General features: G+C 56.8%; 56 protein-coding genes and 1 pseudogene (2 of these 57 only partly in view). 24 read left to right on the plus strand and 33 right to left on the minus strand.

What is annotated here, in order from left to right; translation table 11 throughout:
• From AB4N82_RS25290 to AB4N82_RS25305, 4 genes are all read right to left on the minus strand, one after another.
• On the minus strand, positions 1-984 hold the 5' portion of the coding sequence (locus tag AB4N82_RS25290) for an alkaline phosphatase D family protein (RefSeq protein ID WP_134939709.1). 786 nt of this gene lie to the left of the window's left edge; the window shows 984 of its 1,770 coding nt (coding positions 1-984); the start codon lies at positions 982-984; the stop codon falls past the left edge of the window.
• Positions 985-989: 5 nt separating this feature from the next.
• Positions 990-2,114: a DUF4062 domain-containing protein gene (locus AB4N82_RS25295; RefSeq protein WP_460103622.1), complete on the minus strand. Its 1,125-nt coding sequence runs from the start codon at positions 2,112-2,114 to the stop codon at positions 990-992.
• Positions 2,115-3,132: 1,018 nt separating this feature from the next.
• Positions 3,133-4,302, minus strand: coding sequence for a nucleotidyltransferase domain-containing protein (locus AB4N82_RS25300; protein WP_460103625.1), 1,170 nt, complete (start codon positions 4,300-4,302; stop codon positions 3,133-3,135).
• Between the two features lie 46 nt (positions 4,303-4,348).
• Positions 4,349-5,935: an SAVED domain-containing protein gene (locus tag AB4N82_RS25305; RefSeq protein ID WP_460103627.1), complete on the minus strand. Its 1,587-nt coding sequence runs from the start codon at positions 5,933-5,935 to the stop codon at positions 4,349-4,351.
• A 576-nt stretch (positions 5,936-6,511) separates the two neighbouring features.
• On the opposite strand from AB4N82_RS25305, the gene AB4N82_RS25310 reads away from it, so the two are divergent.
• The 5 genes from AB4N82_RS25310 (at position 6,512) to tnpC (ending at position 13,132) form a co-directional block, all read left to right on the plus strand.
• Complete coding sequence (locus AB4N82_RS25310; protein ID WP_460103630.1) at positions 6,512-8,455, plus strand: hypothetical protein; 1,944 nt, start codon at positions 6,512-6,514, stop codon at positions 8,453-8,455.
• A gap of 19 nt (positions 8,456-8,474) precedes the next feature.
• Entirely contained in the window at positions 8,475-10,319 is a 1,845-nt protein-coding gene (locus AB4N82_RS25315; RefSeq protein WP_460103633.1) for a hypothetical protein, read from the plus strand.
• A gap of 558 nt (positions 10,320-10,877) precedes the next feature.
• Positions 10,878-11,195: an IS66-like element accessory protein TnpA gene (gene tnpA, locus AB4N82_RS25320; RefSeq protein WP_079380470.1), complete on the plus strand. Its 318-nt coding sequence runs from the start codon at positions 10,878-10,880 to the stop codon at positions 11,193-11,195.
• Positions 11,192-11,527: an IS66 family insertion sequence element accessory protein TnpB gene (gene tnpB, locus AB4N82_RS25325; protein WP_033951059.1), complete on the plus strand. Its 336-nt coding sequence runs from the start codon at positions 11,192-11,194 to the stop codon at positions 11,525-11,527. Before tnpA ends, tnpB begins: the two co-directional genes overlap by 4 nt.
• 51 nt (positions 11,528-11,578) lie before the next feature.
• Positions 11,579-13,132, plus strand: coding sequence for an IS66 family transposase (gene tnpC / locus AB4N82_RS25330; RefSeq protein WP_460103637.1), 1,554 nt, complete (start codon positions 11,579-11,581; stop codon positions 13,130-13,132).
• Between the two features lie 104 nt (positions 13,133-13,236).
• On the opposite strand, the gene AB4N82_RS25335 is transcribed toward tnpC, so the two are convergent.
• A complete protein-coding gene (locus tag AB4N82_RS25335) occupies positions 13,237-14,172 on the minus strand; it encodes an aromatic alcohol reductase (protein WP_105162281.1) in 936 nt (311 codons plus the stop codon).
• 47 nt (positions 14,173-14,219) lie between these two features.
• Here AB4N82_RS25335 and AB4N82_RS25340 point away from each other — a divergent pair, with 47 nt between their 5' ends.
• Together AB4N82_RS25340 and AB4N82_RS25345 are read left to right on the plus strand one after the other, a co-directional pair.
• Positions 14,220-14,663 carry a winged helix-turn-helix transcriptional regulator gene (locus AB4N82_RS25340; protein WP_056845121.1) on the plus strand — a complete coding sequence of 148 codons (444 nt, stop codon included), beginning with the start codon at positions 14,220-14,222 and terminating at the stop codon, positions 14,661-14,663.
• Positions 14,664-14,859: 196 nt separating this feature from the next.
• Positions 14,860-15,093: a hypothetical protein gene (locus tag AB4N82_RS25345; protein ID WP_457231347.1), complete on the plus strand. Its 234-nt coding sequence runs from the start codon at positions 14,860-14,862 to the stop codon at positions 15,091-15,093.
• A 399-nt stretch (positions 15,094-15,492) separates the two neighbouring features.
• Here AB4N82_RS25345 and AB4N82_RS25350 read toward each other — a convergent pair whose 3' ends face one another.
• Both AB4N82_RS25350 and AB4N82_RS25355 read right to left on the minus strand, forming a co-directional pair.
• Positions 15,493-15,870: a termination factor Rho gene (locus tag AB4N82_RS25350; protein WP_078828235.1), complete on the minus strand. Its 378-nt coding sequence runs from the start codon at positions 15,868-15,870 to the stop codon at positions 15,493-15,495.
• A 304-nt stretch (positions 15,871-16,174) separates the two neighbouring features.
• The gene (locus AB4N82_RS25355; RefSeq protein WP_460103643.1) at positions 16,175-17,314 is read right to left on the minus strand and encodes a glutathione-independent formaldehyde dehydrogenase; all 1,140 of its coding nucleotides are present in this window, start codon (positions 17,312-17,314) and stop codon (positions 16,175-16,177) included.
• A 226-nt stretch (positions 17,315-17,540) separates the two neighbouring features.
• Between AB4N82_RS25355 and AB4N82_RS25360 the strand changes: the two genes are divergently transcribed.
• A complete protein-coding gene (locus tag AB4N82_RS25360; protein WP_045792439.1) occupies positions 17,541-17,744 on the plus strand; it encodes a hypothetical protein in 204 nt (67 codons plus the stop codon).
• Positions 17,745-17,751: 7 nt separating this feature from the next.
• Here the strand turns inward: AB4N82_RS25360 and AB4N82_RS25365 are convergent, their stop codons facing one another.
• Together AB4N82_RS25365 and AB4N82_RS25370 are read right to left on the minus strand one after the other, a co-directional pair.
• A complete protein-coding gene (locus AB4N82_RS25365; RefSeq protein ID WP_213551398.1) occupies positions 17,752-18,000 on the minus strand; it encodes a hypothetical protein in 249 nt (82 codons plus the stop codon).
• A 4-nt stretch (positions 18,001-18,004) separates the two neighbouring features.
• Entirely contained in the window at positions 18,005-18,715 is a 711-nt protein-coding gene (locus AB4N82_RS25370; RefSeq protein WP_460103646.1) for a glycosyltransferase family 2 protein, read from the minus strand.
• 191 nt (positions 18,716-18,906) lie between these two features.
• Here AB4N82_RS25370 and AB4N82_RS25375 point away from each other — a divergent pair, with 191 nt between their 5' ends.
• Positions 18,907-19,161: a hypothetical protein gene (locus AB4N82_RS25375; protein WP_460103649.1), complete on the plus strand. Its 255-nt coding sequence runs from the start codon at positions 18,907-18,909 to the stop codon at positions 19,159-19,161.
• Between the two features lie 336 nt (positions 19,162-19,497).
• Here the strand turns inward: AB4N82_RS25375 and AB4N82_RS25380 are convergent, their stop codons facing one another.
• Positions 19,498-19,740 carry a hypothetical protein gene (locus tag AB4N82_RS25380; protein ID WP_460103652.1) on the minus strand — a complete coding sequence of 81 codons (243 nt, stop codon included), beginning with the start codon at positions 19,738-19,740 and terminating at the stop codon, positions 19,498-19,500.
• Between the two features lie 270 nt (positions 19,741-20,010).
• On the opposite strand from AB4N82_RS25380, the gene AB4N82_RS25385 reads away from it, so the two are divergent.
• On the plus strand, positions 20,011-20,448 hold the full coding sequence (locus tag AB4N82_RS25385) for a hypothetical protein (RefSeq protein WP_122307200.1): 438 nt from the start codon (positions 20,011-20,013) through the stop codon (positions 20,446-20,448).
• A gap of 234 nt (positions 20,449-20,682) precedes the next feature.
• On the opposite strand, the gene AB4N82_RS25390 is transcribed toward AB4N82_RS25385, so the two are convergent.
• Both AB4N82_RS25390 and AB4N82_RS25395 read right to left on the minus strand, forming a co-directional pair.
• Entirely contained in the window at positions 20,683-20,874 is a 192-nt protein-coding gene (locus tag AB4N82_RS25390; RefSeq protein ID WP_460103656.1) for a hypothetical protein, read from the minus strand.
• A 125-nt stretch (positions 20,875-20,999) separates the two neighbouring features.
• A complete protein-coding gene (locus AB4N82_RS25395; protein WP_460103659.1) occupies positions 21,000-21,500 on the minus strand; it encodes a CinA family protein in 501 nt (166 codons plus the stop codon).
• Between the two features lie 187 nt (positions 21,501-21,687).
• Here AB4N82_RS25395 and AB4N82_RS25400 point away from each other — a divergent pair, with 187 nt between their 5' ends.
• The 5 genes from AB4N82_RS25400 to AB4N82_RS25420 all read left to right on the plus strand — a co-directional run bounded on the left by AB4N82_RS25400 (position 21,688) and on the right by AB4N82_RS25420 (position 24,759).
• Complete coding sequence (locus AB4N82_RS25400) at positions 21,688-22,449, plus strand: OBAP family protein (RefSeq protein WP_069787800.1); 762 nt, start codon at positions 21,688-21,690, stop codon at positions 22,447-22,449.
• A gap of 81 nt (positions 22,450-22,530) precedes the next feature.
• Positions 22,531-23,841, plus strand: coding sequence for an SDR family oxidoreductase (locus tag AB4N82_RS25405; protein WP_460105170.1), 1,311 nt, complete (start codon positions 22,531-22,533; stop codon positions 23,839-23,841).
• Between the two features lie 41 nt (positions 23,842-23,882).
• The gene (locus AB4N82_RS25410) at positions 23,883-24,164 is read left to right on the plus strand and encodes a hypothetical protein (protein WP_078828226.1); all 282 of its coding nucleotides are present in this window, start codon (positions 23,883-23,885) and stop codon (positions 24,162-24,164) included.
• A gap of 101 nt (positions 24,165-24,265) precedes the next feature.
• Positions 24,266-24,520 carry a DUF6555 family protein gene (locus AB4N82_RS25415; RefSeq protein WP_460103662.1) on the plus strand — a complete coding sequence of 85 codons (255 nt, stop codon included), beginning with the start codon at positions 24,266-24,268 and terminating at the stop codon, positions 24,518-24,520.
• A complete protein-coding gene (locus AB4N82_RS25420) occupies positions 24,520-24,759 on the plus strand; it encodes a hypothetical protein (RefSeq protein ID WP_460105172.1) in 240 nt (79 codons plus the stop codon). Before AB4N82_RS25415 ends, AB4N82_RS25420 begins: the two co-directional genes overlap by 1 nt.
• Positions 24,760-24,989: 230 nt before the next feature.
• Here AB4N82_RS25420 and AB4N82_RS25425 read toward each other — a convergent pair whose 3' ends face one another.
• Positions 24,990-25,916: an NADP-dependent oxidoreductase gene (locus AB4N82_RS25425; RefSeq protein WP_460103665.1), complete on the minus strand. Its 927-nt coding sequence runs from the start codon at positions 25,914-25,916 to the stop codon at positions 24,990-24,992.
• Positions 25,917-26,094: 178 nt separating this feature from the next.
• Here AB4N82_RS25425 and AB4N82_RS25430 point away from each other — a divergent pair, with 178 nt between their 5' ends.
• Positions 26,095-28,407, plus strand: coding sequence for an FdhF/YdeP family oxidoreductase (locus AB4N82_RS25430; RefSeq protein ID WP_179028457.1), 2,313 nt, complete (start codon positions 26,095-26,097; stop codon positions 28,405-28,407).
• Here AB4N82_RS25430 and AB4N82_RS25435 read toward each other — a convergent pair.
• Genes AB4N82_RS25435 through AB4N82_RS25500 form a run of 14 tightly spaced genes read right to left on the minus strand, consistent with a single transcriptional unit; the run spans position 28,379 to position 42,546 of the window.
• Complete coding sequence (locus tag AB4N82_RS25435; RefSeq protein WP_069787804.1) at positions 28,379-28,633, minus strand: hypothetical protein; 255 nt, start codon at positions 28,631-28,633, stop codon at positions 28,379-28,381. The two genes, AB4N82_RS25430 and AB4N82_RS25435, sit on opposite strands and share 29 nt — an antisense overlap.
• 1 nt (position 28,634) lies before the next feature.
• Entirely contained in the window at positions 28,635-29,261 is a 627-nt protein-coding gene (locus AB4N82_RS25440) for a cytochrome c oxidase subunit 3 (protein ID WP_069787805.1), read from the minus strand.
• On the minus strand, positions 29,248-30,846 hold the full coding sequence (locus AB4N82_RS25445) for a cytochrome c oxidase subunit I (RefSeq protein WP_460103670.1): 1,599 nt from the start codon (positions 30,844-30,846) through the stop codon (positions 29,248-29,250). The genes AB4N82_RS25440 and AB4N82_RS25445 overlap by 14 nt, the downstream gene beginning before the upstream one ends.
• Positions 30,843-31,775, minus strand: coding sequence for a cytochrome c oxidase subunit II (coxB, locus tag AB4N82_RS25450; protein ID WP_065946790.1), 933 nt, complete (start codon positions 31,773-31,775; stop codon positions 30,843-30,845). Before coxB ends, AB4N82_RS25445 begins: the two co-directional genes overlap by 4 nt.
• Positions 31,772-32,572 carry an SCO family protein gene (locus tag AB4N82_RS25455; RefSeq protein WP_460103674.1) on the minus strand — a complete coding sequence of 267 codons (801 nt, stop codon included), beginning with the start codon at positions 32,570-32,572 and terminating at the stop codon, positions 31,772-31,774. The genes coxB and AB4N82_RS25455 overlap by 4 nt, the downstream gene beginning before the upstream one ends.
• Positions 32,562-32,912 (minus strand): hypothetical protein, encoded by a 351-nt coding sequence (locus AB4N82_RS25460; protein ID WP_460103676.1) that lies wholly within the window; start codon positions 32,910-32,912, stop codon positions 32,562-32,564. The genes AB4N82_RS25455 and AB4N82_RS25460 overlap by 11 nt, the downstream gene beginning before the upstream one ends.
• Positions 32,902-33,894 carry a hypothetical protein gene (locus tag AB4N82_RS25465; protein ID WP_460103679.1) on the minus strand — a complete coding sequence of 331 codons (993 nt, stop codon included), beginning with the start codon at positions 33,892-33,894 and terminating at the stop codon, positions 32,902-32,904. The genes AB4N82_RS25460 and AB4N82_RS25465 overlap by 11 nt, the downstream gene beginning before the upstream one ends.
• Positions 33,891-34,424 (minus strand): c-type cytochrome, encoded by a 534-nt coding sequence (locus AB4N82_RS25470; RefSeq protein WP_069787810.1) that lies wholly within the window; start codon positions 34,422-34,424, stop codon positions 33,891-33,893. Before AB4N82_RS25470 ends, AB4N82_RS25465 begins: the two co-directional genes overlap by 4 nt.
• Positions 34,421-34,945: a DUF3341 domain-containing protein gene (locus tag AB4N82_RS25475; RefSeq protein ID WP_179028461.1), complete on the minus strand. Its 525-nt coding sequence runs from the start codon at positions 34,943-34,945 to the stop codon at positions 34,421-34,423. The genes AB4N82_RS25470 and AB4N82_RS25475 overlap by 4 nt, the downstream gene beginning before the upstream one ends.
• The gene (gene nrfD / locus AB4N82_RS25480; RefSeq protein ID WP_069787812.1) at positions 34,938-36,302 is read right to left on the minus strand and encodes an NrfD/PsrC family molybdoenzyme membrane anchor subunit; all 1,365 of its coding nucleotides are present in this window, start codon (positions 36,300-36,302) and stop codon (positions 34,938-34,940) included. Before nrfD ends, AB4N82_RS25475 begins: the two co-directional genes overlap by 8 nt.
• Entirely contained in the window at positions 36,292-39,165 is a 2,874-nt protein-coding gene (locus tag AB4N82_RS25485; RefSeq protein ID WP_460103683.1) for a TAT-variant-translocated molybdopterin oxidoreductase, read from the minus strand. The genes nrfD and AB4N82_RS25485 overlap by 11 nt, the downstream gene beginning before the upstream one ends.
• On the minus strand, positions 39,162-39,818 hold the full coding sequence (locus AB4N82_RS25490) for a cytochrome c3 family protein (RefSeq protein WP_460103686.1): 657 nt from the start codon (positions 39,816-39,818) through the stop codon (positions 39,162-39,164). The genes AB4N82_RS25485 and AB4N82_RS25490 overlap by 4 nt, the downstream gene beginning before the upstream one ends.
• A gap of 59 nt (positions 39,819-39,877) precedes the next feature.
• Positions 39,878-41,671 carry a thiamine pyrophosphate-requiring protein gene (locus AB4N82_RS25495; RefSeq protein WP_460103689.1) on the minus strand — a complete coding sequence of 598 codons (1,794 nt, stop codon included), beginning with the start codon at positions 41,669-41,671 and terminating at the stop codon, positions 39,878-39,880.
• A gap of 17 nt (positions 41,672-41,688) precedes the next feature.
• Positions 41,689-42,546, minus strand: a complete 858-nt coding sequence (locus tag AB4N82_RS25500; RefSeq protein ID WP_460103692.1) for an SDR family oxidoreductase — start codon at positions 42,544-42,546, stop codon at positions 41,689-41,691.
• A 318-nt stretch (positions 42,547-42,864) separates the two neighbouring features.
• Here AB4N82_RS25500 and AB4N82_RS25505 point away from each other — a divergent pair, with 318 nt between their 5' ends.
• Positions 42,865-47,010 carry a CheR family methyltransferase gene (locus AB4N82_RS25505; protein ID WP_460103695.1) on the plus strand — a complete coding sequence of 1,382 codons (4,146 nt, stop codon included), beginning with the start codon at positions 42,865-42,867 and terminating at the stop codon, positions 47,008-47,010.
• Positions 47,011-47,017: 7 nt separating this feature from the next.
• Here AB4N82_RS25505 and AB4N82_RS25510 read toward each other — a convergent pair whose 3' ends face one another.
• The 3 genes from AB4N82_RS25510 to AB4N82_RS25520 are packed head-to-tail and all read right to left on the minus strand — an operon-like array spanning position 47,018 to position 48,219.
• Positions 47,018-47,461, minus strand: coding sequence for a DUF421 domain-containing protein (locus AB4N82_RS25510; protein ID WP_069787818.1), 444 nt, complete (start codon positions 47,459-47,461; stop codon positions 47,018-47,020).
• 8 nt (positions 47,462-47,469) lie between these two features.
• Entirely contained in the window at positions 47,470-47,985 is a 516-nt protein-coding gene (locus AB4N82_RS25515) for a hypothetical protein (protein ID WP_460103698.1), read from the minus strand.
• A gap of 12 nt (positions 47,986-47,997) precedes the next feature.
• Positions 47,998-48,219, minus strand: a complete 222-nt coding sequence (locus AB4N82_RS25520) for a PLDc N-terminal domain-containing protein (protein ID WP_069787820.1) — start codon at positions 48,217-48,219, stop codon at positions 47,998-48,000.
• Positions 48,220-48,439: 220 nt separating this feature from the next.
• Between AB4N82_RS25520 and AB4N82_RS25525 the strand changes: the two genes are divergently transcribed.
• The 3 genes from AB4N82_RS25525 to AB4N82_RS25535 all read left to right on the plus strand — a co-directional run bounded on the left by AB4N82_RS25525 (position 48,440) and on the right by AB4N82_RS25535 (position 50,346).
• On the plus strand, positions 48,440-48,739 hold the full coding sequence (locus AB4N82_RS25525; RefSeq protein ID WP_123477341.1) for a hypothetical protein: 300 nt from the start codon (positions 48,440-48,442) through the stop codon (positions 48,737-48,739).
• Complete coding sequence (locus tag AB4N82_RS25530; protein ID WP_123477339.1) at positions 48,739-49,023, plus strand: hypothetical protein; 285 nt, start codon at positions 48,739-48,741, stop codon at positions 49,021-49,023. The genes AB4N82_RS25525 and AB4N82_RS25530 overlap by 1 nt, the downstream gene beginning before the upstream one ends.
• A 909-nt stretch (positions 49,024-49,932) precedes the next feature.
• A complete protein-coding gene (locus AB4N82_RS25535) occupies positions 49,933-50,346 on the plus strand; it encodes a MerR family transcriptional regulator (protein ID WP_069787823.1) in 414 nt (137 codons plus the stop codon).
• Here the strand turns inward: AB4N82_RS25535 and AB4N82_RS25540 are convergent.
• Positions 50,312-51,292, minus strand: coding sequence for an NAD-dependent epimerase/dehydratase family protein (locus AB4N82_RS25540; RefSeq protein WP_244160698.1), 981 nt, complete (start codon positions 51,290-51,292; stop codon positions 50,312-50,314). The genes AB4N82_RS25535 and AB4N82_RS25540 overlap by 35 nt on opposite strands.
• A gap of 462 nt (positions 51,293-51,754) precedes the next feature.
• On the opposite strand from AB4N82_RS25540, the gene AB4N82_RS25545 reads away from it, so the two are divergent.
• From AB4N82_RS25545 to AB4N82_RS25560, 4 genes are all read left to right on the plus strand, one after another.
• Positions 51,755-52,225: a hypothetical protein gene (locus AB4N82_RS25545; protein ID WP_460103703.1), complete on the plus strand. Its 471-nt coding sequence runs from the start codon at positions 51,755-51,757 to the stop codon at positions 52,223-52,225.
• Between the two features lie 199 nt (positions 52,226-52,424).
• Positions 52,425-52,640, plus strand: coding sequence for a hypothetical protein (locus AB4N82_RS25550; protein WP_053139072.1), 216 nt, complete (start codon positions 52,425-52,427; stop codon positions 52,638-52,640).
• 201 nt (positions 52,641-52,841) lie between these two features.
• Entirely contained in the window at positions 52,842-53,132 is a 291-nt protein-coding gene (locus AB4N82_RS25555) for a type II toxin-antitoxin system ParD family antitoxin (RefSeq protein ID WP_460103706.1), read from the plus strand.
• Position 53,133: 1 nt separating this feature from the next.
• The gene (locus tag AB4N82_RS25560) at positions 53,134-53,490 is read left to right on the plus strand and encodes a type II toxin-antitoxin system RelE/ParE family toxin (protein ID WP_053139068.1); all 357 of its coding nucleotides are present in this window, start codon (positions 53,134-53,136) and stop codon (positions 53,488-53,490) included.
• Between the two features lie 978 nt (positions 53,491-54,468).
• Here AB4N82_RS25560 and AB4N82_RS25565 read toward each other — a convergent pair.
• Both AB4N82_RS25565 and AB4N82_RS25570 read right to left on the minus strand, forming a co-directional pair.
• Positions 54,469-55,500, minus strand: a pseudogene (locus AB4N82_RS25565) (methyl-accepting chemotaxis protein).
• Positions 55,501-56,174: 674 nt separating this feature from the next.
• On the minus strand, positions 56,175-56,692 hold the 3' portion of the coding sequence (locus tag AB4N82_RS25570; RefSeq protein WP_205898241.1) for a PAS domain S-box protein. 2,017 nt of this gene lie beyond the right edge of the window; only the last 518 of its 2,535 coding nucleotides appear in the window; the start codon falls outside the window, past its right edge; its stop codon occupies positions 56,175-56,177.

The following is a 56,692-nucleotide window of genomic DNA, read 5'->3' on the forward strand; positions in this document are numbered from 1 at the left end:
CAATCGATCTCCATTTAATCGAGCACTCCATTGCACCGGCTCATACTGTGGGTCCTGCTGGGAAACGTTTGCACGTTGGAGCAATTGCAATGGCGGCAAATCATCAAGGGCATGCTGCAACTGAAACACCCAGAACGCCTTGCGCGCATGACGCATCAGCACCTGGAACAACTCGCAGTGCTGCATAGCCGGACTGTAAGACCCCCAACCGTCGAAGATGTCATGGTCGTCCCACATCATCACCGTAGGAATTCTCGCCATCGCATCAGCGGCATCAAGATTCGGCTTGGGGTGCCCCCAGTCACGCCGCGTATCTGGCAGCCAACGATTGGCATAGAGCCCGAAATAGTAGGACTCGATCTCTTTCTCCAGCGCTGCGCTTACCTTGAACGCCAATTGCTCCTTGCGCGACAGTCCGACCCATTTCTTGAGGGACTTCACATCCTCCCAAATCGAGTCAAAGTAAATTTGGTCGCCCCCCATCAGCAGCAATTGGAACCGCTTCAAGCCCTTGTCATGAATTCGTCCTTCGTGCCAAAGCTGTTCCTTGTCCAGCACGTAACCTGCAGCACGTAAGTCACTGTCGTGATTGCTGATCAGGTCAGCCCAGACGGCGTTTTCAGGGCGCACCAACTTGCGCATCCCACTAGGGTCCGAAAAGCCATTGCAAGAGACGTAGGCCATTCTTGGGGCATAGTCTCGACCGGGAATGGAGAACTGCCATTGCGGCCCTTCCTGCCCTACACCAAACTTTACTGTTCGCTCCTGCGCCTGCTGATCACAGCTCAGGTCGTAACGAAGGATGGTTTCTTTCGGACGCTCCAGCAAAACCTTCGGCGTCGGACAAGCTTGGCCGTCAACAGAAAGAACAGGAAATGCGGCGCCAGCTACAACTCCGACTAACGCGGTCACCTGCCACTGCCCGGTTTTGCTGACGCCTCGGAAGGACAACACGGGCCCCACAGTAAAAAGTGCTTTTGACATCCCTGTTATCTCCCTTCAAGTTCGGCGGCAATAACTTTGACAATCTTGGCGCGTGAAGCGGCTCTCTTGGCCAGAATTTGCGCTTCACCTGTTTGATCCAACCATTCCCTAAAACGCTGGAGCGCATGGCGCGTTTGCGACGCATCGCGACAGTTGGCCAGGAAAGCAAACTGTACTTTCTGTACATCATCAGCGACAAAAATACCGAAGGAACCGCTGACAACCGTAGCATCAGGAAAGCCTAACAACGCAGTGGCCTGAGTCTCTGTCGCTCCACGGTGACAGGCGATTAAATGCAACGGTCCTTCTGCACCTTTCAACAGATCAGCATGCTCATGGTCACGCAGAAAAGGCTTACCCACCAGCTCACGCGCAGCAGCAACCGTGAACGCAGCCGGGATTGCATGGACAAACACAACGACATTCACTCCAGCAATTGGAACAATGGCGAACGCTTCGCTAGCAGGAACTTTGCCACCATTGAGCGCCTGCAGTAACACCGCTTCCATCGCTCGTTTGCGCTGACGGAAGTCCATCCGTGTCCAATCCAGCGCCTGGCCCATATCGAAACGGCTCGAAGCCGCAGCGGTTACACCACGCTGGGTCAGAACGACCATCGCATCGAGAAGCGCTTCCTGGACGCGGCTACGCAATTGCTCAACGGTTGAGACCATTCCACCCCTGAAGGGTGTCTGTTGTGCAATAAAGGCCTGGAAGCGCTGATTACGTGCTGTCTCAGCTACCTGGCCATCGCCTGCTGGGATATTTGGCATAGCGATGAAGCGCACCTTCCCCCGAGTAGTGGCTAGTCCCTCCATGTACTCCGCATGGCAAATACCAATGTCGCCGTCACCACTGGCCCAGCCGGCATTGCCATTGGACAGCACCAGTAGCACGTCGCAATCCCTCACGGCTTGCAAACAGGCATCCCAGCTGTCCTGTATTCCGTCTGCGGGAGGTGCATCTTCGTTAATCCAAACTTCAAATATCTGTTTGCCAAATAGCTTCGTTCCCTCTATCTCACGTTTAAGTTGCTCTCGGATATTGCTGAGCGTTTGATCGCTGTCCGCGGGAAAGCGGTCGTTACAACGACTGGACAGCATTACTTTGATTCTCTTTGACTGGGCCATCCCTTCTCCTGCCCCAATTCCGAGGCTTCAAAATTCTTTGATCAATGATTAGACGCGGCGTTGGCAGTGGTCGATTACCTGCTACAGACACGTCCGATTGGCGGTGCCTAAACACCTGCCCGGTTATTGGGCGCCGATTTGGTGACGTACTTGCCCGGCTCAGGTGAGTTAAATGTTAGGTCGCATTTAGTACGCGATGCTGCTTATGCTGAGCGTCCGCTTTTGGCTATGGATTACCGGTCCCTCATGACTTGAAAGCGAATCATCTATGCATAGCTCCGACCCTGAGAGCATGGCTTCTGACAGTAACTGTTGGCGCTAAAAACGGCACCTGGTCGAGCCAATATTTCAGAATTGAATCAGGTTTAAATTTGTTCCTGAAGTTCTTTATAGGCTCGCTTGATATCCCATCGAGACAGAGATGCCCTCTCTCGATGTGCAGTTGCATGTAGCCTACAACAAGCGAATCGACGGCCACACCCACATGGACACGGTAGCTTGTTAGCCCTTCTGCGCTTCCTTGAAAGCAGATCAAGCAATCCCATGAGGACGCCAGTATCCTTCACTCCAAATATCATCCTGTAGTCATCGATCAGCCCCTGGGAACCATGTGCAAGCTCCCCGAAAGGAAAATTAGCAATGCCCCTCTCCCTTAACGACTGCGCATACAAAAATGGCACCAAACACAGCTCGACAAACCGAGTAAGCGTCGGTGTGGCACCCAGCTGCAGCCGCTGGCTAAGCGGTGATCCTAGGCACAATGAGCTATCCGGATTTACGTGATTGTCTCTGGCAGATGAAATTCTTCCTCCAGTCTCGTAGATGACAGGAAGCGCCTTGTCCAACGGATCAACGATGTCCATCCGTATCCGGTACTCGTCAGTTACATCGGGAAGCCCCGCAGCTGACGCAGAAAATGGCAATCGGCCGACAAGTGAAATCGTTCCGTCCACCGTCGGCCTAAACCTCATACGCGGGTAGTCGGCCAAAAATGATTCGATCATCGAATCATGCTTAATCAACCGTTGCTAACCCAAGGACGAGGCGGCTGAGAAACTACAATGGCAGGGGCAGCGACCTGAGGCTGTGCTGACGCAATGCCCAGAGCGGCGGTCGAGGTCGCCGTTTCGAAACAATCCTCGATGTGCTCCACCAGACGTTGCCCATCCAGATCCCTGATTTTCTTGAAATCTTGAAGAGCCTGGCGAACCCAAAGGTGGAAGTGCTCTTTCAATCGATCTTTCTCCCCCTCAGGCATCTTCCAGCGATCGGCGAAGTTCTCCTTAGGGTTCACCGGGTTCGGCACAGTGTCGGAATTACTGGCCACAAAGGTACTAAGGGCGGCGAGGCACGAGGCTACGGCTTCCTTCAATGAGCCACCTGGCTGATAGGCTTGCGCCGCCAACGTGGTGATGATGACTGAAATTGGTTTTGAGTCAGGATTGTCACGGTACATCACATCACGATGACGCTTGAGCAATTGAATTGCCCGCTGAAGATTTGTCTTTCGTTGATAAAATGGGACCTCATCGACTTGCGCTTCCAGCGTGACTAATCCTTTCTCAAAAACTGGCTCTGACTTGGACTCGAACCATTTGCAGTAACCATCCGGATTGCTGACCATCCAGCCAGCGTTTACGTCCTTATAATCTGGACGGCGTTTGTCGGTAATGTAGACTGCAAGATTAGAAACGTCCTGAGCTAGCACCTGCTTGACGCCAAAGCTCTCCATGGTGATAGCCAGCTCCTGGCGCCTACCTTCCTCCACGGGAACTCCGGGCACAACGTCCATATGGAAGCTGACCCCATCTTGGTAGTAGAGACGCCAGCACCGATTCTTTTCTTCCAGAGCTTCCTGAATACGCTTGGCTTCGCGGTACCCCTCCAACTCAATTCCCACCAACTCCTTCAGATCCGACTGGCTGTGAGTCTGCGGGTAAATCCCCTCCCTCAGTTTGCACGATAGATCCAAGTCGTAGCTCTCTCCAGCAAGCAACGGACGGATGGCCGTACCCAAAGCGAACGATCCTTGAACAAAAATGTGGGGATCGTTCGTGGCGACGGTTGATTCAGGTCGGCTGAACCACTCGCCCAGTGATTTATACCGCTGTACCGCTTTCTCATAAGCACTAGGCGGAAGCTCTAAAGCCTCTACTGCGACAAGCAAGCTGCGTTCTTCGATATCCATGTGGAAAGCCCTCATGAAGGTAATGTTGAAAAGATGTTGCTTGTACTCAGCAGGCATCCAACTGGAGCACGCTGCCAGGTGCATGCGGCGGCACGCTAATCGCATGTCTGTCCAAAGTGAAGGCGTGGAACGGCAAGGCTTTAGGAGCCATTTGGAACATGTGGATTCGCGGGTGCAAACGCGACTGGAGCTTCATGCCGAGAGCAAAAATTGCCGCCGCAGGGGCGATCGTACAAATTGAAATTTCTGAGGCGTGGAGCACATCAACCGCATATGCCCATGCTTCCTGGCAGGTATTTCTGAATCTCTCCATCGCCTCTTTGGGTGCCACAACATCAACTCCATAGGTGGTGGAAAATATCCGTATGCGGGACATGTTCAGCATTTCCGCCGTTAGCGCTGCATCGGTGATTTCTGAGGTGATCTCCAGCGTGATCAATACATGCGAGCCAACTTTCACGTCTGGGGGCTTAGTCCACTCGAATTTCACAGCAGGCTCGGAATCGTCAGGGCGCACCCAGGTTCCCGGGTTACGTCGGAAGCTAAACAGCTCTACTCGTCTCGCTTCTCCCACCAACCACCCGCCTAGCAGCATTGCCGGCATGTTGCCCAGTGGGAAGACTGCGAGCTCCTGCGCTTGAGTGCCGAACGCACCATCGCCCCTGATCGCGGTATGGATGTGGAGAATTTGTGCCCGGAAAACTCGCAAGAAGTTAGCCCAATATCCGGGATCGTTTACATCGTTCCCGCCTTGGGCATCGCGTAAGAGATATTCGGCCACACGTTCGCTCACAGGCGTAAGGTGCGCGGCCAACAGGGCCTGTCGGCCATCGTGCTGTGAGTATGTCGTTGTGCGACCGGCGATATCACCTATGAATGCCAAGGCATGCACAATCGGGTAAGACAATGTAGCTGCTTGATTGGTACGCCAGTTGACTCTAGTGGCGACCATTCCCTGAAGTCGTTCCCGGCTAAAACTATCCGGATCGACCTTATCGATCAGCCGATGATGGATGTCACAACACAGCATTATATTCGAGGGTGACTGCGCCAGTTCTGCTGACAGGTGGTCATCACCGCGCGGGCCTTTTGGCTTGGCTGCAACGATGTGGGCGAGGTAACCGTAGTACCCGTAGTTGCTCAAGTTATCCCTGAACAGCTCCACGGGGCAGCCCTCGAATTCACAGATCCCGGCTGACCTTGCGAAAACCCAATTGATGACTTCACTCGGCAGGTTGGGGCGCTTCATGTCTTCCAGCAGAGCGTCGCGCTGCTTCAGAAATGCCTGGACAGCTTTCTTTGTTGCCTTAGCGGGCACAGATGCGAGCAGTAGAGCCGCGAACAACTCAGTGTTAACAGATACATGTGGTACGTCGTCCACTACCGCATATTCAAGCTTGGTGACGAGTTGTTTGTCGCCTGCCCATTGCAAGACCAGGTCTCTGGATAAAACTCCGAAATCCCCGGTGATGGCTTCTTGCGGATCAGAGGTAGTTGCGTCGAACCGAAAAAAAGCAAACCTCCAGCCACCGGTTTCCGTTGCCAGAACCACGCGACTTGTCGAAGAGTGCTGCCATGCCTCAAGCGCGGCACGTAGCTGTTGGTCATACATCGCATCAAGAGGTACCGACACATACCACCCCTACTACCTGCCAAGGCCATGGAAACTAACCAGAACTCTTCAGCTCATGCTCCTAGCAGAGAAGATCAGTTAGCTTTCGACAAAATATGCCATCGCCAGACCACAAACACAACATATGACAATATAAAAACCATATGGCACAACATGTAGTGCCAAGCAAAAAAGAAGAAAAACTGCATCTGCTCCGCGCACAACGCTATCACTGTACATGCAACCACCAAAAAACGGGAAATAATTGGACCCATTTTTCAATACGCATCTCGACCTGCAATGTTGGCTTGAGATAGCTCAATCGCTCTAGAAATGTCGCAATCTTTCATTGAGAGTCAGCACGCGAAACAGCGAACCCGGTAACGGCCAAGCTGACGACTGCCAAGGCATTCTGCGTAACAGCGTCAAAGCCTTCGTAAAACACGCGCAAGGATAATCTCTTGAACCAAATCGCGTCCCGCTCAACTAGCCGGGCGAGTGATGGTGTTCGCGTTATCGAAAAAATCATGACCGTTCAGTAAGCTACCAGCACAGGCGTCGACGCAGTGAGCGACCCACCAAGGATTTCGGAAGAACATGAGTTCGTATGATCTGATCAAAGATCTGGAGAAAAAACTGGCGCTCTACAAAGACACGCACCCTTCGCGTGTGGCCTCTCCAAACTCCCTTCACGAGCGGATCGCTCATTACATTCACGCTGCGCATATCTACCCGAGACCTCTAAACCGAGACAACGTGACAGCCCTGCTAGAGGGGCGAGATTCCTGGCCAACAGTGGCAGGTGCAGAGTTTTGTCTAGCCTACCCGGTGGACGTCTCGGAGCTTGAACAGGCCCGCGTTATCGCATTCCCGGATGACTATCTGGCCGTACAGCCCAAAGTGCCCTCAACCCCCGACATGCCGCCAAAGCTGCGGCATCAGCTAGATGCACACACCCTTCTGTACGAGCTGCGGTACCTCAACGATGTCTGGGAACCCCTGCAGTTAAGACTTTGCCAAGAAGACGTTACCTTGATCGACCTGGCCTTCCTGCGCGATACCTTTGAATCCCGAGCCGAAGGTTATCGGCTGAAGGTAAAGCGCGAAGACCTGAAAGGCGTAGGCACTTTCCTATGGAAACGACTGATAGACGGCTCAGTCGACCCAGATACTGCTTTTTCCAATTACATCACCAGGATGCGGCTGGCCGCTGGCAGTATTGCTATCTTCCAAATCGATTTCGATCTAGATATCGACGTTAAACAGTTCCTTGACTGTGCCTTCAACTATATCGCTGCAGATAAGACACTCTTTGATAGCTGGGCAGACTGCGCAGCCAATGTCGCTATCAGTCACAATCGCGTTAACAACATCATCAAGAAGCCATCTCCTCTAGTGGTGCGGAAAAGACCGGGACAACCTGACGAAGTGAGCCAAGCAGCGGAATCCTATTGTGAGGTTCTTGACTTCTCTCAGCTTGAAAGCATGATCTACAATCTAGCGAGCAGCCCCCCCACCACGCTCATAGAGGGTGCAAAATGGTGGAAAGATGTAACGCATTATCGATTCCAAGGGATCGGAGGCATTAGCGAGCACTTAGTTCACTTAATCCTCCAGCGCGAGCATAACCTTTACTCCCCCAGAGACAGCTTCCCTCTCACCCGGAAACTAATCGATTTAGCCCATCGCTCCCCTAAATTGGTCGGAGCCCTGTTCAGTGATATCTATCACCCTCCCTATCTTTGCTTCTTACTCTCGAACCCGAAGACAAACCAATTTGGCTTGATCGGTGTTTATGAAAATATAGAGCGGAACATGCGCCCTATATCAGAATATGCCTCTTATGAGAAGAACTGGAGTGACTTAGTATGGGCTCAAGCTCTTGAAGTATTTTACAACAGCTACGAGCAGTATGTTCGCCTACCAGCCCTACCCGAAGCTATAGATCAGCTTTGCGAAATGATCGCCTGGTTCGCCAACCACGAGATCAACTACAACTCTCGTCGCAAGTTAATAGCAGACACTCGCCTGCCTAGCCTCCAAAAGACCATAAGCACCGTGAGGTACTTGGATGACTCAAGACAAGTTAGGTACCTCATAGAGGATCACCGCCAAATACTCATCAATCGTGCGCACGAACACCTTAAGAAGGCTCGTATAGGGGACCGATATCTACCCCTCGGAGGGTGGCTGATTTTATTCTGGTGCCTTGACTGGGATTTGGCCTCATCCAAGTCACACCATAATTCGAGTAGCCATGCACTTGATGCATGCGGGGCATTGATCGATAGCTACCTAGGACTGCTGCATGACCGCCTGAATGGTGACACGAATGCGGTTGATGACCCGCTCGCATTTGATGAGCTTGAATGGTTCAACGTCTATATAAACGCATTAGCCGAGCAGCGCGAATGCTGGATCAGTGCTCTTGATGATCAACCTGCGATCGATTCAGGTGACCCCGCCAAAGAAAAAAGAGACACCGTATTCGCTGCTCGCATGCACACCCGATTGCTACTGAAACTTTTTCACGCAAACTGAGTACACTCCAGAGCACTCAGTGGAGAAGCGCATTTTTGCAAGTAAGCTCATTGGTATTATCGAACGCTTTGGCTTCTATTCAGAGTGGCAATCTGGAATTTTCGATTATTTGCATGATAACTCGGACTACAGCCCTATAAAACTTTGGCCAACAGTTTGCAATGTAGCCAACAATTTTACTCCGAAAGAATTTCAAGAGCTAATTGCAATTTTGCGGCGAAGGGAGGCCCCCTTAAGAGCGCTATTTATAATGCTAGAGCGTACGACTGCATATGAGAACAAGAAACTTGTAGTAGGACTGATAGCTGAGCGTAATCTAGAAGAGGCGGCAACCAACTGGACTCCCGAAGCCTTCGACATTATCCTGAAAGCCGCTAACAATGGTCAGATGAAAATTGCCAGGGAATATCTAGACTACGTGAGGAAATACTCTCACAAAACCTTTAAAAACAAGACTTCTGAAATATCTGCCAAACTAGACCTTAAAGATATATTTGACAACAAGAAGCTGCCAGACGAGGAAAAAATCAATAGACTATGCCTGTATAAAATATCCAGCGAAGAACAACAAATCACCAATGAAGTTCAAAGCTTCAAGCGATACCTGATTGCTTCCCTCACAATGTTTGTGGATCATGCCAAAGCACTGGAAATGTTCAGCGGTGTGCTCGATGTAGAACAGACACTACAGAACGCGACGGGTTTGATCAAAGTAGCGCTCTCTTGGCCCACTGACATTGCTCGACCCGAACCACTTGAGTATTATTTAAAGCGCTGGCTGGACACCTATCAAACAACTTTTAAGACGGATCTCGACGCCAAACTCAGCGATGTTGAGCTAAATTACATTCTTCAGCTCTGCTTGGAAACGGAACATTTCGACGATTTCAAACGATTCTGGAATGTCGCATCGCCCCAGCAGCAGAAGGCCTATGAATTAGCTCCACTGAGGGCAGAGTATCTCAAGCGTATGAGAAGCGCCGAAGAAGCACTGTCTTATCTCCAACAGATACGCATTACTCATCGATCTTTCCCACTGGATGTAGAAGAGAAAATCGCTGCCATTGAGAATAGCCTCAGGAGCACCGGCACCGTGGGCCTCACTAAGCCTCAGCCAATCCTCAATGCTGAGATTGACTCCTCTCATGACAAGCTGCGTCTTGCATGGCTTACAATCAAGGACATGAACGCATACGATCAAAGTCAAATATTTATGAATGCCACAACAAATATTGATGAGTACCTGTTCGAATTGGTAGAGCATGTGGGTCGGGAGTTACTGAAACGTAATGGAAATCTCCAGCGCAAAAAATTGGCTCCAGCGTCCGCGAGCACGATCATGCTCGATGAGGAAGACATGATTAACGACTGGTTTGTATCGCTCGTATGTCAACGCATGAGTTTTCTTAATTGGACGATGCCGGATCAGTCACGTACTGGGCGCTCAGGCAGCGGTAAGGGTGTCGGCGAGACTGATGGTTGGGTACGGGATGGAAGGGGAAACCCGCTTTTCCTATTTGAAGGTTTTAGGCTTGGGAACTACATCGACACAACGCAAATTGATGAGCACCTGAATAAGATCGGTAGATATAACTCTATGGGTATGAGTACGGTATTTGTAGTGATCTATGTCGCTACGGAAAACTTCTCACGGCTGTGCGAATCCTATGTTAGACATGTTGAGAAATCCGACTATAGAGACTTTGACGATAATTACAAAAGCGGATTACAACTCATAACAACACAGGGAAATAGCTTTAACGCCAGATACTATAAGGAAACACGTAAAATCAATCAGAGTGATGTGAACATCTACCACCACTTGTTACATCTCAAACCACCCATGGACAGTGATGAGGGTTGATTTGACTCAGACGGATCGAGACGCAGCCCTGCTATTGCTTCGTGAAGCCCAAGCGCGACTGTGGCGGATTACACCTGAAAACGGGCTGCCTAGGCCCTGTATCTCGAGCGTCGCCTCACCCTGTCTCTGCTACCAGAATCCGGCAGATTGGACTACACCAGCACCCGTTCGGTTTCTCCCCTCCAGCGGCGGATCACCCCCGATACCCCGCCAGATGCTTTGCCCCGACTCGAAACGGTGCAAGCCCAGTCCTACTTGCTGTAGGGTACGCTCTAAAGTATCCACCCCCGAATTCGGTCTAAGGCGGCTATTTCTGCCTTGAGATCGATTCCGTCCATCCAGTGCTGGAACTAACGTGCCCGATTATTCTCTTCCCCAGCGGCCATCGTCTCACTTGACCGATAGTCGCGCCAAAACACTACTGCGTGTGGCGCTTCCGCCTCAATGGATACTGCGAGGTAAGCGTCCGGCCAAGTCACCTACCGAACTCCAGCATTAAGGGCGATGGTGTCCGCGTATTTTTAAGCGGACGCGATCGCCCTTATCGCAAGGATTTCCATGCGCCAACGAAGCTCTTACCCGAAACCATTCAAAGCCCAGGTCGTCCAGGAATGCCTGCAACCCGGAGCGACAATTTCCAGCGTAGCCATCCATCACGGCATCAATGCTAACGTGATCCGCAAGTGGCTACCGGCTTACCGGGATCAATCGCCTGCAACCTTGCCGGCTTTCGTTCCGGTAAAAACGGTACCAAGGCGAGCATCAGAAGAGATGGTGATGATCTCGCTGCCTCTGGGTGATAAATCCATCACCGTAAAATGGCCAGCCTCGGATCCGGACGGCTGCGCCTGTTTCATTCGTGGCCTGGCCCAATGATTCGCGTCGATGCAATTTGGCTCGCCACCGAGCCTATGGACATGCGCGCCGGCACTGAGACTGCGTTGGCCAGAGTGGTCGCGGTGTTCGGTGCGGCGAAGCCGCACTGCGCTTACCTCTTTGCCAACCGTCGGGCCAATCGGATGAAAGTCCTAGTGCACGACGGCGTCGGTATCTGGCTGGCGGCACGGCGCTTGAACCAAGGTAAGTTTCATTGGCTAGGCCTCTATCGTGGAACGGAGGTCGAACTCGACCCCGAACAACTCCAGGCGCTGGTACTTGGATTACCCTGGCAACGAGTCGGTGCGGGCGGCGCAATTACATTGCTTTAAATGCTGCCTTTTAACTGAAGCAGTCGGGCTGCTTTGGTAAAATCCACCCCCATGACTTCCTTGCCCGATCTCGACCAAATGACCCCCGAACAACTGCGCACACTCGCTGCGCAGTTGATGTCCAAGGTCGACACCCAGAGCCGAAAGATCCATCGTGATGAAACGATCATCGAACAGCTCACTCACGAAATCGCCATCCTTAAGCGCCACAAGTTTGCCAAGCGCAGCGAGCAGATCAGCCCGGCGCAAGGCAGCTTGCTCGATGACCTGCTCGATACTGACCTCGAAGCCATCGAGACCGAGTTAAAAGCCCTTCATCCCGCTCCCGCACAGGCAGAACCACGCCAGCAACCCAAGCGTGTACCGTTGCCACCGCAGTTCCCACGTACTGTGATCCATCACGAGCCGGACTACACCCAGTGCGCTTGCGGCTGCCAGCTTCAGCGCATCGGTGAAGATGTCAGCGAAAAGCTGGACTACACGCCGGGCGTGTTCACCGTCGAACAGCATGTGCGTGGGAAATGGGCATGTCGGCAGTACGAAACACTGATCCAGGCCCCGGTGCCGGCGCAGGTAATCGACAAGGGTATCCCCACTGCTGGCCTGCTGGCCCATGTGATGGTGGCCAAGTTCGCCGACCACCTGCCGCTGTACCGGCAAGAAAAGATCTTCGGCCGTGCCGGCCTGGCCATTCCGCGCTCGACACTGGCGCAGTGGGTGGGTCAAACCGGCGTGCAGCTTCAGCCCCTGGTCGATGCGTTGCGCGAAGTGGTGCTGGCCCAGCGCGTGGTTCACGCCGATGAAACGCCGGTACAAATGCTGGCTCCGGGAGAGAAGAAAACCCATCGTGCTTACGTCTGGGCCTACAGCAGCACGCCATTTTCGGCACTCAAGGCTGTTGTCTACGACTTCAGCCTCACCCGTGCCGGCGAACATGCGCGTAACTTCCTGGGTATCTGGAACGGCAAGCTGGTCTGTGACGACTTCGCCGGCTACAAGGCCAGCTTCGAACTGGGCATCACCGAAATCGGCTGCATGGCGCATGCACGCCGCAAGTTCTTCGACCTGCATGTGGCCAATAAAAGCCAGTTGGCGGAGCAGGCGCTTCACTCGATTGGTGGGCTGTACGAAGTCGAGCGACATGCCAAGGAAATGAGTGACGAAGATCGCTGGCGACTACGCCAGGAAACGGCGGTGCCCATCGCTGAAAAACTACATGAGTGGATGCTGGCACAGCGTGGACTTGTGCCCGAGGGTTCGGCCACAGCCAAAGCTCTGGATTACAGCCTCAAACGCTGGGTAGCGCTGACGCGCTACCTGGACGATGGTGCTGTGCCCATCGACAACAACCAGATCGAGAACTTGATCCGGCCATGGGCGCTTGGGCGGTCGAACTGGTTGTTTGCGGGATCGCTGCGCAGCGGCAAGCGGGCGGCAGCGATCGCGAGCCTGATCCAGTCGGCGCGCTTCAACGGGCATGACCCGTATGCTTATCTCAAGGATGTGCTGACGAGGTTGCCGACGCAGCGAGCCAGTGAGATCGAGCAACTGCTTCCGCATCGGTGGACGCCTGGCCGATCTGTGCAAAGTGCGTTTACTTTATGAGGGGTGTGTTGACTCGTCTGACGATGCAGCGGGTGAGCGAAATCGAACGACTCCTGCCATAAGAATGGGCGCTTCTTCAGCGACTCAACGCGCGTCTGCCAACCTTAGCTACGACGCAAACTTGATTGCGCCCATTGTTCTGCACTGGTCACTGGTAATCCATGTATTGCGTTGAATGTCATCGCTACATCCCATGCCACACCACGGCCCATAGCAAAAACTGCCCGGTATTTTCGTAAGTTATCGTCAGGTTTTTCTGCAAGGTCTGCTAGCAACTGCTGCACGCTAAGCGCTCGGCGCTCGACTTTCCGTTCGATGACTCGCTCAACCAAATCAGCCAAAGCGCCGTAGGTGAGGGTGTCACCAGCAGTGTAAACGACCTGATTAATAAGGCGCGGGCTGTGCAGGACAATGGCGGCGGTGAGCGTGCCTATGTCCTCCGGTGTTGTCACCGTAACCATGGTTTCAAAGCTGCCCAACGCATTAACCTGTCCGGCGTTTAGGTCAACGACCCCGAAAGCTGGATCGAATAGGAAGCTGGTGAACATGCCGGTGGAAATAATCACCCATTCAGTCCGAGATTGAGCACGTAACAGGTCGCGAACATCCAGTTGCTCGTCAAACAGGTCTTGAGGGCTGCCACGACCAATTAAGTCGTAGTCAACGCCGAACTGCCATGGAATATAACGTTTCACACCCGATGTGAGCGCGGCTTGAGTCAACTTAAGCTGAGTACCCCGGCCCGCAGCAAACCCTACGCAACTGATCACCGTGTCGAAGCGTCCCAGCACCGCCGCAAGCTCTTCGATGGAGGCATTGGTGATGTCAGCTGTCTCAATAGCAACCCCTAGCTTCCTGATGGCTTGAATATCCTGTTGTTTTTCCATTGACGAGTTCTGCACAGTGGCTTGACGCAGCAGCACGGTAATGTTGATCGATTCGGTTGATCGGCCGGCCAGTCCTTGCAATACGGCAAGCCCTAGTTCGCCTGCCCCCAATACCAGAATACGTTGTTTGACGTTTGAAATAGCAGCCTGCATGGTGAGCCCCTGTCTGACGTACTTAATTTGAAGCTAGGAATCTTGTCATGGACATCGATGCGCAAAAAGTAGGTACATCGGTGATACCGAGCGGTCTGGATGCTCAGGAAATCGTGCGCCTTTCACAGAATGCCTGTCGCGAACTGAGCGAGGATGAGGATGGTCTCAAGCGCGATATCCTTAGTCATTCTGGAAACCGATGGTCACTAGGCGTGGTGCATGCGCTGGGTGTGAGTAGCCCCTTGCGCCACGCGGAGTTACGTCGCCGATTGGACGGCGTCACTCAACGCATGCTCACTCACACACTGCGTCAACTGGAACGCGACGGCCTGATCTCTCGACGCGATTTTGGCGAGAAGCCCTTGCGTGTCGAATATGCTCTGACCGAGCTTGGAATGGGATTATTGGTGCAGATGATTCCGCTATGGACGTGGGTGATCGAGCAGTCAGAGGGGTTTAATGAGGCTCGCAAGCGTTATGACGAGCGATAAGGGTGGAATAATGCACTGCATCCTAACGCTCGACATGATGTAGGTGGTTTTCCCGGACGCTTACGCCTTTCATGCCTGGAGTCATTTTTAAATGCCCCCTATGATCACTTACGTGGTTCGACGCAGTCGTCTCACTAACTGAAAGGCGGACAGTTCTTTAGCCCGCTGCAACCGTTAAGAATTAGGGTGGAAATCCATGTTAGGCGCCAGTAAAGATACTCACCCCGCTAAACATGTATCGGCTCATTTACTCGCCCTGATTGCGCAAGCACCTACCGCAGTTGAAGCGTGGATCCATAATATTCGCGCGCAGGAGTTGATATTGAATCTTCAAGTTACAGAGGCCATCTCCAAGCTTGATGGTGAAAATCTGAGGATCCTGTACAGGGTGGCGCTTGAGAAGCGTCTCCATAAAATTGCGAGCGCGTAAGGACGAAATCATCTTAGGCCATAGCGCGGGCAAGACGTCCTTGTTGGCGGTAGCGGTTGAGCATTTACGAGCTTTTGGCGTCTAGGAGAGGCCCTTTGGCCTAATGGGCGATGCTTTACCGCTAAGGCAGAACTTCGCGGGCCGTATCTGCGAGAACCCTGAGCAAATCAAGCAGGGGCTGGCTAGGCTGAAGGCTCAAGGATCTATCTCAAAGCTGTGCTCACGCGACTGCCGACGCACCGAAATGCTACTTAATCACGCAAGGTGTGTTGGGCAGGCGCATACGGACCGGTGGCCCCTGAGGGGTAAACTTGGCCAGCCAGCGCCTTTACACCGAAGCGGCCAGCGTGAATTCATTGGTCGCACCGCTCATGCCACGTGGTCACTTCGGTTAAGTCCTTAACTCACCTCATTCAGCGCCTTGATCAGTTCGATCTTACGCATAGTCGAACGCCCGGCTATTCGGTGTTTACGAGCTCGCTCTATAAGCTCATTTTTGCTCATATCCTCTAATCGCTGATCAGTTCGCGGGGCACCCTGTCGTGTTGCTGCAGCTCGCCGGGCTGATGATTCTCGGGCTTTAGCCTTTTTTGCTTCGGTGGTTTTCTGCCCAGACCCACCCTTCCGTTCGCCGCCACCTGACTGTTTATTAACTGTTCCCCAAGCACGACGTGCTGCTTCATCTTCGGGAACCCCTTTAGCCTCGTAGCTATCTTCGATATGTTTCGCTTTGCGTTTTTGGTTATCGGTGTACTTGTCTTTATCCCCGCGCGGCATGATCGCATCCTCTTAGTGGCTGAGCACATTGCCTACATTTGTGGAGCATCCAACCCAACATTTTATTGTCGTCAAAGGGTTTTGGCCCAGCGGTTCATAACGGCCTGGGCCATCAATTATCGCTTACTGTCGTCCGCCTTTCCTTCCTGCATCTGTACAGAGGACTTGGTGCCGCTGGAGTTGTCTTTGGTTGCATTATCGGCGCTGTCAAAGCATCCATGAAGCATGAATACACTGCAGAAGCCCAAGCACATACTCAACTTTTTCATGATCGTTTACCTGCTAGTGAATTTGGCTGTTCATTTCAGGCTGCTGGCTTGAGTACGACCTTCGTCCAGCCATCGTCACGTGCGTCGAAGTGCTTATAGGCATCTGGGCCTTCGGCGAGCTTGAGTCGATGAGAAATGATCTGAGATGGTTTGGCACGACCGTGATGGATAAGCTCGGCCAAGCGACGGTTATAGACTTTGACGTTAGCCTGCCCAGTTCGAATCTGCTGCCCCTTGAACCAGAAAGCGCCGAAGTCGAAGGCCATCTTGCCTTCTTTGGCCAGTTCATTTTTAGCGCCTGGATCCTGCGGTACAAACACTCCAACGACACCGATGCCCCCCGTCGCTTTTGTCGAGGCGACAAGGTTATTCATAGTGAGATGATTGGCCTCATGACCGTGGCGGTCGCAGCATTGGTAACCAACACACTCACATCCTCGATCGGTGCCTTTGCCGTGAGTCAGATTTAAGATTTGGTCCACTGCCTCTTTCTCAAGCGAGTTGATGGGCGTAGCACCCATCTGAGCGGCGAGCTTTAAACGGTCGGGATGATTGTCGACCACGAACACCTGAGAGGCGCCCTTGATGATTGCTGAGTGGGCGGCCATTAAACCCACCGGGCCGGCGCCGTAGATGGCAATGCTCTCCCCAGGAAGGAGGCCCGCCAGCTCGGTTGCATGCCAGCCCGTCGGTAAGATGTCGGACAGCATGACGTAGTCTTCTTCACGCTCTTGCGCATCTTCTGGCAGCACCAGGCAGTTGAAGTCTGCATAAGGCACCCGAAGCAGTTCGGCCTGCCCTCCCTGATAAGGGCCCATGTCAGCGAACCCGTATGCAGCACCCGCGCTGCCTGGGTTAGCGGTCAGGCAGAATCCGGTCAGACCTTTTTCACAGTTTTCGCAAAAGCCGCAGCCGATGTTAAATGGCAGGCATACGCGGTCGCCTACCTTTACCCGATCCACACCGGCGCCAACTTCGATGACCTCGCCCAGATTCTCATGGCCAAACACTCTGCCGGTTTCGAAAGAGGTTCGGCCTTCATACATATGCAGATCAGATCCGCAGATATTAGTGGCCGTCACCCGCACCAGAACGTCGGTGGGTTTTTGAATTTTGGCGTCCGGCACATTTTGCACACTGACGTCACGAGGGCCGTTGTAAACGATGGCTTTCATAGCGTTCTCCCAGAGGCAAGACGAAAGGGATTTTTCGTCAGCACATGTTTAATCTGTCCGAGAGAGCAAATCGTATGTTCAAGAAATTCGAGGCATGTCTGACGAGCGGTACATTCTCAAAATCGCTCAAAAAATCTGAATTATTCGCCCTCGTATCCCTCTCTTTTTTATCGATAGAGATTGAGAGGTTGGCTTGAGTTATCTGGATTGGGTTCAGTGGCCCGCCATGGCAGTGACAGTGATCGCCGCGTGGCTTATCGGGTCTCAACGCCCCGCGAGAAGAATGGCCGGGTTCTTCTGTTTTATTTTGAGTAATGTCCTATGGGTCATTTGGGGGGCTTATGCGGAGGCCTACGCACTGATCGTGCTGCAGATCTGTCTTTGCTCGATGAACCTACGTGGGTTTAAAAAGAACTTTCAGAATCAGTAGGCGCGATTCATTCGGAGGCCTGGCGACCGCGCTGATTTTTCCTGAACCCACGAACATTCATGCCAAGCAAAATGCACTCGAGCACAATCAATCCGAACGCATTTGTGTGCCATCCCCAGATTACCCATAGCGCGTTGCTGAGGATAAACCCCCAAAAGGCAATCATGCGTCGGCGCGGTTGTTGAGAACCGATATACCAAGCTGACATGACAGTCACTACCATGGCGGGCCATTGCACCCAATCAATCAGATCCACCAGGTCACCCAACCCCGAGGCCAGAATCTGAACCTATGGACGGCTCGACACCTTTGTCGGTATTGGGAGGCATAAGGGAAGCCAGATAATCTCCAAATCCACCCCGGCACTTGTAGTCCCGGCGTGCACTGGTGAGCACAGGATTGGTAGCTGTCCAGACAATACGTGCTCCAATCCTCTCGAGGTCTGCAACCAGTTGAACATCCTCGTGTGCCATCAAATGCTTGAACCCACCAGCGTTCCGATAAGCCTCGGCACTCAGGCCGAGATTGGCCCCATGGATATGGCGATGGTGCTCGATGAACTGGTACAACGCCAGGTATTGAGTGCGAACCGCCTCGCCGTATTCTCTCCAGCTGTCGACCTCAACTGTTCCACACACCGCGTCAGCGTCAAACTCAATCTGACGCGCTAGCCAATCGGGCGGTACAACGGTATCGGCATCCGTGAAAGCAAGCCACCGTGCACCAGCTTTCAGTAACTGCTCAGCACCTACAGCTCTCGTCTTACCCACGTTTTGAAAGGAGACACCAATCGACTGTATGCCCATCGCCGCGACCATTGCCTCCGTGCTATCTGAGCAGTCATCCAAGACGACAAGTATCTCGACCAACTGATCTTTTAGCGACGGGTGTTCAACCGCGAGGAGTACGGACTCAAGGCATTGGCTGATATAGCGTTCTTCGTTATGAGCAGGTATCACGATCCCTATCATTTTCTCTCCCTTACCTCGCGACGTGTGCCCAGCAATCGACACCGCCCTGATAAGGAAGGTTTAAAGAATCTGTCGTAGCGAGAGCAGCTCCATCTAAAGGAACGTTTCGGAGCGCCATTATCCTGCCAGTATTTACGCCGCGGCATTCTGAACTAGCCTTGTCGTGTTTAGGCTTTTAATGCGGAGAACTGATGGACACGCTAACCAAAGTGGAGGTTGAAGCAGCCCTTTCCGCTCGCCTTCCTAACTGCGCAGTTCACTGTGCGTTCAATCCCGACGGCAGCCTTTCGGTGACCGTGACGGCGCACGATGCTGATCAGTTCACCATCGCCAATATCAATCGCGCCCGCTATCAAGGGGAATCAGGAATCAATAGGCTCATACGGGAAATACTGGAAGAAATGGTCATATCGAGACAATCTTCCAGGCGCTCATCTGTGGGGTAATAAACAGGTATTCATATGCCGGACTCTACTGAAGCGACGATGCATTCAATCAAAATTGAATACCTAGTGGACACGCTGTTCGGAGTGAATCCACTCGCAAGCGAGTGCAGAGCACGCATAATACGCAAAGCGTCCGGATTTCAGCTGCAAGTCGCACTGCCGTGGCCTTGCGAGCTACAACATGCCCACACACTTACCTTCGAATGGGAGGGCGGCTCCTACCGTGGGGTGGTGCACCACACTGAAAAACTTCCCAGTGGAGAGCTGCTGTTGGACGTCGCCCCATAAGCTCAGTCGTGATGGCGGAGAAGCTGGAAATTGCGCCTGCCGCTGCTGTTACGCCGAGGGATCACGCTTCAGATGGGCTTTGGCTTCCAGCACGGCCCGGGCATGCCCCGAATCAGCCAGTTGTTTGAGTTCCTCACATTGGTCCCAATCAATGACACCGCCGCTTAACAGCGCTTTGGCACCGTCCAGCAGAGCACGGTGGTAAGCATCCGGAGAATTGGCGCGGTAATCGTAGTCGTTCAACGCCTTGTACCAAGCTTTGAGCTCGGGTCGTTGGGGTAAGTGGCTCATAATGCTCATCCTGTTTGGAGCAGGGTTTGTCTTTTCGCCTATTTCTATGTGAGAGCGTCGCCGACCTGAATGTTCAAACACAATCACCCCAAAGCCCCCCCTATTCAGCATTGGTGGATAGCGCTGCACGCCACTCGTCGAGGGATATGCACAGCGTTAAAACTTTATTTACCGTTGCACCCTCCCACTTGTGAAGAGAAAAGAATTTTCTCCTAGATGAATCGATTCAATTGAATCCGACAGTGTGAACGCTGCGTGGAGATGACAATCATGAACCTGCGCCTCCCCATGTTTTTGATCTCGTGTTTTACCTTTTCAAACGCCTTGGCTGCGGCGTGTGATGTCTACACGCACTCTCAGAGCGATCAGGTACCCGTGGTTGAACAGCACACCTGCTACACGTACGAAGGCGTGCCTTCCGACGCTATCGATTGGTCGTGCAGCAACGAAAACAAGGACATGATGAACACAAAAAAAACCAAGATCGCTCAATGCGCCGGCGACTATACGGCCAGTTGCAAGGCAACACTCACACAGGAGGCACTTGCGAATCCTCATGCAACCGCCAAAGTTCCTGGCCACGCGGGCGCGATGCTTCCCAGCAACGCTGGGGTGGTGACCTATCACTACGCCGCACAGGACCTTAAGCAAGCCAAAATCGATTGTGAGAAAGACGGCGGGCAGTGGACGTGGCAGTCAGCTCAATAACCGGATTTCAAATGGCGCATCCCATACGAACGGCTTTGAGAATGGTACAACTGCGCCAATACCGCTTATGTTTAAGCGCGGTGATACGGTGCCCAATAACCCAGACCTGCCCGTACTTTTTTATTCAGAGGCACTGTCCAAGCCCTTCGACGACCTTGCGGCACTCTTTGAAGCAATGTTCGCCAGCCAAGGTTGGCCACCTCAGTGGCGTGATCGGATCTACAACTATCATCATTACATACACAGGGGCACGAAGTGCTGGGTGTCGCAAGCGGCCATGCTCAGCTGATGCTGGGTGGTGAGCACGGGCAGGTTCTGAACGTGAGTACAGGCGATGTGTTGCTGTTGCCGGCAGGCACCGGACATTGCAGTCTGAGCGCCAGTAAAGACTTCCTCGTAGTAGGCGCCTATCCGCCAGGCCAGCATGCGGATATCTGCCGCGAGGCGCCCACCCCGGCACAATTGAGAAATATCGAACGGCTACCATTTCCTGATGAGGGGCCAGTAAAGGGCGATCAACGTGTTTTTCGCAGGCTGTGGGTCAGAGATCGCTAAGCGCCCTCTCCCGCCATGGCTAGCTGGTGAAAATGCGGCAATGATTTCAGGGCATGGAGGGATGCCGCCAATTGGACCTCCTCGCGCGATCCCATGAAGCGTTCCTTTCGACTGAACACGCTCAGACCTCGCCTTACTCGATAGGCCCAGGCAAAACACACAGTTCCAGGAGGTATTCCATCGACCACATCAGGACCGAGTATGCCTGTGGTCGCGATGGCTACATTTGCCGGGCTGTCGTCCAGCGCCCCGAGAACCATCTCCCGAGCAACCTCACGACTCGTGAGATTAAAAGTATTTATGGTGTACGCGCGTACTTTTAGTAGTCGGTGCTTCGCTTCTGGCGAGTAGACAACATAACCACTCTCAATACATGCCCCCCCTCCGTCGACCTCGGAAAGCAATGTGATAATTTTTCCCGCGGTACAAGACTCGGCCGTCGCAATGACCAGTCGATTGCGTTTGAGGTACTCCACGATAGAAGTGGCGACTAACATGATAATTGCTCCTGCGCGCGAGCGATTGCGCTATCACCCGTTCCAAAAAACGACCTTTCAGATCAATCAACGTTCAAGTGAAAGTGTTTTGAACGTGCACGGTGTCAGGATTTCCAACGTCTACAGAGTTGAACCTGACGTTCACGAATTCAGCTTGAGAGAAGGCAAGAGGATGGAACCTACGGCAATGATTACCAAGACAGCCAGAATGGCCAAGTCATGCTCCTTGGCGGCAACCTTTACCCTGTTAAGCGCCTGCGCTGGCAATCATTCTCCCTCGAACGTGGGGGCACCCGGTAAACCGACTGCTCCATCTACCCGAACCCTGGAAGCCGGTGCAGCCTTGCTCCAATCTCGTCCGCCTGTTGATGCATTGAACGCCTACCTGGACGGTTTTCACTTTTATAACGGCCATCCTGAGGTACAGATGGAAGCGCATCACTACTGCGCGATTCTCAATGAAGAGGTGATTCAATGCGTGATCTACGACGGCAATCGCAAGGATGCAAAGTTGATGGGCGTGGAATACATCATCAGCGAGCAGTTATTCACCACACTGCCTACCCCTGAAAAGGCGCTGTGGCACAGCCACGTGCACGAAGTGAAATCAGGACAACTGGTCGCGCCGGGAATCCCCGACGTGGCGGAGCACGCGTTGATGGAAAAACTGGTGCATACCTACGGTAAGACTTGGCATACCTGGCATACCGATCTCAACAAACGCCTGCCGCTGGGTGCGCCGCAACTGATGATGGGGTTTACCACCGATGGCCAGGCCGACCCTGGGATGGTCGCCGAGCGAGATAAGCGGATGGGTATCGACAGCACCGAAAAGAAGAAGACACGCATCGATATAGTTGCGCCACCCATCGCACCGGGTGCGGACGCATGGCAAAAGGGCACCGTTATTCAGATCACCGATCCGACTGTAACGGCCCATCAGCACTGAACGCACCACTCAGTCATTTGGATTGAACGATCATTTGCTAGCCCTTCTCTATCGCAAGACCAGAGATAGGAGGATGTCATGATGATTGATTCAGCAACCGGAATGAGTCCTGGCGAACGATACGCAGTGGAGAGCCTAGAGCGAACAAGGAGCTTTTGCGGTTTTTTCCTGGATGGAAAATATTACCTGGGTCCTGAACTCTTGACGGCTGTCGGGTGGCTGGAGGGCCAGACATTTATTTACGACGAGCTCGACGCCTTAGGCGACCCGGTATTCCCCGACCGTGTCGCTGGCACGATTGAAAACCTTGCCCTCGTACTGGCCGACGGTGCCCGTTTGAAACTCCATCCGATACCTGTTCATGTGCCCGAGGATTTGCCTGCACGCGCGCCTGTAATGGGAAAAAACAATGGCCAGTTACACGGCAAAACGGTGGTGATCACCGGCGCCTCAAGCGGCATAGGTCGTGCTGCTGCTCACGCATTCGCAGAACAAAGTACCCGGTTAGTCTTGGCGGCTCGTGATGAAAAGGCGCTGGCAGAAGTGGTCGAGGAATGTGCTGTACGCGGCGCGCAGGCGATCGCCGTTAAAACCGATGTGACACATGGCGACCAAATGCGCGCGCTGGCGGAAAAGGCTGCGGCTTTCGGAAATGGCCGCATCGATATCTGGATCAATAACGCCGGTGTAGGGGCCGTCGGCAGCTTCGAAAACACGCCTTTGGAAGCACACGAACAAGTACTGCAAACAGACCTGCTCGGTTACCTGCGTGGAGCCCACGTGGCGTGGCCCTATTTCAAAGGCCAGAAAAGCGGGATTCTGATCAATACACTCTCGCTGGGAAGTTGGGTCGCCCAGCCTTTTGCTGCCGCGTATTCAGCCAGTAAATATGGCCTGCGTGGCTTGACCGAAGCACTGCGCGGCGAATTGGTTGGCTACCCGAATATTCATGTGTGCGACATCTATCCCGCCGTGATGGATACACCAGGCTTTCGCGATGGCGCAAATTTTACCAGCCATGCATTGACGCCGCCGCCTCCGGTCTATGATCCGCGTCAGGTGGCGCGGGCGATGGTCGCTTGTGCGCTGCAACCGAGGAACAGCACCACTGTGGGTGCCGCCGCAACCATCGCTCGAGTCGCGCATTTTTTGCTGCCAGCCTTTCCCCAGGTATCAGGCTGGCTCACCCGCACCGCCCTACAACGGGCACCCCACTCTGCGACTTCGTCGGGCAACCTGTTTGGACCCGCCAGCGGTGAGCGCCGCATTGAAGGCGGGTGGCGGCAAACACGCCGCTTACCTTATTGGTTGGTTGCAGCAAGCGCAGCGCTGTTACTCAGCGGTGTGGTCATTGCTCGCAAGCATTCAACAAACAACAAGCCGCATAACTGAAATTGGGGGGCAGCCGCCCCGTTTAAATGAGGTAAATCAGCATGTCTTACAACTTCCAAGGTAACGCGAGCGTAATGACTGCCTCTCGTCATTTGGGCACACCATCGGATGAATGTTTGAATGAGTCAGCAGAGATCCATCTGAGCAGCAGTGGAAAACCAACGATTGCGCGTTTGGACTTCGACAAGCCACTGGATTGGCCGGGTAATCCTAACTTTGTCGCAGTCCATTTACCCGATGGCTCCACCGTGAGTGGCGTCATCGTCGATATAGATCGGCCCACGAATGCGCCCGGATGGGTCACGTTTACAGTAGATGATTGAGGTGTGATAAGCGCCGAAGCTCATCCATCGAATTGTCGAACAATTTTTTTGAATCTTTTTTGACGTCAAATATCTGTAATTCATGAGCATAAGGAGGTCTCATGAAAGATAACAATCTATTCACCATCGAGTATCAGCTTCACGGCGAATCGAAGTTCTTCATCGTGCGCGCTTCGCAAATGAACAATGCCGAGGCTTGGCATTGGGCCGCTTGCGATGCAGGCGTCGCCGTCATACCGAAATTTGGCCAACACACCCTCAAGCGTGTCTCCAAACCGATGGCGGAAAAATACGGCATCACGCAGGTACGCTGGAGCGCCGCGACGCAGGTGCAGTGGGCGGAGGGTCTCGCATGATGAACAGCCAGACGCTTGGTTATACGACGAGACAAGCACGCGATGATGAGGTCGCGCGAAATAACGAGATGTTTTTTGAAGCCGACCGACTGGATGCGCGAGCGTACAAAATCATCGAGTCCTACAACGGCGACGCGCAGACGTGGGCGCGCTTCATCGAAGCGAAGAAAGCTGCAGATGCGCAACGCACCGCCGCTTACCAAGAGTGGATGCGCATCCATCGTACAAAGCGAAGATAGCCGTCAGCCCTGTCGAAAACAGGGCTGACGCCCGGTCAAGTATCACGCCCCTGACTCAGGGTCTTTTGAAGGCCCGCCAGGGGCGACGCCGCCTTGACCGACGTCCGCCTTCCAGGGGCGGTCGACCGTCGGGTCCTCCGATTTGTCGTTGCGCTTTGCCGTATCGGGCCGCACCTTTTGCCCGGTTTGCCCCGACGTATGGGGTTTGGATGGTGGGTTCATGACGCCTCTCAATCACTGATATGCAGCACGACCTTGCCGTGCACATGCTCATTGGCCAGGTAATCCAGCGCCTGCACCGCAGCCTCCAACTCGAATACCTTGGCGAGGTAGACCTGCACATTGCCTGCCTCGATCAAGCCGGCGATCTCTGTCAGCTCCTCGCCACGTGGCGCCGCGGTAAACCGTGCGCCGGTCTTGCCGGCTGCCTGCGGATGGCTGGCGTCGGGCATCGTCAGGGTCGACACCAGCCGGCCCCCCTCCCCCAGCACTTGCCAGGAACGGGCCTGCGTGTCGCCGCCGATCAAATCAATCACCAGGTCAAACTCCTTGCAAATGTCCTCAAAACGCTCGGCCTTGTAGTCGATCGCGCGGTCTGCCCCCAGCTCGCGCAAGAACGGCAGGCTGTCCGTGGAGGCGGTGGCGTATACCTGGGCACCCTTGACCTTGGCAAACTGCACGGCAAAGTGGCCCACCCCGCCGGTCCCGCCATGGATCAGCACCTTCTGCCCTTGCTCGATCTGCCCGTGCTCCACCAGGGCCTGCCAAGCGGTGTGGCCCGCCAGCGGTACACCGGCCGCAACCGGCCAATCCAGTGACTGGGGGATATGCGCCAGATGCACCGCCGGTACCCGCGAATACTCCGCATAGCCACCGTCGGCGCCAATCATCGCAAACACCCGATCGCCCTTCTTGAAATCGCTGACGCCCTGCCCGACTTTTTCTACCAGGCCGGCGACTTCACGGCCGAGGGTCAGCGGGAGTTTGTCCTGCTTGACCTCCGGGTATTGGCCTTCACGAATCTTGTAGTCCACAGGGTTGATACCCACAAAAAAATTCTTGACCAGCACCTCGCCTGCCAGAGGCTCCGGCACCTCGACGTCACAAAATTGCATGACCTCGGGGCCGCCAAACTGCTCAATCCTGATTGCTTTCATGGTACGCACCTCATTGTCTGTTCAAAGCACACAGGGGTGTGGAGGACCGCCGATGTCCATGGGTTCACTTGATATCGAGCAACACTGACAAACGGCATCTTCCACCCACGAATCCACTCGAACCTTTGCGTCTACCGGCCCGTCCCAACTGTATTCAGCCAAGACCCGGGAGTGCCTGATGCTTATCTACCCCAAAAGCCATTTCCAGCCTTATACCAATGCCTGTGGCGGTTGGGGTTCGGCCAAGTCGGTGATGCAGATCCTGTGGCGCGAACAAGCGCTGGCCAAGGCGCCCGCCGCGCTGTTCAAACAGAACAAGCCCGACGGGTTTGCGTGCGTCAGTTGCGCCTGGGCCAAGCCCGGCCATCCCCATGCGCTGGAGTTCTGTGAGAACGGCGCCAAGGCCACCGCCTGGGAACTAACGTCTCTCAAGACAGACCCGGCGTTCTTTGCCGAGCACAGCCTCAGCGACCTGCGTACCTGGCCCGACTATGCGCTGGAGCAGCATGGCCGCCTGACCCACCCGCTACGCTACGACCCCGACACTGATCATTACCGGGAAACCTCCTGGGAAGAGGCCTACCGTGAAATCGGCGCCCAACTCAAAGCCATGGACCCCGACAGCGTGGTGTTCTATGCCTCCGGGCGGGCGTCGCTGGAAACCTCGTTTATGTACCAGTTGTTCGCGCGCGCCTACGGCACCAACAACCTGCCCGACAGCTCCAACATGTGCCACGAGAGTACCTCGGTAGGGTTGCAGGAAAGCATAGGCGTGCCGGTAGGCACCGTGACCCTGGCAGACTTCGAGCACACCGATTGCCTGTTTTTCTTTGGCCAGAATGTCGGCAGCAATAGCCCGCGCATGCTGCATCAACTGCAGGACGTGCGTCGCCGCGATGTGCCCATCATCACCTTCAACCCCCTGCGCGAACGCGGCCTGGAGCGTTTCGTCAACCCGCAGTCCCCCACGGAAATGCTTACGCCCGACTCGACCTTGATCAGCACCCAGTACCATCAGGTGGCAATCGGCGGTGACACGGCAGCGATCACCGGTATCGCCAAGGCGTTGCTGGAAATGGATGACCTCGCCACCGAGCAAGGCAGCCCGGCGGTACTCGATCATGACTTCATCGCCGGCCACACCGACGGCTTCGAAACCTTCACCACCTATGTCCGTGGCTGTGCCTGGCCAAAGTTGGAGCACCAGAGCGGGCTGACGCGCGGCGCACTGGAAGCCGCCGCGACCGTGTATGCCCACAGCCAACGCGTGATGTTCGTCTACGGCATGGGGCTGACCCAACATCGACACGGCGTGGCCAACGTGCAGATGCTGGTCAACCTGCTGCTGCTGCGCGGCAATATCGGCAAGGCCGGTGCCGGGATCTGCCCGGTGCGCGGCCACTCCAATGTGCAAGGCCAGCGCACGGTAGGCATTACCGAAGACCCGAAAAAAGTACCGGCGGAGTTGATCGAGCAGCACTTCGGCTTCAAGGTGCCAGAGAAAATGGGCGTGTGCACGGTGGATGCGTGCGAAGGAATTCTCAGCGGCCAGGTGCGCGGTTTTGTCGGCCTGGGCGGCAACTTTCTGCGGGCAATTCCGGACACCTCGCGCATGGAGCCCGCCTGGCAAGGGTTGCACCTGAACGTACAGGTCGCCACCAAGCTCAACCGCACGCACTTGCTGCCGGCGCGTCACCAGTGGCTGCTGCCATGTCTGGGTCGCATCGAAATAGACCGGCAAAATGGCGTGGCGCAAACCTACACCACAGAAGACAGCACCGGCTGCATCCACAGCTGGCGTGGCAGCAGCGAGCCGGTCGACCCTCATGTGCGCGCCGAAGCCAGCATCGTCGCCGGGCTGGCCATGGCCACCCTCTCCCATCCCTGCAACATCGATTGGCAGGCCTGGAGCACCGACTACGCCAAGGTCCGCACGGCCATCGGGCAGATCTACCCGCAGATATTCCACGACATGGAAAGCCGTATGACCGAGCCTGGCGGCTTCCATCGCCCGATTGCCGCCGCGCAGCGCAAGTGGCTGACCCCGAGCGGCAAGGCGCAGTTCGTCAAGCCCGTGACCCTGGCCGAAGATGACGACGTGAACCTTGCGCAACCGGCACGGGATGTCCTGCAACTGATGACGCTGCGCAGCAACGATCAGTTCAACACCACCATTTACGGTTATGACGATCGCTTTCGCGGGGTCAGCGGCACGCGCGAGGTGATTTTCATGCACTGCAACGACATCGTGCGCCTGGGCTTCACGCCCGGCGCGCAGGTGATGTTGACCACTGCCATCGAACCGGAGGTCAAGCGCCAGGTCGGGCCATTCGAAATCATCGCCTACGACATTCCCGAAGGCTGCGCCGCGGCGTACTACCCCGAATGCAACCCGCTGGTGCCGCTCTGGCACCACGCTGAACGCAGCAAGGTGCCGGCCGCCAAATCGGTGCCGGTGCGGCTCAGCGCGTCGCCGATTCACCCAGGATGAACACCACCATTACCAGCAACCACAGCAGGTACACCCATCCAAACAGGCGTACCCAGCCGCGGTGCCGGTAAAGCCCTAAATAGAACAGCAACAACAGCAGGAACTGGCCGGCGGCGGCGAGCATGATCACGCTGCCGAACCGGGGCTGATAGCGAACGCACAGTATCTGCACGGCCAGCAACAGCATCAGCGCCCCATAGACTTTCAACGCGCCCGCCTTGCTCATCTCAACGCCCCACCAGGTAGAGAGTGGGAAACAACAGGATCCAGATCCCGTCCACCAGGTGCCAATACAGGCTGATCATTTCCAGGCGCATCGCGCGCTGGTGAGGCGCCAACCGGTCGCGTTTCAACGCGCTGTACAGCCACAGGGCCAGGCCGACCGCGATCAACACATGCAGCCCGTGCAGCGCCGTGGCGATGAAGTACAGGTTCATGAACAACTGCGCCGACGGCGCCTGCCAGGTTGAGTGATCGGTAAAGCCGGGCAGCACGCCTTCGTGGATCTCCAGGCCGTATTCAACACCTTTGCAGCCCAGGAACAACACGCCCAATACGGCCGCACCCAGCAGACACCAGCCCACCCGGCGTGGCTCGCTGGCGGCCAGGGTCATCAACAAACTGCTGGTCAACAACAGGACTGTATTGCCCGTCGCCAACAGGTAATGCAGGCCCGCCACGGCCTCCGCCACCCCGTCCGGATGACGCAGCCGAAAGAACCACGCCACCATGATCAGGCTGCCGAACATCATCGCTTCGCTGGCCAGGAACAGCCACATGCCCAGGCGGGCGGCCTCGCGTTGCTGGGCCCAGGCCACGAACGGGTCGGCGGGCCTCTCGTCAGAGCGGATCACGGCGGGCCCCTGGGGAATAATCGTAGGCCTCGAAATCCACCGTCACCGGCGCTTCGAAGTTGTGCAGCGGCGGCGGCGAAGCCACGCGCCACTCCAGCCCGGCCGCCTCCCACGGATTGATCGGCGCCCGCTCGCCCCAGCGCAGGGAGCCGAGCAGGTAGAAAAATGGCAACACGTAGGCCAGCGCCAGGATCGAAGCCCCGGCGGACGACATCACGTTGAGGAACTGAAAGTCCGGATCGTAACTGTGATAGCGACGCGGCATGCCCAGGTAACCCAGGAGAAACTGCGGGAAAAACGTCAGGTTGAAGCCGCAGAAAATCAGGATCGCGGTGATCTTGCCCCACAGTTGCGAGTAAAGTCGGCCGGTGATCTTCGGCCACCAAAAATGCAAGGCCCCGAAGTACCCGGCCACGGCGGCGCCGACCATGATGTAGTGGAAGTGCGCGACCACAAAATAGGTGTCATGGGCATGCAGGTCGGCGGCCAGCAGCGCGAGGAACAGCCCGGTGACGCCGCCGACGATAAATAACCCGATAAACGTCAACGCAAACAGAAACGGCGCATGCAGGGTCAAGTCGCTTTTGTACAGCGTGGCACTCCAGTTATAGGCCTTGATCGCCGACGGAATCGCCACCAGAAAACTCAACAATGAGAACACCAGGCTGGCATACATCGACTGCCCGGCGACAAACATATGATGGCCCCACACTAGAAAGCCGATCACCGCAATCGCCACGCTGGACCAGGCGACAAAGCGGTAGCCGAAAATGCGCTTGTGCCCTGCCGCCGTGATCAACTCGCTGACCACCCCCATGGCCGGCAGAATCATGATGTACACCGCCGGGTGGCTGTAGAACCAGAACAGATGCTGGAACAGCAGCGGGTCGCCGCCCAATTTAGGGTCGAACACACCGATGTTGAACAGGTGCTCGGCGGCCACCAGCACCAGGGTGATCGCCAGCACGGGCGTGGCCAGCACCAGAATGATCGAGGTGGCGTACATAGACCAGATGAACAGCGGCAAGCGCATCCACGTCATGCCCGGCGCGCGCAGGGTATGCACGGTGGCGATGATATTGACGCCAGTGAAGATCGACGAAAACCCGGCAATGAATACGCCGCAGATCACCGCCACCACATGGCCGTTGCTGAACATCGTCGACAACGGCGTGTAGAAGGTCCAGCCGGTGTCCACCCCGCCGAGCAGCAGCGCCAGCAAGGTGAACAGGCCGCCACCCAGCAGCAAGTACCAACTGAACAGGTTCAGACGCGGAAAGGCCATGTCTTTGGCGCCGATCATGATCGGCACCAGGAAATTACCGAACACGCTCGGAATCGACGGAATCAGGAAAAACCACACCATGATCACCCCATGCAGGGTAAACGCGCGGTTGTAGCCATCGGCGGTGAGCAAATCCCCTTCCGGCGTGACCAGTTCAATGCGGATCAGGCTCGCCGCCAGCCCGCCGGCAAAGAAAAAGAAGGTCACGGTGAGCATGTACAGCACCGCAATACGTCTGTGATCGCGGGTCAGCAACCATGACCGCAGGCCCTGTGCATGCAAATAGCTGGGTTGGCTCATTGGTGTTTCTCCGCAAGTTCGCGCAGGTAAGCGACAAGCCGCTGCACCGCCTCTTCATCCAACAGATTGCTGTAGGTCGGCATGATCGGCAGGTAGCCGGCTACCAACTGTTTTTGCGGCAACAGGATGCTGTCGCGCAGGTAGGCTTCATCCGCTTTTACCTGACTGCCGTCGGCCAGTTGCACCGAACGGTTGAACACCCCGGCCAGCGGCGGCGCGTTGCCTGAGTCGTGGCAACTGGCGCAACCGTATTGGCGATACAGGGTCTCGCCCTGACGGGCAAGGTCAGCGCTGCTGCCGTTGTCTGCCAGCCAGTGCTCGTAATCGGCGGGGTTGAGCACCACCAGGCGCGCCAGCATTGCCGCGTGGTCGGTGCCGCAGTATTCGGCGCAATACACCTCGTAGGTGCCGCTGTGCTCGGCCTGGAACCACAACATGCTGTAGCGCCCCGGCAACACGTCTTGCTTGATACGCAGGCTGGGGAAAAACAGGCTGTGGATCACGTCCTCGGAAATCATGGTCAACTTCACCGGGCGCCGGGCCGGCACATGCAGGGTGTTGATCTCCCGCTGGCCACCCTGGTGCTGGAATTTCCACATCCATTGGCGCGCGGTGACCTGCACTTCCAGCGCATCCTCCGGCGGCGTGCGGGCGATGAAAAACAACCGCGCCGACAACAGGAAGACCACCAGCGAACCTATGAACGGCAAGATGATCCAGGCCAGCTCGATAGGTAGATTACTTTGCGGGCGATGGTCGCGGTCGGCGGGACGGCCGCGCCGATAGCGCCAGATAAACACCCAGAGCGCGACGAACACCGGCACCACGAACAGCGCCATCATGGCGGTGAAGCCGATCACCAGCCAATCGACCGATACTGCGTAATCCGAGGCTTGCGCCGGCCACAGGCGCAGAAAGTGTTCGTTCATCGCGCCTCCCTACGTTCGCGCCGCACCGCCCGCAAAATCAGCAGGCCGAGCACCAGCACCGTCGACACGCCTGCCACTTGCAGCAGCAGGATGATCCGGCTGCTGTAGGTGCCGCTCTGCGGGTCGTAGTGGTAGCACAGCAATAACAGTTGTTCCTTGATGGCCCCCAACTTGCCCTGCCCGGCCTCGGTCAATGCCAGGCGCAAGTCGCTGGGCTGATAGCCCAGGCCGTAGAGCCAGCGCGACAGGCGCCCGTCGCCCGTTACCACCGCGACTGCCGAGCTGTGGGCGTATTGCTGCTGTTGCGGGTCGAAGCGATAGCCGAAGCTGATCGAGTCCGCCAGGGCCTGGCTGGCCGACGCATCGCCAGTCAGCAGGTGCATACCAGGCTCGTCAGCCAGCGCTGGCCAGTGCTGGCTGAGCTTGGCCAACTCTTCCCGGGCGGCGCCCACGTCTTCGCGGGGGTCGAAACTGAAAGCGATCACCTGGAAGTCACGGCCCAGGCGATAAGGCTGGTTGGCCAGTTGGCTGAACAGTGTCGAAAGCGCCGCTCCGCAGACGTTCGGGCAACGGTAGTACAACGGCACCAGCAATGTGGGCTGGCCGTTGAGCAAGTCGCCTAGACGCACGGGGCGGCCCTGTTGGTCGGTGAAGCGACTGTCGAGCGCCAAGGGTCGGCCGACGTGGGCCGTGTCGATTCCGGCGGCGGTAAAGGGGTCGAATGGCTGCGCGGCGCCCGCTTGCGGCAGCCAACAGCACACCAATACGACGACCAGCAGCAGGCGCTCAATGCTCATCAGGCCATCCTCGCTCCAGCAGCAATTGCCGGGCCTGTGCCAAGGGCAGGTGCACGATGTGATGCTCACGGTCGACCCAGCCATAACTGTCCAGGAGCAGACGCTGGCGGGCCAGTTGCCGCTCACCCGCCTGCCGGGGATCAGCTTGTAGACGCGGCTCAGGGGGCAATAGGCGCTGGCGTTCCAGTGTGCTCATCGGCGGTTGTTGCACCTGTTGACGATAGCCGCTCAACAACCAGGCCACGCCGCCCAGGCTAAGGGCTATGGCCACACCCAGCAGCACCATTACCCGGGCGGCTTTTTTACCGTCAAAATCGTTGGGTTGGTATTCAGCGGTCATGACGCCTCCTTTGCCACTGCCGCCGCCACACGGCAAACAAGCCCGCGGCATACACCCCCTGGCACAGCACCGCGGTGAGGAGCATGCCAAGGGTCGCGTCGGGAAAAATCGACGGCAGGCTGATCCACATCGACTCGACAACCCCAAGCAACAAGATCGCCGCACAGCCCCACGTCAACACATTCATTCGCCCGCCCCATGGCGACGCGAGCACCACCAGGCACACCAGTTGCCCGGCGACCACCAGCGCCGTCAGTGCGCCCCACCCACCCGTCTCGCGCACGCGGTACCAGGCTGTTTCATGCGCCAGGTCCACCGACCAGATAATCAGGTACTGCATGAACTGCACGTAGATCCAGAACGCCAAGGCGCTTACCAGCAGACCGCGCAACAGCACACACTGGCGTGCGGGCAGCAGCACCACGTTCCAGCACAAGACACACAACCCGGCAAAGGCCAGGCCGTCGAGCAGTTGCCGGGCGATCAACAACAGGCCGAACACGCTGGAGACAAACCCCGCCTGCAACGACATGAGCCAGTCCACGGCGGCCAGGCTCGCCACCAGAGCGTACAGGATCAGCCCCGCCGCACTGCGCTTGCCCACCCAGCCGTGCACCACCCAGGCAAGCCCGCCGTACACCAGAGTACGTAGCACAAAAAACCACGGCGATAACCACAGGCCACGAAAGCCCGGGGCCGCCTGATCGAACCAGGGGTACACCCAGGGCATCGTGACGAGCACCGGCAACAGCATCGGGATGATCAGCAACACGGCGCTTGCACCCAAGCGACTGCCGGGATCCAGCAAAGGCTGCCAGCGACCGCTGACCAGAGGCGTCAGCAACGCAAGCAGCAGGCAACCCAGCGCGATATTGCTGCCATTGACCGCTGCCGCCAGGGTGCCCGCACCGACCCAGGCAGGCTGCCATACGCCGAGCACGGCAAGGCCGATGGCGGCAGCCAGCAACCACCACCGGCTCATTGGCCGGACTCCTCGAAGGCCTGGCGCACAGTCGGCGGCAGCGTTTGCAGGTCGGCGTGCTGGCTCAACTGCAGCACACGCAAGTGGGCGACAATCGCCCAGCGCTCATCGGGCTGAATGCGCGACGCGTAGCCGTACATCAAGCCTCGCCCGTCGGCAATCACCTGCATCAGTTGGTCATCGGAGGCGTTCAGCAACCGCGGTTCGATAAACGACGGCGGCGCCGGAAAACCACGACCCACCACCAGCCCATCGCCGAGCCCGCCCAGGCCATGGCACGGCGTGCAGAATGTTTGATAGCCCGCCTCGCCACGTGCCAGCAAGTCCGCACTCAGGGCCGGCCGTTGGCGCGCCAGCGCTTCACGTTGCAGATGCCCGCGCGCCACACTGCCGGCGGGAGGCTGGCGACTGCTGAGGCCATTGCCAAACAACGCGCCGGCGCGTTGTTCAAGCACCTTGGCCTGGCGTGACATGTCATCGCAGCCGCTGCACAGCAGCACCAGGCTCAATGCCCATGGCCAGGCATTCATGGCGCCACTTCCTGCACGCTCTGCGCGCGTTCGGCCAGCCAGGCGTGGGTCTGGTGCGCGTCGAACAACGGATCGCGCGCATCGATAAACAAGAAGAACCCATCGTCGCTGGCCGCTTCAAACCCCTCGACGCCGAACAACGGATGATGCAAGCGCGGCAGGCGACTGCACAGCAACAACGTCAACACCGCCGCCGTTGCTGCAAACACTACGGCGAACAAAAACGTCACCACTGCGAATGAAGGCAACGCCACCAAGGGGCGCCCGCCGATGTTCAAGGGATAGGCCCACACCGAACCGAGCTGCATCACCAGCGCCAGGACGACGCCCAGCCCGGCCCCCAGGCAGGCCATGCGCCCTACTCGCCTGGCGTCGACCGCCAGTACCGGCTCCAAGGCTTCCAGCGCAAACGGCGCGAAGGCATCCAGCCGCCGATAACCCAGGTCCCACGCGCTCACGGCGGCATCCACCAAGGGCTGGGGCGCCGGGAACCGCGCGAGTAAACCCAGGCACTCAGCCATCGCCGCGCTCCTGATGCAGCGCCTGCTTGACCTCGAACGCGGAAACCATCGGCACATAGCGCAGGAACAGGCTATAGGGCACCAGAAACACCCCGAAACTGCCGATAAACAGCGTCCAGTCCCACAGGGACGGCGTGTAATCGCCCCAGCTGGAAACCAGCAGATCACGCGTCTGCGGCGGGATCAGCAGCATGAAACGCTCGGCCCACATCCCCACCAGCACGGCCAGCGCCACCAGTGCCAATCGCGGCGGGCTTTGGCGCACGTTTCGCCACCAGAGCGCCTGGAGCACCCCGACATTGCAGACGATCGCCAACCAGAAACTCCACGCATACGCGCCGCTGATGCGCGCAAGCAGTACCTCGATTTCATGGGCGTCGCCGCTGTAGAACGGCATGAACAGATCGACCAGATACCCGTAGATGGTCAGCCAGCCGGTCGCCAGCAACAGGCGCCCGAGCATGTCCAGATGGCGTGGGGTGATCAGGCTTTCGATACACAACATCCAGCGCACGGCAATCGCCAGCAGCGCCACCAGGGCGAATCCGGAAAACACCGCACCGGCCACGAAATAGGCGGAAAACAAGGTGGAGTGCCAACCGCTCTGGGTGCCCATGGTCAGCAAAAACGAATAGCCACTCGACACCGTAAACACCAGCGGTATCGCGAGGATCGCCAACACCCGCGTGGTGCGCCGCCACAGCGCCCAATGCCGCTGCGACCCACGCCAGCCGAGCGCCAGCAAGCCATAAACCACCTGGCGCAGCGGCGTGCTGGCCCGGTCACGAGCTGCGGCGAAATCCGGAATGGCGCCCACCATCAGGAACAGCACCGACACCGTGAGGTACGACAGGATCGCAAACATGTCCCAGGCCGTCGGGCTTTTGAATTGCGGCCATAACCCCATTTCATTCGGGTAGGGCATGGTCCAGTAGAACAGCCAGGGACGGCCCAGGTGCAGGATCGGGTACAGCGCGGCGCAGATCACCGCCATCAGCGTCATCAACTCTGCCAGCCGGTTGAGGGTATGGCGCCAGGGCCGCTCGATCAGCAACAGCAAGGCCGAGATAAACGTGCCCGCGTGGCCGATCCCCAGCCACCAGATGTAGTTGAGGATGCCAAAGCCCCAATGCACCGGCTGATTATTGCCCCACATGCCCACTCCATTGCCCAGCAGCACAGCGACCGAACCCAGGTACACCAGCAACAACACCAGGCCGACACCGAACATCCAGCGCCAGGCAACGCGCCGGGGGAACTGCTGCAATGGCCCGAACACCTGCCGCGACACCTGCTGGTCGCTCAAATCCTTTGGCAGGAAATGCCCGGTGGCGTGCAGCAGCGGCTCAGCCTTCATCGCCGGCGCCCTCCTCCTCGATGCGCGCCAGGTAACTGGTACGCGGCCGGGTGCCGAGGGCTTCCAGCAAGCGGTAATGGCGGGGATCGCGGCGCGCGAGACTGACAGCGCTGGCGGGCGCGTTGATGTCACCAAACTGGATGGCCTGGCTGGGGCAGGTTTGCTGGCAAGCGGTGACCACCGCAGAGGGGTCGAAATCATCGCCGTGTTGCTTGTTGTCCGTGCGGGCGTTGCTGATGCGTTGGATGCAGTACGTGCATTTCTCCATCACGCCGCGGGAGCGTACCGTCACCTCGGGGTTGCGTTGGGCCTGAATCGACGGCGCGGCGTCGGCGCTCCAGTCCAGCCAATTGAAACGCCGCACTTTGTACGGGCAGTAAGAGGCGCACGTGCGGGTGCCTATGCAGCGGTTGTAGACCATCTGGTTCAAGCCATCGCGGCTATGCACGGTGGCGTTGACCGGGCAGCCTGTTTCGCAGGGCGCCTGCTCGCAGTGCATGCAGGGCAATGGCTGGAAGCGCGAACGCGGGGCCTCCAACGGCCCCTGGTAATAATGGTCGATGCGCAGCCAGTGCATGCTGCGCCCCTGGGCGACCTGCTCGGCGCCGACCACGGCAATGTTGTTCTCGGCCTGGCAGGCCACCACACAGGCATTGCAGCCGGTGCACAGGTCCAGATCAATGACCATGCCCCACTGCGGGCCGCTGTCGTCCACCGGGCTGTAGAGCGACGCGGGAATGGCCTGGGTCGCGACTTGTGGTTTGTCGCGTGAGACCACCCGGATGGGCGATTCTTGCGCTTGCGGCAACCGGTGATGTGACTGGGTGGCCGCCAGGGGAAAGTGCTCGCCGGTGCTTCGTAGGGAGGCACTGACGGAGAATTGCTCAGTGGGCCTCACCGCGTAACCCAGGCCATCACCGACGCGCCCGGCGTGGCTGCGACCGTAGCCGGTGTATAAGAAAATGACCTGGTCGGCCTGCCCGGGTTCAACCCAGGCGGGTCCGCGCACGGTCTGATCGGCCAGCGTCACCTCCACGCCGTCACCGTTGCTCACGCCCAACTGTTCGGCCAGGTGTGGCGAAAGCCCGATCACATTGCTCCAGGTCAGGGTGCTGATGGGCTTGGGCAATTCCTGCAGCCAGCCGGAGTTGGCGAAGCGCCCGTCCCACACGGTCGGGTCGGGACGGATGACGGCCTCTAATCCTTCGCCGACGTCGGCCGCCGCGAGGGCAATTGGCGTCATTTCCTCCACCTTGACTGGCGCTGGGGCCGGTTCAATCCAGCCATTGGCCAATGCCTCGCGCCATTGTTGCTGCGCGATATGCGCCCAGGTTGCGCGCACCAGCGCCAAGGCATCGGTCTCGGTTGAGTGCAGCAGCAAGTCGAGGACCTGATGCAGGGTGCGCGTCGAATACATCGGTTCGATCAGCGGCTGGACGATGCAGGCACTGCCGTCCGCCGCGCGGCTATCGCTCCAACCGTCCAGCGCATGATTGAGCGGCAGGTGCCAATGGCACAGCGCGGCGCTTTCGTCGTAGTAAAGCCCGGCATGCAAGCGAAATGGCACCTGGGGCAGCACATCTTGCAGGTAGGCATTTAGCACCGGGTTGCAGTCGAGTATCAGCAAATGGGTCACCGCTTCCTGGCTCAGTTGCGCAAGCGAACCCCACGATTGATTGGGCTCGTAACCCAATAACCTCGGCACCTGCCAGTCCAACGTTTGGCCTGCGTGCCCCAAGCGCTGGTTAAGCTGCATGACCTGCGCCTGCAACGCCTCGGATGCCTGCTGGCTAATACCGATCAGGCCGCGCCCCGGGTGGGCCTTGAGCGCAGCTGCGGCGTCCTGCACCCACTGCCGTTGCTCCGGGTTCAGGCGCGGCGTTCCGGGCAGGTCCTGGCCTAGCGCCTGGCTCAGCGCAAGCAGCAGGCCGGGCAACTGCGACGGTGCCGTGGGCAAGCGCGCGGTGGCGGCAGCGCCAGTGAGGCTCGGAACACTTTCAGCCACGAATACCAACGCGGCGCCCTCACCCTTCGCTGCCTGGCGGCGACGTTCAGCCCAGCCGCGCTGGAGCACCGTCTGATACGGACCGCTGCCCAGCGGGTCATACTCCAGGCACACCAGTACCTCGGCCTGTTCCAGGTGAACGTGCGCGGCCAATGGCTGACCGAACGCGCGTTCGCTGGCTCGCAGGGCGGCCGTCTCGGCAAAGGCTTCGCCATGGTACAGGCGCACCTCAGGCCAGCGTTGTTGCAGTTGGTCGAGCTGGCGCTTGAGGGTCGGTGAACTGCTGGCCCCACAGACGATGTGCAAGCCCTTGCCGCGAGCGCTGTCCAGCACCTGCTGCTCGTGAGCCAGCGCCGCGCGCACATCCGGCCAACTGGCTTCCCGACCTTTGAAACGCGGCGCCTGGGAACGGTCCGGATCATAGAGTTGCAGGATCGCCGCTTGAGTAAACGCATCGCAGGCGCCGCCCGACACGGGATGGTCCGGGTTGCCTTCAAGCTTGATCGGTCTGCCTGCAACGGTCTTGCCCAACACGGGCTGGGCAACACCGCCAAACGGGATGGCGGTGGCGTACCAGGCCGGCACGCCTGGCGTCAGATTGACCGGCTGACTGACCGCCGTCACTGCCTGTTCCGGGGTCTTGCCACAGGCGGCCAACCCCGCCATGGCGATGGACGCTGCCATCAACTGCAGGAAACGCCGTCGATCCATCAGCGGCGCCACACCTGCAAATTCCGCCTCTATCAGCGCTTGAGCGTCAGGGGACTCGGCAAGCGCCTCAAGCCCGCGCCAATAGGCCTGCCCTTCAAGTCCGGCCAGTTGTTCACGCACAACGGAGAAGTCCAGCGGCTTACTCATCGGTGGCACGTCCCGCAGTCGGTAAGGCCCCGGGTATCGATGTGCCGCGCGATCATCAGGCGCTCACCCAATTGGCGACGGTCCTCGGAAGGTTTCCACTGCATATTGGTGACCTGCTCCAGGGGACGCAGATGGGGCGCCGGGTCACGGTGACAGGCCAGGCACTGGCCCATGTTCAGCGGTTGCGCCTTGAACATCAGTTGCATGCGGTCGACCTGACCATGGCAGTCACTGCAGCCGACGCCGGCGTTCACATGGACGCCGTGATGGAAATACACGTAGTCCGGCAGCTTGGCGATGCGTTGCCATTGCAGGGGCTCAAGCTCACGCAGGCTCTTGCGCAACGGCTCCAGCACATCGGCATGTGTCCATACCTGGGAATGACAACTCATGCAGGTTTCGGTGGGTGGCAGGCTGGCCATCGCGGAGGACTGCACCGCGCTGTGGCAATAACGGCAGTCGATCTTGAGTTCGCCCGCGTGGTGGGCATGGCTGAAGGGCAATGGCTGCTCGACCACCCAGTTACGGCCGGTGCGGTAGTCGGTGCTGTCCAGAGTCAACGCCACTAGCAAACCTCCCGAGAGCCCGGCGATCAGCAGCAACAGTCCTACGCGCAGCCAGGTATCGGCCGAGTGCCTGAAAATCTGCGTCATTGCCGGATTCTCATGTGCATGTCCTTAACGCTTTGGCTGCGCGGGTGCGCAAGCGTTCGTTATTTTTTTGCGCCTCCTGGCAGAACGCTGGCCAACACTTGCTTGGCGGTTTGCACAATCACCCCGGCTTCATCCGGGTCGCCTTTGAGCAACGTGGTGGCGAACTTTTTGGCCTGTTCCAGCTTGATATGCGGGGGAAGTGGCGGCACGTTGGGGTCGGTCTTGAACTCGATCAGCACCGGTACATCCGAGGCCAACGCCTGTTCCCAGGCCGCAGCCACATCTTCCTCGCGATCGACGAAAATCCCCTTCAGCCCCAGCGAAATCGCAAACAGGTGATACGGCACGTCAGGAATAGTTTGCGAAGCCTTAAACTTGGGGTCGCCTTCCATCACGCGCTGCTCCCAAGTGACCTGGTTCAGGTCTTCATTGTTGAACACCGCACAGATCCAGTTAGGGCTCTGCCACTGCCGCCAGTATTTGGCCACGGTGATAAGTTCGGCCATGTTGTTCATCTGCATCGCGCCGTCGCCCACCAGCGCGATCACGGTGTTCTGCGGCTGCGCAAACTTGGCGGCGATGGCGTACGGCACGGCAGCCCCCATGGACGCCAAGCCACCGGACAGGGAACATTGCATGCCACGGCGGATCTTCAAGTCGCGGGCATACCAGTTGGCACAGGAGCCGGAATCGCTGGTGATGATGGAGTGGTCGGGCAGGCGTGGAGACAGCTCGTAGACCACGCGTTGCGGGTTGATCGGTTTGGCTTTTACCAGGGCGCGTTTCTCCAGGGTTTTCTCCCAGCTAGCACACCAACCCTCGACCTTTTTGCGCCATTTACGCTGAGTCTTGTGGGTGAGCAACGGCAACAACGCAGCCAGGGTCTCGGCGGCATCGCCCACCAGATTCACCTCCATGGGATAACGCAGGCTTAACATGTCGGGTTGCAGGTCAATCTGCACCCCACGGGCCTGGCCTTCCTTGGGCAGGAACTCTGAGTAAGGAAAACCCGAGCCGATCATCAACAAGGTGTCGCATTCGGTCATCAGCTTGTAGCTGGGCTCGGTGCCCAACAGGCCGATGCTGCCGGTAACCCAGGGCAAATCGTCAGGGACTGCAGCCTTGCCGAGTAACGCCTTGGCCACCCCGGCGCCAAGCGCTTCGGCGACGGCGATGACTTCATCGGTGGCCGCCAGCGCCCCTGCGCCGACGAGAATCGCAACTTTCTCACCGGCATTCAGCACGTCTGCGGCGCGCTGTAGATCCGCCTCATACGGCACCACTCGCGGCTTTGAATAACCCACCCCCGAGTGCACTGTGCCGTGGGCCCTGACGGGCGGTTCGTAGGTCGCCTCCTGCAAATCGTTGGGCAGGATGATCGCCGTCACTCGGCGCTCACCGACCGCGGTGCGTACGGCCCGGTCCACCAAGTGACGCACCTGGGATGGCACCGTAGCCTGCTGCACAAATGCCCCTGCCACATCCTTGAACATCGACACCAGGTCCAGCTCCTGCTGGTAATGCCCCCCAAGCGCCGCCCGCGCCTGCTGCCCGACAATCGCCAGCACCGGCATATGGTCCATTCGCGCGTCATAGAGCCCGGTGATCAGGTGCGAGGCTCCTGGCCCTGAAGTCGCGATACAAACGCCCAGCTCTCCCGTAAATTTGGCGTGGGCCGACGCCATGAACGCGGCCATTTCCTCATGACGGGCCTGAATGAATTCGATCTTGCCCTGCGCCCGGCTCAACGCGCCGAATACACCATTGATACCGTCACCCGGATAACCAAAGATTCGGGTAACGCCCCATTGGCTGAGCCGCTCAACCAGAAAGTCGCCTACTGTCGTCGTCATCGAATGCCTCGCTTCATTCAAAGAATGGGTTTGCCACCTGTTACGCCGTAGCGTTCACCGGAGATATAACTGCCCTCATCCGACGCCAGCAGCACGTAAATGGGCGAGACTTCGACTGGCTGCCCGGGGCGTCCCAGCGGTGTATTTCCACCAAAGTTCTTGACGGACTCCTCGGTCATCGTCGATACGATCAATGGCGTCCAGATTGGCCCGGGCGCCACACTGTTGACGCGAATACCGCGCTTGCCGAGCATCTGCGCCAGGCCCGCAGTGAAGTTGGCGATCGCGCCTTTGCTCGCCGCATACGGCAACAGCGTTGGGTTGGGCGCATCGGAATTGACCGAGCTGGTGTTGATGATCGAACTGCCTTCGGCCATGTGCGGCAGCGCTGCCTTGCAGATGCGAAACATCGCGGTGACGTTGACGTTAAAGGTCTTTAGCCAATCCTTGTCAGGGATGTCTTCCAGACTGTCGTAGGTCATCTGGAACGCCGCGTTATTGACCAGCACATCGATGCGTCCGAACTTCTCCACGGTGTCAGCGACGATCGCCGTGCACTGATCCGCGTTGCCCAGGTCACCGGGTAGCAACAGGCATTGACGACCCGCCGCCTCGACCCACCGCGCGGTTTCCTTGGCGTCTTCATGCTCATCCAGATAGGAGACCGCCACGTCCGCGCCTTCGCGTGCAAAGGCGATGGCCACCGCACGCCCGATGCCGCTGTCGGCCCCGGTGATCAAGGCTACTTTGTTGGCGAGTCGACCCGAGCCTTTGTAGGTCTGCTCACCGCAATCGGGCATTGGATCCATCTTGCGCTGTTGACCGGGTACGGGCTGCTCTTGCGCCTTGAAAGGTGGTTTTGGGTAACTGTTCATCGGTCTCCCTCCTGGCTGTTATTACTTTTGCGAGGGTTGGCCGGGAAGGTAAGTTCAGACGGATTTTGAAAAAATCAGATAACCGTTCAGGCGCACGAGCGCCATTCTTCGATCCGAATAAACCTTCTGAATAATGGGCGCCTCAACCGCAGCGTAGTACTTCGTAGAATTGGCTAATTGCGTCGAGGCGTTCTGCTGCACGCAGGTTTTCAGCTATATTTATTTAGCTTTCGGTCAAGCCATAACACTCGTTTAAGTTCGCGCCCCTCCACACGCTCTTCACGTGCGCAGTTAACCAAGCTAACAAGGTCGGTATTTATGAAGTCTGCCCCCCTGCGGTCCCCTAACGTTCCGCAACGCAAAGATCTGATTCCAAGCGACCTGAGTTTTCCGGTGGTAGGGATTGGCGCGTCGGCGGGCGGGCTGCAGGCGGTGAAGGCGTTCTTTGAGCACATGCCCAAAGACTGCGGCATGGCATTTGTAGTGATCCTGCACCTGTCCCCCGATCATCAAAGTGTGGCGGACCAGGTCATCCAGGAGTCAACCCGCATGCCGGTGTCGCAGGTCAATGACACCACGCCCATAGAAAAAAATCGGGTGTATGTCATCTCGCCTGCACACCTCCTAAGCATGAACGATGGCTATTTGTCAGTATCGCCAACGTTGCGCGAAGGTGGTTCGCATATCGCTATTGACCTATTTTTTCGCGATCTGGCCGACACGCACAAAGAGCGGGCGTTTTGCCTGATTCTGTCTGGGACCGGCTCAGACGGCGCGGTGGGCCTGTCTCGGATCAAGGAGCAAGGCGGGATCACTCTGGTACAAAGCCCGGAAGATGCAGAGTTCGATGGTATGCCGTTGGCTGCCATCGAAACGCAAATGGCCGATCTCGTGCTTCCGGTGGTGGAAATGCCGCAGAAATTGCTGGAGCTGTGGTGCAATGCTCAATCGATCATCCTGCCCACCGCCGGCGATCCCGAAATCAATACCACCCCGCCCGCCACCGAACGCGATGCCGCCGTTGCGGAGCAGTTATTGCTGGACATCCTGATTCAGCTACGCGCCAGTACCGGGCACGACTTTAAGCACTACAAGCGTGCCACAGTGTTGCGCCGTATTGAGCGTCGCTTGCAAGTAACCGCGCAGCCTGACCTGGCGTCCTATTACAACTTCCTCCAAGGACACCCAGACGAAACCGCGGCGTTACTCGGCGATATGCTGATCGGCGTGACCAACTTCTTCCGCGACCGCGAAGCCTTTGAAGCACTTGAACGCGACGTGATACCTAACTTGGTGAAGTCGCTCGAAGACAGCGTGCCGCACCGTGAGGAGGTGCGCATCTGGTCGGCCGGCTGCTCCACCGGCGAAGAAGCCTACAGCCTCGCGATGCTGGTGGCCGAGCAACTGGCGCTGGATGCCAGCGGTGCCAAGATGCAGGTGTTTGCCACTGATATTGACGAGCGCGCAATCACCCACGGCCGCAACGGCGTATACCCCGAGGCGATCATCACCGACGTACCGCCACCGCGGCTGCGCCAGTACTTCGCCAAAGAGAAAAACCAGCACTACCGGGTACGCAAGGAAATTCGCGAGAAGGTCTTGTTCGCCAAACACAGCCTGCTGGCTGATCCGCCGTTCTCCCAGATCGACCTGATCGTGTGCCGCAACCTGTTGATCTACCTGGACCGCGAAGTGCAACGCGACATCCTGCAGATGTTCCACTTTGCGCTGCGCCCCGGTGGCTATCTGTTCCTCGGTTCCTCGGAATCGGCCGACGGTTGCCTGGACCTGTTTGTACCGGTGGACAAACGAAACCGCATTTTTCGGGTGCGTGCCGGCTCCTCCGCTATGCGCCGCGCCCCAACCATGCCGCGAGGCGGCTACCTGCGCCCAAGCACCGCGTCGATTGGGACTGAAATCAAGGCGCCCAGCAAAGTTTCGTTCGCGGATATCCACCTGCGCGCCTTGGAAAAAGCCGCGCCACCCAGCGTAATCGTCGATATCCACGCCGACATCCTGCACATGAGCGAAGGTGCCGGGCGGTTCTTGCGCTATGTCGCCGGGGAAGTTACTCACAATCTGTTGGCCCTGGTTCATCCCGACCTGCGCCTCGACATCCGCACCACACTCTTCCAGGTCCAGCAATCGAATATGCCTGTGACCTCCCGCAAAGTCCGCGTCCAGCGCGAGCAGGGCTCCTTCATGGTGGACATTACCGCCTGCCCTTATCGCGATGACGCGACCGAAAGCGACTATGTGCTGGTGATCTTCCAGGAAAGCGAAACCGACCCACAACAGGCTGATACCAGCGCCGTCAGCCATGCTGAAAACGCCATCCTGCGCAACCTTGAGCGGGAGCTGCAACGCACCAAGCTGCACTTACAGGACACCATCGAACAGTCGGAAGTCTCAAGCGAGGAGCTCAAGGCCTCGAACGAAGAAATGCAGGCGGTCAATGAAGAGTTGCGTTCGGCCACCGAAGAACTGGAAACCAGCAAGGAAGAACTGCAGTCGATCAATGAGGAGCTGTTGACCGTCAACTATGAACTCAAAACCAAGGTAGAAGAGACCGACAAGGTCAATGACTACCTGACCAACCTGATCGCCTCCACCGATATCGCCACCGTATTCGTCGACCGCAATATGCGCATCCGGTGGTTCACGCCACGTGCCACCGATATTTTCAGCATGCTCCCAGTGGACACCGGACGCTCGTTGATGGACATCACGCACCGCCTGGATTACCCGGAAATCACTGAAGACGCTGCGACTGTGTTTGAGTCGCTGAGCATCATCGAGCGGGAAATCAGCAGTAAGGACGATCGCTGGTACATCGCACGATTGTTGCCCTACCGTTCCAGCGAGGATCATATCGACGGCACGGTGCTGACCTTCATCGATATCACCAAACGACGCCAGGCAGAGGAGGAACTGCGCCTAGGGGAAGAGCGCATGCGCCTGGTGGCCGAGAGTACCCACGACTTTGCAATTATCATCCTTGATGACCACGGTGCCATCACCGATTGGAACACCGGTGCAGAGCTGATCTTCGGCTACAGTAAGGGCGAAGTGCTGGGCGCCTATTACGACTTGATTTTTTCACCGGAGGATCGCACCGCCGGCGTACCTGAGAGCGAGCTACGCGCGGCGCGCGAACATGGTCGGGGTGAAGACGAGCGCTGGCACGTGCGCAAGGATGGCAGCCGGTTCTACTGCAGCGGTGAGGTCACACAGCTCAAGAGCGACAGCTTGCAGGGCTACGTCAAAATCGCCCGCGACCTCACCGGCCACAAACGCACCCAGGATGAGCAAAGCCAGCGCCTGATGGAAACTCAGACGAAGAGCCATCTTAAGGACGAGTTCTTCGCCGTTATGTCGCACGAACTCAAGCATCCACTGAACCTGATCCAACTGAACGCGGATTTACTGCGTCGCTTACCCGCTACCAAGGCGGCGGGTCCGGCGATCAAAGCCGTGAATACAATCTGCGAGGCAGTGTCCAGCCAGGCGCGAATCATTGACGACCTGCTGGATGTCGCCCGGGTGCGCACGGGCAAGCTCAAGCTGAAAAAACAACAGGTTGATCTGATTCGCACGTTGCAGGATATCCATGGCGTAGTGCTCGCCGACGGCCATCATCGTCAGGTCACGATGCATACGCCTTCGGATCATGGCCCCCTGATCGTCGACGTCGACCCGACGCGCATTGAGCAAGTGATCTGGAACCTGGTCAATAACGCCCTCAAATTCACCCCGGAGGGCGGTCAGGTGCAGTTGGTGCTGAGCCGCTCAGAGGGACGCGCGCAGTTGGATGTGATCGACAGTGGTATCGGCTTGGCAGATGACAGCCGCGAGAAGATCTTTGATCTGTTCGGGCAGGCAGAAAACCAGCACCAGACGCATCAGCGCGAGGGCCTTGGCATAGGGTTGTCCTTGGTACGCCAATTGGTGGAGGCTCACGAAGGCTCGGTCAGTGTCCATTCCAGGGGGCTGGGTTTTGGCTGCACCTTCTCGATATGGCTGCCGCTTTGCGAACAACAGGATCATCTGCAACTTGCTGACGCTGAACAGGACGAGGGTGAACGTCTGCACGGCGTCAAGGTGTTGCTGGTGGATGACTCTGCCGAAGTGCTCGAAGTGCTGGATTTGTTGCTGGAGATGGAAGGCGCTCAGGTTAGCGCCTTCAATGACCCACAGACTGCGCTGGAAACTGCCCGCGATGCACAGTACGACTTGATCATCTCTGACATTGGCATGCCGAAAATGAATGGCCATGAGCTGATGCAGAAGCTGCGTACGATAGGCCACCTGCGCCAGGTGCCCGCCATTGCCCTCACAGGCTACGGTGCCGGCAGTGACCAGAAGAAGGCGGCTGAGTCGGGCTTTAGTACCCATCTCAGCAAACCGGTCGCCCATGAGTCGTTGATTGATCTCATCGAAAAACTCTGTCGCTTACGGCGTTAGTCTGGATCTATTCAGAAGGAATGACGGAAATTTTTCCGTTGCGCTCAAGGATCGCGAATTTGATCTGATTGATCTCCAAGATGCCTTGAGCGGATCGGGCGGCTTCAAGAATATCGCTTTCATCTAATCGCGCACGCTTGAGGCGCTCATGGAGCACATTGCCATGCTCGACGACTATCGTCGGGCCGCCATCAAGCAGGCGGGAAAACCAGCGTGAACGCTGTTTGACCAGTGAAAAACCAATGTCTATTGCAATCAGCGTTGCGATCACCAGCACCGCATTGGTCAGCGAAAAGTCGTCGCCCAGCAAAGCCTGCTGGGTCGCCTCGCCGATGACCATCAACAGCACCAGGTCGAAGGTGGTCAGCTCCGCAAGCGAACGTCGACCAGCGACCTTGAACAGGATCATCAATACTATGTAGATAGCAGCGGCCCGTAACACCGAATCCATGATACCCCCTAGGGATAAATGAACTGTGAGAAACCTAATGAGGCGCCGGTTGGCAGCGAAACGCGAGTCGTAAAACTGCCCACACCGTCGCTGCGCACCGTCAGGTGCACGATCGCCTGTCCCGCGTTGTCGCTGAGCACCCAGAGCCTTACGCCCTCGCCGGCGGCACTCGCCTTTAATGGTTGCGGTTGAAGCATTTCAATTTCAAAGCCGCGCAACAATTCCCCACTGATTTCGACTTCGAGCGGTTCGCGGGGTTTGCCCTGGAGATGGACGATCAACTCATCGGAAGAGCCATTGCGCAGGAACCGCTGGTACTCGACGCGCAGTTGCCCATCGGCAGTGCGGCCCTCTGCGCTGCTCAGCGGCCCTTTGGAGAATACCCCTGCCAAGGTGAGCCCGATCAGCGTTACCAAGCCGTACCAGCCCATTCGCTCGAAGCACCAGACCTTGCGTTGCAAGACCATGTCCTCATCGACCGGGTAATTGCGGCTGTGCAGATCCCGATGAACAGGCTCCTTCATACGGTCCCTTGATCAACCCTTACTGTGTTCTGGAGAGGACGGACCTTTGGTGATGCCACGCGGACCCGCAATCGCCCAAATAGCCAACCCCGCAAACGGTAATACTGCGACCAACGCCGTCCAACCCGCCTTGCTGCCCGTGCTGTTATCGCTACGCCAGACGCTATTGAGGACCCATAAGTCCAGCAACAGCAGAATGACCATCAGGCCAATCCAGAAATAGGTAACTTGCATGACGTACCTCCCGGTTACTGGTTATAAGTTGTTAGGTCTGAGGCGCGGCGATGAGGTTCAGTTTTTTTGAGATGGCGAAGCGTCGATCTAAAAAGGCGATAATTTAGGCGCAGCTGAATCGCTGAATTAATCGATATTTAAGAGAAAACCAATTTGATACAAGGGCCTCGCAAGCTTGTCACACCACCATAGAGAGACCTGCTGATGAAGGATTGAAGCCATGCAACACAATAACAGCCACACAAAAATGATGGCCTGCCGGCAGTTGGCCATGGAGCAAAATCAAAAGCTTTTCAACCAGGCCAATGCCCTTAGCAACAGCGCATTCGACTTGCTGGAGCACCCTGATTTCGATAGCGAAATGTTTGATGAATATCTGCGCCTTCGCGGCAAAGCCGAAGCGCTTTTCCGTGAAGCGATTGATCATCTCGGCGTGCTCAATAAATATTTCCCAGCGCCCACAATAAGCGCGGCGGCAAAGGACGGAAAAGTTGCCAAGCGCGAGAAGGAAGTGGCGTGATGAAAGACTCTCAGCGCGCGTGGGACCTGGCAATGGTGCTAATCGCAAATGGTAAGATCCCTTTCGATCCCGCCAATTTGGACGGATCGGTGAAAATACTCTCGCGACATTTGGAAGCGCTGGAAACGGCACTTCATAAGAAGGCGATTCTGGCAGATAAACCGGTTGCCCGAACTATGCACCACGAACACTTGCCCATGCTCGGTGGTCGCAAACCTGAGTTGGTGAGTTCCTCCACGCCAACCAGTGACGCTCGCCATATAAAGGATGCCACACTCCCATGATCGCGTGTGCCTACGACCAACCGCGCACACGCTAAATCGACATTACAAAGCTGTGCCGCTAAGAAGAGCAGATTCGAACAAACTTTGCCGGTGTGCGATGAAGAAATGCTGCAAACCGCCTGAACGGGATGATCGCAGCACAATCGACCTGGCTTAATGTGGCTCGTCTGCGCGTAGATCCCCCATTCATGCCAAGAAGGTTAACGCAAGCACTTGAAGGAAATTGTCCGGCGCATGAACGCCTTTGATTTATCTTTCATCCCGTCGCGTATCTCTGGAGCCGCCAATACCCAAACAGCGACTAGTTATCCAAGTATTCTCAATATCCACTCTTATAAAGTGTCGTCTGATCTCGATTTTACTAGGTTTTCAAAAATAACGGTTCGTGACAGGTTCACCGCAAAATCACCGTGACCCTCATCTTCCAAGCGAGCTATCAGTTCGGCGAGAAGCTGAAGGAACAGGCGTATGCCAGAGATGGGGCTTATGGCACCGTATCTGTGTGCGACGTGATAGCTCATGTTTACCTCACGTATTAGTTGTCTAACCGCCTTAGTCTGTTTTAACCCTTAGAATTGCTCGCTAGAAATTAGCCAAAATTTCAAATGAGCTATGACTGGCTTGAGCATCAAAGTAATCAGATCATTTTGCCATAACGCAAATATTTAGAAATAAAGTCTTTGGCCGATAGCTCGCCATTTCATCTGGCTGCTTTCGACCCTAAGCAGCCGGTAAAGACCTGTAGAAATTGGCCAAGATTGGCCGATCCATGGGTGGAATAAATCTGTCCCTGCTTCCCAAACTAGACGGTGCCGCTGACGAAATCTGTATGAACACCGGGTGAATCAGGACAACATCCGGTCACAGCCAGTAAACTGCGGGCCGGAGCTGGATCAGGGAGAGCGCTATATGTACATAGGTGAACTTGCCACGTTGTCGGGGTGCACTCCCAAAGCCATTCGTTTGTATGAGCAACTGGGCCTGCTGACCCCACAGCGCCGTGGCAGTTATCGGCTGTACACGGCCCATCATTTGACGCTGGTTCAGATGATCCGCACTGCCCAGGCGGTGGGGTTCAAACTGGGGGAGATGAGCGAGTTGCTGGCTGCCAAGCAGCATCAGGCACCGTTTCCCCTGGCGCTGGCCAATCAGGGCATCGAGGTCAAGCGCCTGGAGCTGCAAGCGCAGATCCAGGCCTTGCAGAATCGGGAGCAGCACCTGACGCAGTTGCAACAACAGATCAACCAGCAATTCGCCCCCACGTCAGTGCCCGGCGCTGCGCCTGGTATCAGCGTGCCAATAGGTGCGCAAACGCCTGCTTGAGAGCGTCCTGCGGCGAGCGCGGCTGGTAGCCCAGTTCATTGATAGCCTTGTCGATGCAGTAGACCTGGCGCACCCCATAAAACATCTGCACCTGGCTGAGCAGCAATTCGGCTGGCTGACCGGTGTACCGTGCCCGCTGTTCTTGCAGCCAGGCGATCAGCAACAGCAAGGCTTTTGGTGCGCGGCGCGGCAGTCGATACCCGGGGTATAGCGTGTTGAGTGCCTCGATCACCTCAACCAGTGATGAAGCCCGCTGATTGGCGAGTATGTAGCGCTGGCCGGGACGGCCTTTTTCAGCGGCGCGGATCAGACCGTCGGCCACGTCGCGCACATCGACAAAGTTAAAATAAAAGTTCGGGTCCAGCACCAGCTTGCGCGCCAGCACGGCCGCAAGAAATCCCATAGTGTCGGTCAGCCGCGTGGCATGAGGGCCGATGATTGCCGAGGGCAACACCGTGACCATCGGCAGGTCATAGGCCTGGGCGGTCTCCCAGGCAGCGCGTTCAGAGAGGATTTTTGAGCGGTAGTACGGGTTGTTCTGATCGGTGTTCCAGCTGTTTTCATCCAGGCGTTGGCCGTTGTGTCCAACCGCTGCCACGGAGCTGACATAGACCACGCGCCGGACCCCGGCCTCTGCGGCGGCCCGCAGCACATTACGCGTACCTTGTACGTTGACGTCGACGATCTCGGCGTGTGGGTTCCTCGCCCAGTGTTTGAACACTGCCGCTACCTGGTACAGCACGTCCACCCCTTGCAGGGCCTGGCGCAGTGAGTCAGGGTCCTGCAGTTCGGCGCGTACCACGTGGCAGTCGAGCCCGTTCAGGGCTGGGCTTCGGTCCGGGTCACGGACCCCGGCGCGCACTTGTTGCCCTCGGGCGAGCAGTGCCCGGATCAAGGTGTTTCCCAGATGCCCATTGGCACCGGTGACCATCGATAGCGTATTCATGGATTGCCTTATCCGCTGACGACGGAACCTGAAATAGATAAGGCAGGGTATGGGTTGCCCCAAGGGACAGAGTCAAGCGCTGGCGTCAGGCCCGTCTAAGGTGACAGCAAAGGGGCTTCACCAGGGGTCTCCATCGCACCGGTTTTTCTAGACGTATCCACCGTCCGCATTTGGTCGATTACTGCCGTTCGTGACGGGCAGCTATCGGCCCAGAGTGTGCAAAAACGCTTCGCCAAAATTGAAGTGTCCGCGTCTACGTTAAATCTGAAATTTATCGGCACGTCTGCAGATGTGGATTTCGCGTAGAAACGCGATTTCCAGTCCAGTTTTGAGCACCTGACGTGCTCAAAAACGTTTTTACACAGCCTCGGCCAGAAGCAGCCCATCGCGATCAGAAACGTTTGACGACAACGCGTCGCTCTCGCACTCTGTTTTGCTCCCTATTCCTCACTAGGCTTCCCTATGTCATTCGCAACCGTAGTGCTGCTTGACTCCTGGCCACAGCCGAGTACGTCGCCCGAACCCATCGTGTTTGCCACGGACACGCAGCTATGTTTACGGTATTGCACCGCTGGGGAAGAAATAGCTTTAATCCATTTTCCCCTAGTTAAAAAAATTCAGTTCGGCTCACCAAACGACGAGGCTTTGGGTGGTCATCCGCTTATTGGACTTGGCCTCAAGCATTACCAAATTCATCGAATAGATAATTCGCCTTGGCTAGCAGAGCTTGAGCAGAGAAACGCCATTCATCCGCGACACGATAGACAGCGGTTTCTAAAAGATGCCATCCATTATGTCTTCACGTTTCAGGACTCTACCCTGGAATGCATCGTAATTGAGGGGCAGTTCTGGCATCCAAAAGTACAAGTCTTTACCTCGGAGCAGAAGGCAAGGGATGCCTGGCGCGAATTGATAAATGACGTGGGCGCATGATCCGAATAGTCACGAGTGGATGCCCGCTTTGGGTCGGAGGTCGCCTGACCCGACCGGCGGCTTTTGGCCGTCTGCTGCCTGTCGCATCGGCAGCTTTTGGCGAATGCTGCCCCCTCATCATGCCCTTAACTCACGGGTGGCTCAGGACATCCGCCTCCCCCACTGCTACGCTTTCGGCTCTTTCATTGGAGTCGAAACGATGCCCACTGAATATTCACTGCCTGATGTCCTTGAGCGTATGTACCAAAACCAGCTCGCCTTAGAAGCGGCGGTGATGGAGTTGACGTTATGGATTGAGCGCCAGGGTACGACGGACACAGGCGACAATGTCCGCGGCGCGCTACAAACGATTGGAGAGAACGCCGGACACATCAAACAAGGCTTTGCAAAACTGAAAGCCCGAGGCCCACACTAATTAAGCTGTCCACGACGTTCCGCATGCCACTGCCTTGCTTGGACTATCTGGGCATAAAGTCCGGGCCATCTGTCCGGCACATAGGATGACCCCACACTTTACAGTCCGTCAGATACAAATCCCAAACTATGTGCTGGCAGGTAAAATGGCATAATATGCCAATAGTCGAAAGGTCCTGTATGACCAGAGCTGGAGCTAATCATGGCGACGCGAAACGTTGTGCTCACCCCCCACCACGAACAGGTTATCCAAGACCTTGTGCAGTCTGGCCGTTATCAGAATGCCAGCGAAGTGATGCGGGAAGGTTTGCGGCTATTGGAACAGCGTGTCGCCGAAGACACCGCCAAAATTGAGGCCCTGCGTCTGACGACCTCTATCGGCATCATGGACTTTGAGCAAGGGCGCTTTACTCAGTTGAACGAACGGGATCTGGAGCACTACCTCGAGGGCTTGAGCCTGGAGGCAGCCCTTCCCGCGCGCGAGAAGCACTGACATGCCGCAGTATCGGATTTCGAACGCGGCGCGCGCCGACATTGTCGACATCCTCAGGCTCTCCCAAGCGCAGTTCGGCGATCAAGCACGCCAGCGGTATCAGGCGCTGATCCTCGCGGCGCTGCGAGCGATCGCCGACACGCCTTATCGCATTGGCAGCTACGAACGCGATGAGCTGGCACCGGGCCTTCGCAGCTATCACCTCATCTATTCACGACAGCAGGCCAAACAGCCCCATGGGGCGGTCAAGAGCCCTCGCCATATTGTGTTTTATCGTGTAGCAAGCGCCGACGTGATCGAGGTCGTCCGACTTCTTCATGACGCCATGGAAGGGCAACTGCACCTGCCCAACGACTGATCGCCAACCTAGCTCAAAGGCTTAGCTGGCAATGAACAGCGAAGGTAAGGCGCCCGCATCTATATGCAACCTGAGCGCCCTCGCTGCCATCCGACTCCGTGCCCCGTTGAAGCGAGAGGTTCTGGGGCCGACCGGACTATTGAGACCCATGATCAGAGGCACGATGCTCAGCGTTGCGTACCACGTTGAATGCTGAACAACCGCTCCTAAGGCGCTTTCCGCGGCCAGGCGCCTGGCATTACGCTCCTGCTGCCGACGGACATGCAGATCGATGCCCCTAGCAACCATCCAGTGTCCTGGCGACATCACACAGAGCACGAGCATCTCGCGAGTCAATTTCAGGATAGGTGTTGAGAAACAGACCCGACAACTGCGCTTAAGGATATCGACTTATTACTCATATCCTCTTCCGAACGACCAAGGACTCGCCAAATACGGGTTGCTCATCCAGCATACGGAGGCGTACTGAATACCAGCCATGGCCACCCAGGTCTGCGTCAGAAATCGCCATTCGCGATCGCTCGCACACTCGGCGCAATTGGGGGCATAAATGGGGGCATAATTCGATTTTTTCAAGCTGAAACTATTGTTCTAGAGCCAAGTCAGAATGTTTTTTGGCTTGCCCGAGAGTCTTTAAGCATCATCACGCAGGGTGTTCATCTGATCATTTCTGCCTTTTCACAGACTATGGAGCTCTACCCACCTCCATAGGATCGCTACATTGGGGGCACATCTGAGGGCATGCTTTGGATGGTTTGAAAAGGATGCCCCCAGCCTGAGGCCAGGTAGGCTTTTGATGAGGGTGGGTGGACTGAAGGAAATATGAACCGTATCAATGGCAGAGCTGTAGTGAGCGCACCACCTACTGAGTGGACTTAACCTCAACTACGATTCTAGATTCCGTTCGAGGCGTTCAGCTCGCAAAGTACTGACCTCCCCCCATGTATTAAAGAAGCCGCTCTGCCCCAACCTGACATCCTAAGCCGCAGTGAAGAAAGCCACTTTCGCCGTAAGGCGATCCGCCAACTGCGAGAGTTCAAGGCTAGCTGTTGCAACTTGATGCGAGCCGGTGGCTGATTGCACTGTGGAGCCGTGAATACGGTTGATGTTTTGAGCGACATCATCGGCCACGCCACTCTGTTGTACAGAGGCACTGGCAATCTGGGCGTTCATATGACTGATGGCGCCAACCTGCTCGCTGATCCGGGCCAGTGCATTCTGCGCGCTGCGGGTTTGAGTGACAGTTTGGCTCGCCAGCTCGCAATTGTTGCGCATTGTTTGCGAGGCGGCTTCCGTCCCCAATTGCAGCGTGCTGATCATCTCCCGAATTTCCTCGGTTTACTGCTGGGTACGGTTGGCTAACGAACGGACTTCATCCGCTACCACCGCAAATCCGCGTCCATGCTCTCCTGCCCTCGCCGCTTCAATAGCAGCGTTCAGAGCCAGCAAGTTGGTTTGAGAGGCGATGGCGTTGATGACATCGATCACTGACTCGATATTTTCACTGTATTTGGATACCTGATTCACGGTGCCCGTGGTTTGCTCCAGCGTTATGGCCAGTTGCTCAATGGCACGGGCAGCACTTGCAACCAATTGATTACCGTTTTCCACTTCAATGTCAGCCAGACGGGAAGCATCAGCTGCCTGCGCGGCGTACCCAGATACTTCGCTGACAGTCGCGGCCATTTGCGTGATGGCGGTAGCCACCTGCTCGGCTTCGTGGGTTTGTAGGTTGATCTGGTCATTGTTGGTCGACGAGGTGGCAGACAATTGGATGGAGGAATGATTGACCTCCTGGGCCGCCCTGCGCACTTGTTGGACAGTCTCCGCCAAATGCACAAGAGCGTCTTTCAGCACCTCCATCACGCTGTTGGGGTAATTGGTGGAAATAGTCTGGTTCAGATCACCAGCCGCCAGACGCTCAATGGCCAATGCCACCTCAGTGGGCTCCGCGCCCAATGTCGATTTAACGAAGCGAATAATCACCGCCGACAATGTGACGCTCAGCAACAGGGCAATTGCGGTCGCGATTAGCATCGTATAACGTTGGTCTGAATAGGTATTCCGAAATAACTGAACAGGCAGCGAACGACTCGGCTAGTTTTTTCAGCGTGCTCTTGGAGGTTAAACTAAGGACGCACCGACAGACTGCACTGTCCTAGCCGCCTGTAATTTGATCGATTATTTGAAGGAAGACCTAAAGCACGACTTGGTTGAGCTTGTTGTGGAGGCCGGTGACTAGGACATGACTGCTACATTCGAGATGGCAAGCAGATCACGAAATGACTATTCAAGGCTGGAGTTGTTCTGGTCTGTCGATTGACCGCATTTGGCCATGCACCTCTTACTCATGTTATTCCCGAACACAAAATTTCTGCCCCCCCCCCCGAAAGCAGCCTGTCAATATTGGGGAACATCCTGCAGTCCCCACCCAACCTGCCGATAACCCTACTAACCGCATGTCGCTATTGGCGCGCGATGGCGTGCCACATGCAACGATCGATGGCGCGATCAGCCAGCTCCTGCTGACGTGGGATGTTGCCGCGTCCATCGCGCCGCCCGCTCGGTTTTGATCCGCAAACGGCGGGTGTCGGCGAGCGCCGTCGGCTTGGTAGACGGTGCGCCTTTGCCGGGCAGGCCCTTGCGCTAGGTCCCTAAGCGCCCTCCTCTAACCGACGATAATTTCAAGAGGGAATCATCTCTCGTATACGAGAAGCGATGGCGTCGACCGCGAAGGGTTTCGTCAGAACGGCCATGCCTTTTCCCAGAATAACGTCACCCATCACTGCATTTTCGGCGTAACCCGTAATGAATAAGACTTGAAGTCCAGGACGGGCTTCCCGAGCGGCATCTGCCATCTGCCGTCCGTTCATTCCGCCAGGCAGACCTACATCCGTTACCAATAAATCGATCCGAACATCCGACCGTAAAATTTTCAAGGCCGTGGCACTGTCGCTGGCTTCGAGAGCCGCGAACCCCATGTCGTGCAATATGTCCGTGACCAGCATGCGTACGGTTGGCTCGTCATCCACTACCAGCACCGTAGCCTCGTGCACTGAAGGCGTAAGCATAAGCGCCTGTTCTACAGCCGATTCGGCATCGTCATGCCCATCATGGCGCGGTAGATAAATACACACGGTTGTGCCCTTGCCTAGCTCTGAATAGATCCGCACTTGTCCACCCGATTGCTGGGCAAAACCAT

Source organism: Pseudomonas sp. H1_D04, from assembly GCF_054683855.1.

Bases quoted from the DNA above. Each gene is read 5' to 3' on its own strand.
- AB4N82_RS25295 (WP_460103622.1), bottom strand. From the start codon at position 2,114: ATGGCCCAGTCAAAGAGAATCAAAGTAATGCTGTCCAGTCGTTGTAAC.
- AB4N82_RS25300 (WP_460103625.1), bottom strand. From the start codon at position 4,302: ATGGATATCGAAGAACGCAGCTTGCTTGTCGCAGTAGAGGCTTTAGAG.
- AB4N82_RS25310 (WP_460103630.1), top strand. From the start codon at position 6,512: ATGAGTTCGTATGATCTGATCAAAGATCTGGAGAAAAAACTGGCGCTC.
- tnpA (WP_079380470.1), top strand. From the start codon at position 10,878: ATGCGCCAACGAAGCTCTTACCCGAAACCATTCAAAGCCCAGGTCGTC.
- tnpB (WP_033951059.1), top strand. From the start codon at position 11,192: ATGATTCGCGTCGATGCAATTTGGCTCGCCACCGAGCCTATGGACATG.
- tnpC (WP_460103637.1), top strand. From the start codon at position 11,579: ATGACTTCCTTGCCCGATCTCGACCAAATGACCCCCGAACAACTGCGC.
- AB4N82_RS25335 (WP_105162281.1), bottom strand. From the start codon at position 14,172: ATGCAGGCTGCTATTTCAAACGTCAAACAACGTATTCTGGTATTGGGG.
- AB4N82_RS25340 (WP_056845121.1), top strand. From the start codon at position 14,220: ATGGACATCGATGCGCAAAAAGTAGGTACATCGGTGATACCGAGCGGT.
- AB4N82_RS25345 (WP_457231347.1), top strand. From the start codon at position 14,860: ATGTTAGGCGCCAGTAAAGATACTCACCCCGCTAAACATGTATCGGCT.
- AB4N82_RS25350 (WP_078828235.1), bottom strand. From the start codon at position 15,870: ATGCCGCGCGGGGATAAAGACAAGTACACCGATAACCAAAAACGCAAA.
- AB4N82_RS25355 (WP_460103643.1), bottom strand. From the start codon at position 17,314: ATGAAAGCCATCGTTTACAACGGCCCTCGTGACGTCAGTGTGCAAAAT.
- AB4N82_RS25360 (WP_045792439.1), top strand. From the start codon at position 17,541: ATGGCAGTGACAGTGATCGCCGCGTGGCTTATCGGGTCTCAACGCCCC.
- AB4N82_RS25370 (WP_460103646.1), bottom strand. From the start codon at position 18,715: ATGATAGGGATCGTGATACCTGCTCATAACGAAGAACGCTATATCAGC.
- AB4N82_RS25375 (WP_460103649.1), top strand. From the start codon at position 18,907: ATGGACACGCTAACCAAAGTGGAGGTTGAAGCAGCCCTTTCCGCTCGC.
- AB4N82_RS25380 (WP_460103652.1), bottom strand. From the start codon at position 19,740: ATGAGCCACTTACCCCAACGACCCGAGCTCAAAGCTTGGTACAAGGCG.
- AB4N82_RS25385 (WP_122307200.1), top strand. From the start codon at position 20,011: ATGAACCTGCGCCTCCCCATGTTTTTGATCTCGTGTTTTACCTTTTCA.
- AB4N82_RS25390 (WP_460103656.1), bottom strand. From the start codon at position 20,874: ATGCTGGCCTGGCGGATAGGCGCCTACTACGAGGAAGTCTTTACTGGC.
- AB4N82_RS25395 (WP_460103659.1), bottom strand. From the start codon at position 21,500: ATGTTAGTCGCCACTTCTATCGTGGAGTACCTCAAACGCAATCGACTG.
- AB4N82_RS25400 (WP_069787800.1), top strand. From the start codon at position 21,688: ATGATTACCAAGACAGCCAGAATGGCCAAGTCATGCTCCTTGGCGGCA.
- AB4N82_RS25405 (WP_460105170.1), top strand. From the start codon at position 22,531: ATGATTGATTCAGCAACCGGAATGAGTCCTGGCGAACGATACGCAGTG.
- AB4N82_RS25410 (WP_078828226.1), top strand. From the start codon at position 23,883: ATGTCTTACAACTTCCAAGGTAACGCGAGCGTAATGACTGCCTCTCGT.
- AB4N82_RS25415 (WP_460103662.1), top strand. From the start codon at position 24,266: ATGAAAGATAACAATCTATTCACCATCGAGTATCAGCTTCACGGCGAA.
- AB4N82_RS25420 (WP_460105172.1), top strand. From the start codon at position 24,520: ATGAACAGCCAGACGCTTGGTTATACGACGAGACAAGCACGCGATGAT.
- AB4N82_RS25425 (WP_460103665.1), bottom strand. From the start codon at position 25,916: ATGAAAGCAATCAGGATTGAGCAGTTTGGCGGCCCCGAGGTCATGCAA.
- AB4N82_RS25430 (WP_179028457.1), top strand. From the start codon at position 26,095: ATGCTTATCTACCCCAAAAGCCATTTCCAGCCTTATACCAATGCCTGT.
- AB4N82_RS25435 (WP_069787804.1), bottom strand. From the start codon at position 28,633: ATGAGCAAGGCGGGCGCGTTGAAAGTCTATGGGGCGCTGATGCTGTTG.
- AB4N82_RS25445 (WP_460103670.1), bottom strand. From the start codon at position 30,846: ATGAGCCAACCCAGCTATTTGCATGCACAGGGCCTGCGGTCATGGTTG.
- coxB (WP_065946790.1), bottom strand. From the start codon at position 31,775: ATGAACGAACACTTTCTGCGCCTGTGGCCGGCGCAAGCCTCGGATTAC.
- AB4N82_RS25455 (WP_460103674.1), bottom strand. From the start codon at position 32,572: ATGAGCATTGAGCGCCTGCTGCTGGTCGTCGTATTGGTGTGCTGTTGG.
- AB4N82_RS25460 (WP_460103676.1), bottom strand. From the start codon at position 32,912: ATGACCGCTGAATACCAACCCAACGATTTTGACGGTAAAAAAGCCGCC.
- AB4N82_RS25465 (WP_460103679.1), bottom strand. From the start codon at position 33,894: ATGAGCCGGTGGTGGTTGCTGGCTGCCGCCATCGGCCTTGCCGTGCTC.
- AB4N82_RS25470 (WP_069787810.1), bottom strand. From the start codon at position 34,424: ATGAATGCCTGGCCATGGGCATTGAGCCTGGTGCTGCTGTGCAGCGGC.
- AB4N82_RS25475 (WP_179028461.1), bottom strand. From the start codon at position 34,945: ATGGCTGAGTGCCTGGGTTTACTCGCGCGGTTCCCGGCGCCCCAGCCC.
- nrfD (WP_069787812.1), bottom strand. From the start codon at position 36,302: ATGAAGGCTGAGCCGCTGCTGCACGCCACCGGGCATTTCCTGCCAAAG.
- AB4N82_RS25485 (WP_460103683.1), bottom strand. From the start codon at position 39,165: ATGAGTAAGCCGCTGGACTTCTCCGTTGTGCGTGAACAACTGGCCGGA.
- AB4N82_RS25490 (WP_460103686.1), bottom strand. From the start codon at position 39,818: ATGACGCAGATTTTCAGGCACTCGGCCGATACCTGGCTGCGCGTAGGA.
- AB4N82_RS25495 (WP_460103689.1), bottom strand. From the start codon at position 41,671: ATGACGACGACAGTAGGCGACTTTCTGGTTGAGCGGCTCAGCCAATGG.
- AB4N82_RS25500 (WP_460103692.1), bottom strand. From the start codon at position 42,546: ATGAACAGTTACCCAAAACCACCTTTCAAGGCGCAAGAGCAGCCCGTA.
- AB4N82_RS25505 (WP_460103695.1), top strand. From the start codon at position 42,865: ATGAAGTCTGCCCCCCTGCGGTCCCCTAACGTTCCGCAACGCAAAGAT.
- AB4N82_RS25510 (WP_069787818.1), bottom strand. From the start codon at position 47,461: ATGGATTCGGTGTTACGGGCCGCTGCTATCTACATAGTATTGATGATC.
- AB4N82_RS25515 (WP_460103698.1), bottom strand. From the start codon at position 47,985: ATGAAGGAGCCTGTTCATCGGGATCTGCACAGCCGCAATTACCCGGTC.
- AB4N82_RS25520 (WP_069787820.1), bottom strand. From the start codon at position 48,219: ATGCAAGTTACCTATTTCTGGATTGGCCTGATGGTCATTCTGCTGTTG.
- AB4N82_RS25525 (WP_123477341.1), top strand. From the start codon at position 48,440: ATGCAACACAATAACAGCCACACAAAAATGATGGCCTGCCGGCAGTTG.
- AB4N82_RS25530 (WP_123477339.1), top strand. From the start codon at position 48,739: ATGAAAGACTCTCAGCGCGCGTGGGACCTGGCAATGGTGCTAATCGCA.
- AB4N82_RS25535 (WP_069787823.1), top strand. From the start codon at position 49,933: ATGTACATAGGTGAACTTGCCACGTTGTCGGGGTGCACTCCCAAAGCC.
- AB4N82_RS25540 (WP_244160698.1), bottom strand. From the start codon at position 51,292: ATGAATACGCTATCGATGGTCACCGGTGCCAATGGGCATCTGGGAAAC.
- AB4N82_RS25545 (WP_460103703.1), top strand. From the start codon at position 51,755: ATGTCATTCGCAACCGTAGTGCTGCTTGACTCCTGGCCACAGCCGAGT.
- AB4N82_RS25550 (WP_053139072.1), top strand. From the start codon at position 52,425: ATGCCCACTGAATATTCACTGCCTGATGTCCTTGAGCGTATGTACCAA.
- AB4N82_RS25555 (WP_460103706.1), top strand. From the start codon at position 52,842: ATGGCGACGCGAAACGTTGTGCTCACCCCCCACCACGAACAGGTTATC.
- AB4N82_RS25560 (WP_053139068.1), top strand. From the start codon at position 53,134: ATGCCGCAGTATCGGATTTCGAACGCGGCGCGCGCCGACATTGTCGAC.